A 57,671-nucleotide genomic window follows, 5' to 3' on the forward strand; every position below is an offset into this window, starting at 1 on the left:
TATTGATATTGCCTTTGAATGCACTGACCAAACAACTGTCTGTCGCCGCGCTCATCGTGGCTGGCAGCTACCCTTATTTCAAGCGCTTTTTCGCCATTCCGCAGGCTTATCTTGGAATTGCTTTTGGCTTTGGCATTCCGATGGGCTTTGCCGCAGTGCAAGATAATGTGCCGGTAGCGGCATGGATACTATTAATTGCCAATATCTTTTGGGCAGTCGCCTACGACACGGAATATGCCATGGTGGATCGCGATGACGACCTGAAAATTGGTATCCAAACCTCGGCCATTACCTTTGGCCGTTACGATGTCCTGGCGGTGATGCTGTGCTATTTTTGCTGCTTTGCACTAGTGTTCGTGGTAGGCTGGCAGTACGGTTTACGCACTTGGTTTATCGCCGGTTTAGTGGTGGCCACTGGCTGCGCAATCTATCATTATTTTTTGATTCGCGAGCGGGATCGTGCTGGGTGCTTTGCAGCATTTCGGCATAACAATTGGCTCGGTGCTGCGATATTTTGTGGCATTGCAATGGACTATGCATTACGATAGCAAATCAATATTGTTTTATATCATTCCGGCATATCGTTACTTCATAACGACATCAGACAATTCACTCACACGAAAGGGAACATCATGGCAATTAATACCGACCATATCAAAGACGCCCGCGACAATCTGAATGAAGGCTTGAAATCTGTCATCAATGAGGCAGAACAAATCATTGACGAAGCACATGACCATGCTCAACACCGTTATGACAAAGCACGCGCAAAACTGAAAGAAACATTGCACACTGCAAAAACTGAATTTCCTAAAGTCTCCAAAAAAGCCGTCGAAAGAAGCAGACATGCGGCGCATGTGACCGACGAATACGTTGGTGACAACCCATGGAAAGCCGTCGGTGTTGCGGCGGCGATTGGCTTGTTGGTAGGTGTTGTTATTGGCCGCGGCCGATAATATTACTGATTGACCTTCTTCTGTCAGCTATCAGTCATTAGACAAAAGTGGAGGGGCGGCAAACATCATCAGCACCATTGTGTAATTGCAATGAGTTGAACTGTTTGCCGCCCTCCGCTTTTTGGGCATACAAACGAAATAAGGCTTACGCAAAATTGTCCTAGCAGGGCGTGCCACACGCAGACAGTACGGCAAGTAGGCATAACGCCGCTGCAGCAGTTTTGCGTCTCTCCTAAAATTAGAGCCCTGCGGAGAAAGGTGCTTCATGCAGATATTTTCCGCAGAAATTTTCATCATCGGTATCAATCCTTACGTCGAAGTCCCCGAGGATGTTTTAGCAGAGCTCTTTAAAGCCGCCGGCAAAGAAAAAGGTCCCATTCCCATCAAAGGCCAGATTAATGGGAAGAAGTTCATACAAAACATCGTGAAGTATCAAGGACTCTGGCGCCTCTATCTCAATACCCCGATGCGCAAAGATGCGCAAGCGGAGGTTGGCGACACCGTACGTTTCGAGATTGCATTTGACCCAGTCCCGCGCACCGAGCCTGCGCATCCGGCATTCATTCGAGCGCTATCGCAAAGCAAAGAAGCAAAGAGTGCTTTTGAAAAATTAGCGCCCTCGCACCAAAAAGAAATCCACCGCAGTATCCGCATGCTCAAGAGTGAAAAATCTCGTTTACGGAATATCGGCATCATCATTCAGCACTTATTGGGGAACAAGCCGGAAACCCTTTATGCGCTGATGCACAAAAAACGAGATGAAACCGATCTGTAACGTCTCTTAGATCAGATCAATCCCGACCAAACTCCTCACCCAACTCCTTGCCGCGGGCGGCTGCTGCCTTTGCCGCAGTCACGATCGCCTGCTTCACGCCACTGTTTTCCATGCTGGTCAACGCCGCATACGTCGTCCCACCTTTCGAAGTAACACGCTCGCGCAATACCGATACCGGCTCGGACGATTGCTCTGCAAGATGCGAAGCTCCCACAAAAGTTGCGGTCGCCAATTCGACACTTTGTTGCGGCGTCAAACCAAGTTCCTGTGCAGCTTGCTGCATGGCTTCGATAAAGTAAAAGACATAGGCAGGCCCACTGCCTGAAATCGCAGTGACGGCATCAATCAATGCTTCATCCTGCAACCAAATCGTGCTACCAACTGCCCGCATAATGGAATCGGCTGTATCGCGCTGCTGCGACGACACGCCGCTACAGGCGAACATGCCGGTCATACCGCGGCCAATCAGTGCTGGCGTATTCGGCATACAGCGCACAATCGCTTCATGGCCATTCAGCCAGCGCGACAAAGCATCGGCGGGAATCCCCGCCGCAATCGACACCACGAGTTGATTCGACAAATGCGGCAACAGATTAGCCATCACCGACTTCATTATCTGCGGCTTCAGCGCCAATACGATCACATCGCTGCGGCTAATCGCTGCGTCAATTGTCGTAGCAGTGGTAACGCCAAATTGCTGCGTCAAATTTTGTAATGCGTCAGTATTCACATCAACCACATGGATGTTGGCACCATCGGTTACTTTGCCCGCCAAACCAGCGATCAATGCCGCCGCCATATTGCCGCCACCGATGAAATTAATATTGAGTTTGTTCTGCATAATTTTCCTGATTATTTTTTATATGTTGATACTACGCGATGATCGTTCCGACAAAAATCGTCGCACTATTCCGGCAGAATAATGACTGGCAACGCCATCCAAAAACTGTCCGAAATCCACATGCGCAGTGGCATCTGCGCGATCTGAAATAGTACGTAATATGGCGCAAGGAACCCCGTATTCATAGCAAATTTGCGCCACCGCAGCGCCTTCCATTTCAACCGCTAACACCTCCGGCAATGCTGTTACAATTCGGCTTGCGTGCGCAATATCACTGATGAATTGATCACCACTGGCTATCGTGCCAACATGCAAAGCTACTTGCTGCAACTGGAAAATGTCTTGGTTTTTTTGCGTAATAGCGTGCGGTAAATCGTCGCGCAAAAAGTTTTCCGCCGCTATTTTCAACTCTGCACTTAATGCTGCGTCTGTCGCAAATGTCGACATCCCCAGAAGAGGCACCTCATAACGCGGGAAAATCGGACTGGCATCCAAATCATGTTGTATCAATTGATCGGCCAGCACCACATCGCCAACCTTAGCCTCCGCTGCAATGCCGCCAGCCAGGCCGGTAAAGATAATCTCTGTTACGTTAAATTCACGTATCAACGACACGGTCGTGGCAGCCGCAGCAACTTTACCTATCCTGGCCAACGCCACTACGCACGGTTGCCCGTTCAGTTCGCCCACATGATAGTCGCGCATACCGATGCGCTCGATCCGACTACCGCTTTGCGCAATCATCGCGCTGATCAACTCCGCGATTTCTCCATGCATCGCGCCGAGGATTCCTATCGTCATTTCTATTTATCTTTCTGTCATTATTAGGACTCACGTAAATTACGTCAGCACGCTATGAATATGTCCGCGCACCGAAAATCGCACTGCCGACACGAACAATCGTCGCCCCTTCAGCGATCGCTGCAGTCATATCCCCTGACATCCCCATCGACAAAGTATCCAACCCCAAACCGTGCGCATTCAATTCTGAAAATAGTTCACGCACCTGACGAAACGCCGCACGCTGACGTGCCACATCATCGGTAGGCTCGGGAATCGCCATCAAACCGCGTAACTTCAAGCCAGGTAAAGCGGCAATCGCACGCGCCACTTCCAAAGCCTGGTCGACGCTGACACCACTTTTGCTGGCTTCCTCACTGATGTTCACTTGCAAACACACTTGCAGCGGAGGCAATTCTGGCGGGCGTTGTTCGGATAGGCGGCGGGCGATTTTTTCTCGCTCTATTGTATGCACCCAGGCAAAATTCTCGGCAATCAAGCGGGTTTTATTGCTTTGTATCGGACCGATGAAATGCCACTCCAAGACCGGAGATTGGAGCAAAAGCTTATCTGTCGCCACATTAAAGGTTTGCAGCAGCTGATTCACCGCTACCATTTTCTCTAACGCTTCTTGTACATAATTCTCACCAAACGCGCGCTGACCAGCTGCGGCAGCCTGCAACACTGCGTCTGCGCCAAACGTCTTAGATACTGCCAATAACATCACGCTGTCCACCGGGCGAGACGCCGCTAACGCCGCAGCGTGAATACTGTCATGTACAGCTTGCAACTTTTGAGAGATTGAGGACATAATCGCGGGATTAAAATTACTTCGAGGCATTATTCTTGCTTGAAATCGTGCTTAAAACGATACTCGCTTGAAATAGACAAAATTCGTCACTTCCGCAATGGTGAGATGTCATGGTTAAGACATAGCAATCTCCTGCTTTTACAGAATGACGGACGGCATTTTGAAAGTTGTCAGTATTGCGCGCAGAAACAACACTCAACTCAGGGATTATAGATGGACATTACGGAATTACTGGCATTTTCGGTCAAGAACAAAGCTTCCGACTTACATCTCTCAAGCGGTTTGCCGCCGATGATACGAGTGCATGGCGACGTGCGCCGTATCAATTTGCCACCGATGGAACATAAAGATGTCCACAGCATGATTTATGACATCATGAATGATGGACAGCGCAAAGCCTATGAAGAACACCTGGAGTGCGATTTCTCATTTGACGTCCCCGGTCTGGCGCGTTTCCGCGTCAACGCCTTTAATCAAGAGCGCGGCGCAGCAGCGGTAATGCGGACAATTCCGTCCAAAATTCTATCGCTTGAACAATTGAATGCACCCCGCATTTTCTCCGAACTTGCTTTAAAACCGCGTGGCCTGGTGTTGGTTACCGGGCCGACCGGCTCGGGTAAATCAACGACCTTGGCGGCGATGGTCAATCACGTCAATGAAAACGAATATGCGCATATTCTGACCATCGAAGACCCGATTGAATTTGTTCACAATTCGAATAAATGCCTGATCAACCAACGCGAAGTCGGACCGCATACGCATTCGTTCAACAACGCATTACGCTCTGCATTACGGGAAGATCCCGACGTCATTCTGGTCGGCGAATTGCGCGATCTGGAAACCATACGCCTGGCCCTGACTGCCGCCGAAACCGGCCACTTGGTATTCGGCACATTGCATACCTCATCCGCAGCCAAAACCATTGACCGTATTGTCGACGTCTTCCCGGCCGAAGAAAAAGAAATGGTCCGCGCCATGTTGTCCGAATCGCTACAGGCCGTGATTTCACAATCCCTGCTAAAAACTAAAGACGGCGGCGGCCGCGTCGCCGCCCACGAAATCATGCTCGGCACCCCAGCGATCCGCAATCTGATCCGCGAAGGCAAAATTGCACAAATGTACTCCACCATCCAAACCAGCAGCAACGCCGGCATGCAAACCCTGGATCACAACTTAACCGAACTGGTAAAACGCAACGTGATCTCCATGGCAAGCGCCCGTGCGGCAGCGAAAATTCCGGATAACTTCCCAGGATAATTAGGAAAAAATTTAGATAGGTGTTACGTAAAACAGGACTGGTATCACATTTTTTCTCACGATCTCGTGCCGTCAGTATCAATAACAAGATTTGGCGTCGCCATCATCCGATAGCTTAATCACTTACTTTTTATAGCACGTCTCTTCTGAGAAAAAATGCGATACCAGCCCTGCTTTACATAAGTTCCAATACCGAGCGCAGTTGATCCACCAAAGCTGTTGTTTTTGACGTTGAAGTTGCCGTTGTTTTTGACGTTGAAGTTGCCGTTGTTTTTGACGTTGAATTCTGCATTGGACGTTGCCAAAAATGTTGAAGCTTATTCGGAAAAAGAGGGAAGACATGTTTGAGCCGAAGGCGAGTTGGTCTTTCCTCCCGAATAAGCTTCAACATTTTTGGGAACCCGCCAACGGCGGGCAACGGCTCTGCAGTCGCCTTCTTTTGCTTACTTTTCTTGGCGAAGCAAGAAAAGTAAGTAGCTGTCGGGCTACCCCCGACAACGCTGTCACCACGGAGTGACACTCCAATTATTAAGCGCAATACTTAAAGAGAAAAAGAGAAAACCCGAATGGAACGCGATCAAGCCACCAAATTCATGCACGACCTCCTCCGCCTAATGCTAAGCAAACGCGGCTCCGATCTCTTCATCACAGCAGACTTCCCCCCTGCCTTCAAAATCGACGGCAAAGTCACACCAGTATCAAACCAACCGCTAAGTCCAGCGCATACGATAGAGCTGGCACGCGCCATCATGAACGACAAGCAAGCGGCGAGTTTCGAAGAAACCAGCGAATGCAATTTCGCCATCAATCCAGGCGATTTGGGACGGTTCCGCGTATCTGCGTTTATGCAACAAGGAAAAGTTGGCCTGGTGCTGCGTACCATTACTACCGAAATTCCAAAATTTGAAGACTTGGGCTTGCCTGACACTTTGAAAGAAGTTGCCATGACGAAGCGTGGTTTGGTCATCATGGTAGGTGCGACTGGTTCCGGCAAATCGACCACATTGGCTGCGATGATAGGTTATCGCAACGAAAATAGTTACGGCCATATCATCACCATTGAAGATCCGGTCGAATACGTTCACCCGCATAGAAATTGCATCATCACGCAGCGCGAAGTCGGGGTCGATACCGAGAATTGGGAAGTCGCGCTGAAAAACACGTTGCGACAAGCGCCAGATGTGATCTTGATCGGTGAAATCCGTGACCGCGAAACCATGGATCACGCCATCGCATTTGCTGAAACCGGCCATTTATGTCTGGCGACGCTGCATGCTAATAGCGCCAACCAGGCACTGGATCGCATCATCAACTTCTTCCCCGAAGAACGTCGGCCACAATTGCTGATGGATCTTTCCTTGAACTTGAAAGGTATCGTTTCGCAGCGCTTGATCCCGCTCAAAAATGTCAAAGGCCGCTGTGTGGCAATTGAAATCATGCTAAATTCACCTTTGATTTCCGATTTGATTTTCAAAGCAGAAGTACATGAAATCAAAGAAGTCATGAAGAAATCTCGCGAGCTCGGCATGCAGACTTTTGATCAGGCGTTGTTCGATTTATATGAAAGCGACAAGATCAGTTATGAAGATGCGTTGCGTAATGCCGACTCTGTCAATGACCTGCGCTTATCGATTAAATTACGCGGTAAAGACGCCAGTACCCGCGATCTGAGTGCAGGTACTGAACATTTAGGGCTAGTCTGAAAATGAATAACACCACATCAACTCTTTACGATTTTACTGTCGCACGACTAGATGGCAGCCCGGCAAACCTGGCTGACTACCGCGGCAAAGTTCTGTTAATCGTCAACACAGCCAGCGCGTGTGGTTTCACGCCGCAGTACCAGGGGTTAGAAGAACTGTATAAAAAATACCAGGAAAAAGGCTTGGAAATACTGGCCTTCCCCTGTAACCAGTTTGGTGCGCAAGAACCTGGCAATGCCGAAGAAATAGGTGCCTTTTGCGAAAAGAATTACGGTGTAACTTTCCCCTTATTTACCAAAATTGATGTCAATGGTAAAGACGCTGCACCGCTTTACGAATATCTGAAAAGCAATGCGCCTGGTTTACTTGGCAGCGAAGCTATCAAATGGAATTTCACTAAATTCTTGATCAACAAAGATGGGGCCGTTGTTGACCGCTATGCGCCGTTGACGAAACCGGAAGCGCTGGTTGCTGATATTGAGAAATTATTAGCGTAATACACCTGCAAAACCATTGAAAATCATGGCATCAAAACATCTTAATGTACTTAGAAACAGAAAATGAGTAGTAAGCAATTAATCGACCGTTTGATGCAAAACCATGATGACCATCCACTGGAAGCAGCAGCCGCACTGCGTAGCTTGAATGCAGATGATGTGTTGGCTGAAGACATCCCTCGCGTTGCATTTCTTGTGAATCATGTCATTGGCGAAAAAGAGCTGAAATGGAATGAGGCCTTTATATTGCAGCAACGCTTTGGGCGAGAAAACAGAACGCCAAAAGTTGTGCGTGACATAGCAGTCGCGGCAACCTTATCGGGCAACTTGCTTGAAGCATGGACCGCAGAATCGATTTTGCGTACAGATGCTTCAGCAACGTTTTCACAAGCATCTGTTGCTATTCGTTTGGGCATTCTGCAATACATTGCCCCAACATCAAACGCCAACCACATCTCGACAGAACTGCAAGTATGTTTAGGTGAAATTCAATCATGGCATGACGCTGGTCGGCTTGTCGGATTAATGGCGGGTGCGTTAAACAATGTCATTTCATATTTAATGGATAACCCCGGAACGGCCGACTCTGACACGACCTACCGACAAGCGATCGCAGAAGGATCTTTTGCTTGTCGTGATCTTTGGGTAAAAGCGGGAACCTGGGTAAATCATGAACGTGCTGAGTATTTGATCGCACTTGTTCACAACAAACTTGGCATATGGGATGTCGCTTGTGATGCGGCCAAGTCCGGACTTGCCATCATTCGCGCGAATGGTGAGGAAGATGTAGATCAGGCTTTCTTTTTATTAGAACTCGGGAAAGCCCTTCATCGCCTGGGTTTTCAAAGCGATGCTGAGGTGGCACGTCAAGAAGCATTTAGCCTCGCTAAACACTTTAATGAACCCGGTCTTGACGAGTGGTTTGCCATGCGCGCCAAGCTGACGTCACTGACTACAGAGCTTGCATAGTAAATCTGCCCTTCCCTCGTTTGCGAGGGAAGGGATATAGCAAGACGAATCAACCTAGGCTATATAACACCGCTGCCAAAACGCCACCCAATATCGAACCTAGTACTGGCACATAAGCATATCCCCAGTCGCTATCGCGCTTGCCTGAAATCGGCAAAATCGCATGCATCAGACGCGGCCCCAGATCACGTGCCGGATTGATGGCATAGCCGGTAGTACCGCCCAGCGAGACGCCGATACTCATCACCAGCAAAGCAACCGGCAACGCATTCAATGCCCCCAAACCAAACTTGGGCGATGCCATGCTCAAGACGCCGTATACCAGCACAAATGTACCGATCACTTCCGAGGTCAGATTACTAAAGGTGTTACGAATTGCCGGGCCGGTGCAAAACACGGCGAGCTTGGTATCGCCATCGGCAGTTTGCTCCAGATGATTACGATAGATCAGCCACACCAAAAATGCACCGGTCATACCGCCTAACATTTGCATCAGGACATAACCGGGTACATTTGCCCAAGGAAATTTTCCGGCAACAGCCAACGCTACTGTCACAGCTGGATTTAAATGCGCACCGCTTGACGCCGCCACCGTAAACACACCAACAAACACCGCCATCGCCCAGCCGACCGTGATCACGATCAAACCACCTCCATTGCCTTTGGTCTTATTCAAAATCACATTCGCGACAACGCCATTACCCAATAGCACCACCAAAGTGGTGCCAATAAATTCACCTAGCAGGGGATTCATTTTTCAATATCTCTCAGAATTGTGTACATAATGAAAGCGCAAAAAGTCTCGTCAACACTCGTGATGTCATGCACGTTTTTTGCGCTCATCTTTATAAGGTGGAGTAGCTAAGTGATGCCAAATAATCGAATTGAAAATTACCATCGTCATCCTCGCAAACGCGGGGATCCAAGTTGCGTAAGATGGATTCCCGCGTCCGCGAGAATGACTAGATCATTTTCAAAATGATAGGTTGACCTCACTTAATACACTATCAAAATCAGGTCGGACGTCAGGAATTTGCCCACACAGTCGCCGCCGCAATCGCACGCTGCCAGCCTTTGATGTTGGCTTGCACTTCGGCGGCAGGTAACGCAGCGTGGAAACGTTGATCGAGTTGCCACTGACCGCGCACGTCATCAACACCGCTCCAATAGCCGACCGCTAACCCAGCCAGATAGGCGGCACCCAAAGCCGTCGTTTCGGTGACTTTAGGACGCACCACATCGACACCAAGAATATCCGATTGAAATTGCATCAACAGATTATTCGCTGTTGCGCCGCCATCCACGCGCAGCTCTGGAATCACGATGCCTGAATCGGCTTCCATCGCCTTCAACACATCCATGGTTTGATACGCAATACTGTCGAGCGCCGCACGCGCGTAGTGCGCAGACGTCGTACCACGCGTGATGCCGAATATCGTACCGCGTGCATTCGCGTTCCAATGCGGCGCACCGAGACCAGCGAAGGCGGGTACCAGATAAACGCCATCGGTACTTTTCACACTACGTGCCAACTCTTCGATTTCTGCCGACGTTTTGATGATACCCAGACCGTCGCGCAGCCACTGCACCACGGCACCACCAATAAAGATGCTGCCTTCCAACGCGTAGTTAACTTCATTACCTATTTTCCACGCCACGGTGGTGAGTAAATTGTTCTTCGATGTGATCGGCTTGGTGCCAGTATTCATCATCATAAAACAACCGGTGCCGTAGGTATTTTTGACCATGCCTGGCTCAGTACACATTTGCCCAAACAAAGCCGCCTGCTGATCACCCGCAATCCCGGCAATCGGAATTTCCGAGCCAAAACTGGAAACCTCCGTATGTCCATAGACTTCACTTGAGGAACACACTTCCGGCAGCATGTTGCGCGGAATGCCCATCACTTCCAATAATTCGTCGTCCCAATCCAGCGTGTGAATATTGAACAGCATCGTGCGCGATGCATTAGAAACATCCGTTACGTGGCGCTTTCCGCGAGTCAGATGCCACACCAACCAGGTATCAATGGTGCCGAAAATCAGGCGTCCTTGATCCGCTAGTTTACGGGCACCGGCCACGTTTTCCAGTATCCAGCGAATCTTGGTTCCGGAAAAATACGAATCCACTAGCAAACCTGTTTTGTCACGAATGGTATCGCCCAAACCGCGGCTTTTCAGCTCGTCGCAAAATGACGCGGTACGACGATCCTGCCAAACGATGGCGTTGTAGATCGCCTTACCGTTTTCCTTGTCCCAGACCACGGTCGTTTCACGCTGATTGGTGATGCCAATGGCAGCAATCTCACCGGCACTCAAATGAATTTTGGTTGCCGCTTCAGCAGCAACACCGATTTGGGTTGACCAGATTTCTTCCGGATCATGTTCGACCCAACCTGGCTGAGGATAAATCTGACGGAATTCTTTTTGTGCAGATGAAACGATGTTGCCCTGACGATCAAACAGAATAGCTCGCGAGCTGGTCGTTCCCTGATCAAAAGCTAAAATGTATTTATCTTTCACGCTGTCTACTCCAAAGGTTGGTAAGTCCACTTGCGTGGATCTCGGTTATGACGAATATCCGGTTGCTTCACAGCGGTTCTGGTTTCGTCTTTTTATGCCTTTTTGCATGCTTCATTTCGGCTTAAGCTACAGCCGGTTCCACCGCAATCTTTTGCTCCGCTAACCACGCAGCCAAACGCGCTACAGCCTCAGTATCGCCATTGGCTAGTAGATGCAATCCTAATTTCGAGCGACGCCAAAGTATGTCGTCTACAGTAATCGCCCATTCTTGCTGCACTAAATAATGCACTTCCGCAGCATACAAATCCGCCCCGAATAATTCACCGAGGCCAGCAATATCCTTAATTCCCGCCAGCATGCGTTCAGCGCGCGTGCCGTATGCATGCGCATAGCGTTGCGCCAGTGCAGCGGGCAACCATGGATGGCGTTGTTGAAATACGCGTAAAAATTCGGTGATATCGGCCCGCTCAATATCTCCACCAGGTAAAGGCGCATGCGCGGTCCAGCTTGGTTTCATATAGCTGAACAATGATTGCAATTGATCGCATGCTTCTTCTGCCAGCCGACGATAAGTTGTGATTTTTCCACCGAAAACAGACAACACGGGGGCTTGATTTTGTCCGGTGTGCAGCTCTAATTTGTAATCGCGAGTAACCGCAGCGGGATTGTCGACTTCCTCTTCCAGCAACGGACGCACACCGGCATAGGTCCATACCACTTGCGCTGGTGTGACCGTGGCTTCGAAATAGCGGCTTACCGATTCGCACAAGTAAGCAATTTCTTCATTCGAAATCGTGACACTCGCAGGGTCGCCTTGATATTCAACGTCGGTGGTGCCAATCAGCGTAAAGTCTTTTTCATACGGAATCGCAAAGACAATACGGTTATCAGGATTCTGGAAAATGTAAGCGTGATCATGATCGAACAATCGCTTGGTCACGATATGGCTGCCTTTGACCAAACGAATCTGATGCTGGGCTGACGTTTGCAAAGCGCCGTGCAACAAACTCGCCACCCACGGGCCGGCGGCGTTGATCACGCAACGTGCTTTGACATGGGTTGTCTTGCCCGTCAGAGTACAAAGCAAGCTGGCATCCCAATATTGCGCGCCTTGCGTCGCCTCGATCAAACGGGTTTTCGTCAATATCGTCGCACCACGTTCGCGTGCATCCATCGCATTGAGCACGACGAGACGCGCATCTTGAACCGACGCATCAGAATAGACGAAACCCTTTTTCAAGAATTTCTTCAGTGGGATGCCGGATGGATGGCTACTGAAAGTGATACCACGTGAACCGGGCAATACTTCACGTTTGCTCAGATGGTCATATAAAAACAGACCTGCCCGTATCATCCACGCTGGTCGTAAATGCGGCATGTGCGGCATGACAAAGCGCAGCGGTGAAATAATATGCGGTGCGGCTTTCAACAAAACTTCGCGTTCTTGCAAGGCTTTGCGTACCAGACTGAATTCGTAATGCTCCAGATAACGCAGGCCACCGTGGATCAATTTGGTGCTGCTTGACGATGTATGTGCTGCCAGATCATCTTGTTCACATAACAACACAGTCAAACCGCGCCCCGCAGCATCGCGCGCAATCCCTGCACCATTGATGCCGCCACCGACTACTAATAAATCAACAATATCCGTCTGTTCCACTGCGTCATCCTCATGTGGTAAGTCTGAAGAGAAAAGTCTGTCATTTCGCCACATCATAAATCATTCGAAATCGAAAGTACATTGTTCGAATTCGAACATTTGCACTTAATCCCACAACGCTCCATAGATTTTTGTTGACTGTCAAAAACAATTCCCTACAATCAACCCGTACCTGCTTCAAAACCGATTTCGCTGTCCGTTAGTTTTTCTACTTGAGGAGAAGACAATGGTTCGTTCGAAAAAATGGTGGTGGGGCTTGCCGCTACTCTTTCTACTGTGGTTGATTGCCAATTGGACAAAAACGACCGACGTTGAACAGGATTTGAAGAGTCGGGCAGGCAGCGCAAGCGGGGATAGCACACTCACCGTCGCGGGACGGGATGTGACCTTATCCAATGCCACACAACAAGCACATGATGCCGCTGATCAGACGCATGGCGTGCGCTTAGTGAATGGCACCATCAATGATCAAGCTGCAACTGCAGCAGCAACTGGCAGTAGTGCCGACATTGCAGCTGCAGCCGTCGTAGCGACAACAGCGGCAGCAACCGCAATGACAGCAACAAGTGCAAATACGGGTGATACAGACGCGGCGGCGACAGGAATAGTCGATGCCAAAGCCTGCGAACAGTTGTTTGCCACAGCCCTCAGTCAATCGAAAGTCTTGTTCAACACCGCCCAGGCAACGTTGTCACCCGCCTCGCAAGCCACAGTAAAAGAGTTGGTAGATATTGCCAAACGTTGCCCGGATGATGCGATTGAGGTTGATGGTTATACCGACAATACGGGGAAATCAGCTCTCAATGTCACTCTCTCCAAACATCGCGCAGAAACCGTTGTTGCCTATATGAAGCAGGCTGGCATCACGCCGGATCATCTGAAAGCAGCAGGTTTTGGCGATGCCAATCCGATTGCATCCAATGACACCGATGATGGCAAGGCACAAAACCGTCGTATTGAAATGCATGTCACAGATAACGCCAGTGGCACCCCTGCAACCAGCACCAGCAACGCTCAATAAAGGGGAGAAACCACCATGAGCTACTTACTTGAAACGTATTGGGGCTGGACCTTGTTGTCGTTGGTATTGGGCTGCGTGATTGGCTGGATGACAAGTCATACCGCAAAACACTTTCACTGGATCGCGCGCTGGTTATATGCAGCCTTATGGGTGTTTGCGGCAGGTGTGATTGTCGCTCTGCTTAAATTGTTGCCAGGGCGTGCCGGCTTATGGCTGGAAACGGCATTGCTGTTCTTTGCCGCTTATATCATTGGCTGCCTGCTCAGTGCCTGGGTTAAATCTTTGCTGTCACCAGCCGCTGCGACGTCAGCGAACTTGGTGCCTGATTCCTATTCTGCTCCGTTACCTGACGCTATTCCGGCAACCAATGCCAGTAGCGTTGGCAGCAGACCATTTGGGATAGAAAGGCCAATTGGCACTCTCGACAATCTGAAATTAATTTCAGGTGTAGGGCATAAAAATGAGGAAGTGCTGCATGAATTGGGGATTTATAAATTTACCCAAATTGCAGAATGGACGATGCCAGAAGTCCATTGGGTAGAACATCATTTCAGCTTCCCGAACCGAGTTGAACGTGAGGACTGGCGCGGTCAGGCCAGGGAGTTGGCGGCGGGTGTCGAGACTGAATTTGCTAAGCGTGTGAAGGAAGGCAAGGTCGATTCGTCTAAGGATTAACGCTGTTGATTTACGCAATATTCGATGCTCAAAAATAAAAATGCCTCGATCAACATCGAGGCATTTTTTTATCTGTGTGTGCCGATCAATTGACCGCGTTCAGCGCACTATCAATCAGCTCAATCCAATGTTTCACCGGGGTTTCGGTCCCCGACTGCAAATGCGTCAAACAACCGATATTGGCCGAAACAATCACATCCGGGTTAGTCGCTTGTAAATTTTTCAGTTTATTGTCCCGCAATTGGTAAGACAACTCCGGCTGCAATACTGAATACGTTCCCGCTGAACCGCAACACAAATGACTATCAACACACAGCTTCACATCCACACCGGCACTGCGTAGCAAACCCTCAACCTTGCCGCGTATTTGCTGACCGTGCTGCAAGGTGCAGGGTGGATGATAGGTGATACGCTGTTTGATTTTCCCGTTGAGCTTGCTCGATAATCGTGCTTCGAATTCGGGTAACACCTCACTCAAATCGCGTGTCAGCGCTGAAATGATTTGTGCTTTTTCAGCATAGTCAACATCATGTGCCAACAAGTGTCCATACTCTTTGACCGTGACACCACAACCAGATGCCGTCATCACGATTGCTTCGATTTTTTCTCCATTGCTGCCATCGACATACGGCCACCATGCGTCGATGTTACGTCGCATGTCGGTGAGACCGCCATCCTGATCATTTAGGTGATAACGAATCGCACCACAACAACCCGCCTTGGGAGCAATCAATAATTGCACTTCGCATGCATCCAGCACGCGTGCAGCGGCGCTGTTGATATTCGGTCCCATTGCCGGTTGCACGCAGCCGTCGAGCAGCAACATTTTGCGTGCGTGCTGACGTTGTGGCCATATGCCAGCATCTTGCTTTTCCGGGACTTTATTCTTGAGCTTTTGCGGCAAACCCGAACGCAACATTTGTCCAACTTGCAGCGCTGGTGCGAACAGCCATTTCTGCACCAACAATTGTTTTAATGCGCCACGCTGCAGCCGTTGCGACCACGTTCTTGGCGCTTGCTGATCGACTACCCTACGCCCGATATCCAACAGGCGACCATATTTGACACCAGACGGGCAAGCCGTTTCACAATTGCGACATGTCAGACAACGATCCAGATGCAGTTGTGTTTTGCTGGTCGCAGGCTTACCTTCCAACACTTGCTTGATCAAATAAATACGTCCGCGCGGGCCATCTAATTCATCACCCAATAGCTGATAGGTCGGGCAGGTCGCAGTACAAAATCCGCAATGAACACAAGCGCGTAAGATTGCATCGGCTTCTTTACCTTCCGGCGTATCTTTGATGAAAGCAGCTAAATTTGTTTGCATGATTTTTAAAAGTCAGAGTACATACGGCCACGATTAAAAATCCCGGCTGGGTCAAAGGCGTCTTTTAGATTGCGATGGATTTTTGCGACTGCCGGCGCTAATGGCTGAAATGCACCGACCGTTTTTTTAAGCGCAGCATCACCGCGATAAAAAGTCGCGTGACCACCGACAGCGCCAACTTCGGCACGTACTTTTTCTGCTGCATCAGTGGTCACCAACCATCGCTGCGCACCGCCCCACTCAAGCAAACTGCGACCGGACAATCTCAACGGTGCAATCACCGATGGCACTGAGAGTCGCCATAGAGTCGATCCGGCGTCGAATGCCTGATCGAAAAATGCATGCTTTTGTTCGCGCACATCACACCAAAATTCTTCTGCGTCGGCGATAGAGTCACCACCTAATTTTTCTTCCGCCGAACTGACGGCTGCTTGTGCGCCAGCCAGGCGCACCGTCAACTCACCGCCATGCCAGCAACTCGCCGAAATCGGCAACGGTAATCCGCCCCAGGTATTGAGACTGCGAATCGCCTCTGCTTCGCTCATGGAAAAACGACGAGTGGCCGTCGCCACCGGGCGAGGTAATACTTTGAGCGAGATTTCCAATATCAAACCCAAGGTGCCAAGCGATCCGGCAAGCAAACGTGATACGTCATATCCCGCAACGTTTTTCATCACTTGCCCGCCGAAATGCAGCACATCGCCTTTGCCATCCATTAACACTGCGCCCAACACAAAATCACGTACTGCGCCAACCGCTGGCCGCGCCGGACCCGCAATGCCGCTGGCAACCATGCCGCCCAAGGTCGCGTTTGCGCCAAAATGCGGTGGTTCAAATGCCAGCATTTGATTGCACTCTGCCAGCGCAGCTTCGATTTCTGCCAGCGGCGTACCACAACGCGCGGTGATGACCAGTTCGGTTGGCTCGTAGGCAATGATGCCGCTATAACTGCGCGTATCCAGCAACGTGCCCTGCGGTGCTTCGCCGTACCAGTCTTTACTGCCACTGCCACGTATTTGTAATGGTGCGCTGGCGGCACTGGCATTGAGAATTTGTTCTCTGAATTGCTCACTAAGTTGTTTCGCGTTCATAACCATTTCTTTTAAAACCGTGGCAAATCAGGAAATTTCATTTCACCGCGCTTCACATGCATTTTTCCGTACTCGGCACAACGCTGCAAAGTTGGAATCGCTTTGTCTGGGTTCAATAAAAATGCGGGATCGAATGCGTATTTCACTTTAAAGAAAGCTTCGCGCTCCAACGGTGAAAACTGTACGCACATCGAGTTGATTTTCTCTATGCCGACGCCATGTTCACCGGTAATCGTACCGCCGACGGCGACACATAACTCCAGAATCTCGGCACCGAATAGTTCGGCTCGATGAAGTTCATCCGGTTGATTCGCATCAAACATAATCAAGGGGTGTAAATTGCCATCGCCTGCATGAAACACGTTAGCGCAGCGCAACCCATATTTGCGTTCCATTTCCGCGATCCCAAGTAGCACCTGGGCCAGACATTTACGTGGGATAGTGCCATCCATGCAGTAATAATCCGGTGACAAACGCGCTGCAGCGGGGAAGGCATTTTTACGCCCGGACCAAAAGCGCAGGCGCTCTTCTTCTGATTGTGACACTTCAATTTTTGTTGCGCCACTACTGGAAAGGACTGCACTCATGCGGGCAATCTCTTCTTCCACTTCTTCGGCAGTTCCATCGGATTCGCATAACAAAATCGCTGCTGCATCCAGGTCATAACCGGCATGGACAAATGGCTCAACGGTGCCAACACTGGTCTTATCCATCATCTCCAATCCGGCCGGAATTATCCCTGCTGCGATAACATCGGCAACCGCGTTGCCGCTGGTGACGATATCGTCGAATGAAGCCATGATGACTCTGGCCTGCTGCGGCTTAGGAATCAGCTTCACCGTCACTTCAGTGACAATACCGAGCATGCCTTCCGATCCGATAAACACCGCCAGCAAATCCAGGCCAGGCGCATCCAGGCCAGTGCTGCCGAGCTCGACAATTTCGCCCTCGATTGTCACCATTCGTACTCGCATCACATTATGTATGGTGAGACCGTATTTAAGGCAATGCACGCCGCCAGAATTTTCGGCGACATTACCGCCGATAGTGCAAGCAATTTGCGACGAAGGATCTGGCGCGTAATACAAACCATGCGCAGCAGCGGCATCCGAAATCGCCAAATTACGCACGCCGGGCTGCACTACAGCGGTGCGCGCATAAGCATCCAGCTTGACGATGCGATTAAGTTTTGCGGTCGATAGCACGACACCGTCAACAATAGGTACAGCGCCACCGGATAAGCCGGTACCTGCGCCACGCGGCACGATCGGCACTTTTAAGTTGCGGCAGATGTTGAGTATCGCCACCACCTGCTCTTCATTTTCTGGCAACGCCACCACCATAGGTCGTTGGCGATAAGCGGCGAGTGCATCACATTCATAAGGCGTAGTGTCTTCGGCATGAAACAACACTGAATTGGCCGGAAGCACGGTGCGCAATGCAGTCGCCACTTGTTTCTGACGTTCGAATGTGAAAGAGGAAGTGGAAGCGGAAGACTCGATTGAGGTTTGCATGCGCGTTCAGTTGAATGATATCTGACAAGTATAACGCAATCTCTCTTTTGGATGCAGCACGAATTCAGTATCGGCTTACCTCTTTGCGCAGCCGTATCATTAATAAATTTCTGATCCTATCCTCTGGCAGGCACTGGCTGAGATAGCTTATCGTGCCTCACCAATGGCGTCAGATTTTATGTCGGCAAAAAAAATCGGGATACGCCATATGACGTATCCCGATGTATTCGCACCTGTGCGCTCAGGCAATCGCCTGACGCAATCCATATCAGCAGGTTAATTATTTCTTAGTAGTATTGGTATCACCCAAATTGCTGTTGTTCAGTGTGACCTGTTGTGATTCCAACGCACGGATACGGCTCTGCAAGCTGCGCAACTCGCTGCTTGCCGCTTGTTGCTTGTTGCTTAGCAGCTGCGCTTGCTGGCGTCCCTGATCCTGCTGGGCCAAGACGCTTTGTTCTTGCTGCTGCTGAAGCGCCACATCGTTTTGCAAGGCGTTCAGGCGAGTTTCCTGCATTGCGATCTGTTGTTCCGTGTATTGTTTGTCCGCTTCCAGCTTGAGACTGCGTAATTCTACGTCAGCCAGTTTTTCGGTCTGGCCGACGAAACTCTTGTAGACCTGCTCAGCTTGCGTATCCGAAGCAGTTTTTACAACCCGCCAGAAATTCTTTTGCTGGAACAGCGCGACATAATAAGTACGTGTATCCGGCTTGAATAACAGACTGGCGCCGTAGCTACCGTTATAGGTAGTGCGCATTTCGCTCACGCCGTTCGGCATCAATTGCTGCAATTCGCTGATGGTACTGTTAGTGCTTATAGTACTTTTAGGCGCAGACTTAGTCGCGGCGGTCGCAGACTGAGGAGTAACAGCAATTGCTGGCGCAGGGCTTGCGGTGGACGATTGCGCCAGTGCGTTGACCGACATCCCGGCAATAAACATTCCCACTCCCACACAGCAGACTACCTTGCGTACAGTTACTTTCATCCCCTGATTCCTTCTTTAATTCGTTATTTCCGCGAATGCGGGGATAACGCTAGTGTTTTATTAAATTAGTTACGCGTCATTACTTACAGGACCAAATTCAGCACCCGAGCAATTTTATCTGCAAACTAGTTGTTGCTGGGCATTGTTTTTACTCAAACCAAGATTTTCGTTGTTATTCTATCACCCAGTCGGAACCAATTATTCAGCCTCGCCAACCGCGTCACTATCCACAATCTGGAATTTCCGCATTTTTTCCCACAGCACCTTACGGCTGATACCCAATGCATGGGCGGTATTCTGACGCTGCCATCCGTTGGCATCCAACATGGAAAGAATTCTGTTGCGTTCGACCTCATCCCATTTTTTTCGTACTACGGCCAAATTATTCCCATCATTTGCCGCCTCCATGGTGCCCAGCCTGTCGAATACACGATCAATGCGGGCACGATCCCAGTCGCCTAACTGGCGATAAATGATGCCAACCCGCTCGGCCACATTGCGCAGCTCGCGCACATTACCGGCAAATTTTGCCGTGGCAACCAGTTCCAGCAGCCAGTCCGGCGGCGGCGGGATTTGATCGTAGGTTTGCGCCAGCAGGTTGTTGAAAATCGCAATCTTATCGATTCTGCCGCGCTCTTCCAGATTAGGCACACGCAATTCGATCACTACCAGCCGATAATATAAATCGGCGCGAAACATGTCTTGCTGAACCTGTTCACGTAAATTGCGATTGGTCGCCGCCGTCAATCGGAAATCCAACTTGATCTCGGTTTGCGAACCGAGCCGGGTGACGGCACTTTGTTCCAGCACCCGCAATAGCTTGACCTGCTGATACAAAGGCAAATCGCCAATCTCATCAAGGAACAACGTGCCACCATCGGCCTGCTCGAAATAACCTTTATGCGCCACCAAGGCACCGGTAAACGCGCCTTTGGCATGGCCGAAAAACAGCGATTCGAACAAACCGTCCGGAATGGCACCACAGTTGACCGCCACAAACGGCCCGTGACGATAGCGACCATGGCGCTGATGCAAAAGCTGTGCGATGCGCTCTTTACCGACTCCGGTCTCACCGGTAATCAGCACGCTGGACTCGCAATCGGCGAAAGCTTCAGCCTCGGCCACCAGCATCTGCATGGGTTCGGAATGCGCAATCAGCGGTGGCGGCTCACGATCCGCGCTGGCGCTGGCGTGCAACTCGGCTGCCAAACGGAACACCAGCTTGCGCAACTCAGCGCCCGTAAAATCGAGCATCAGGATATGTGAATACTCAATCGGATACACGCGCGGATTGGCAGTGCGTCCCACTTCAGCCACCCAGATTACCGGCATGCCGTGCGCCTTTTGCCAGGCGTCGATGGAAAATTCGACGTGCTCAATCACAGTCACCGAGATCACCGCCAGCGACGACCGCAACGAAACCTGATCGCGCGTCACCGGCATACCGTCGGCACGAATCACTTCAATATCGAAACTCGCCAGACATTGCGAAATCCGCTCGGCAATATCCGAATTACCTTCCCATACATAGATGTCGAGACTTTCTTGCAAAGGTTTGTTTTGCATGGTCATTTCTTTTCAGTCTTTGTCGCTCAAAACCGCACAGGCTGGGCAGTTGCTTGCTGCCCCAGATTTTCCATCATTTGAAACATCATTCAATACACCAGCTTCACGTTACCGCAAGTGACTGATGACAAACTGAGCGTGCTTTGCCCAATGCCAATACCCAACAATGACAATACGGAATCGAGAATGCTGCCAATACCACCCAAAATCGGATTTAATATAGCCCCCAAACCGCTCAACAGTGCTGTCAGTAAGCCGCCCAAGAGCCCTGTAGGATCACTAACCGCAATAGTGTTAGGTTGGATAATTTGGCCCAATATAGCGCCCAGAGAACTATTGATAGTCGCAGTGCTGGGTGCCTGCGGCGGCACATTCAATGTCACCGATGTCGCGACCGGATTGGTCACAGGAACCTTGATACCAACCTTAAGTAACCCTATATTGCCTAGTATGGTATTTAATGACACACCAACCTGATTCGCCGGCTGCGACACATTGGGGCACGTAGGCGGGGGAAGAACGCCTTGCCCTGTCGCCATACAGACATCGGCAATACCGGTGCTAACGTTAAATGTAGCGCTTCGCGGCGAAGCGTTACATTGCACACCTTCTAGGGTAGCTTGACCTGCAGCGAGGTCAACATAAATGGGAAGACTGCTAGTTGATACCACTCCTAGCGACACTGATGCAACATTAATAGCCAGCCGCAACTGGGCCGACGTTGCTGTCGTGCCGACAGGCCCAACAGCTATCTGAGGTGGTTGAATCAGCGCTAACTTCACCCCCACGAGACCCGGTACGCTTGCACCAAGATCGACAAAATTATTCCCATTGGCAACCTGCAATGTGCCGACATTCAGCAAATCCAAGACATTGACTTGCGCATTCAACGCAGAAAGCCCATTAGACGTATCCAAATTCAAAATTTTACCGAGTGTAAATTGCGTACTACCCGCTAAGGTGATCAGGGGCCCCAGATCCGTTGTTATACTCGCTTGTTGGGCTGGAGTTAATGCACTGATTGATGCATTGATCAGTTGCAGCAACGTTACCTTGATATTCGCTACTTCACTAACGCTGCCGACACTTACGCCTAAGTTGTTCAGTAGCTGCAACAACGAAATCTGCGCACCTACCAGTCCGCTGGATGAGACAGCAGATAAGCAGAGACTACTGCCATTCAGACCAGTTAGCAGGGGTGCCAACAACGCACTGTTACTACTACACAGAGAAAGCAACCCCGTCCCAAGAGAAAACGCCGCAATTGGAGTGGTGCCCGAAGCAATCGCCTGAGCACTGATGGTGTTCGGGAGCAAACCAAAAAATATCGGCACCGTTTGCGTGACAACCACCTTCACCGCATTCAGACTTACTACACTAGCGGTCGCAGAAGTCGAAAAATAACTGGGAGCTGAATTGTTAGCCGGGTCCCAGTAGCCACAAGTGACGTTAGAAGCTACGATCGTAAAACCATTGGTCTGGGCATTACCTATGGCGGCCAATACCGGCGCGTCCGTCGCTGCACAGCCAGTGGGATTGCCAGCTAACGGCGTACTGACAAGCTGCTGCGCACCCGCTAACGCCGCCAGATCTACCGCTTTTTGCAAATCACGCTTCATGTAAAACAGGTAGCCGATATCAATCGACGACAGCAAAATGATCATGACAGATAAGAAAATTACAGCCATCACCGCAATCGAACCGCGCTGACCACCAGCCACACGTTGCTGTTGGCGCGCGGCTGAGCGTTGATCAGCATTGGAGCAGGGAAGTGAGATCATGGTGGCTGGCGTCAATTTGATGTCGTTATCCGCATGCAAATAATCAGTTCGAGCTTGAATCGCTCTTCGATACATTCACTTTAAAAAATTCTGGCAACGGATGCTGGAAACTATCGAGATAACGCTGCCAGCTGGCAGTGGCGGTCACACCCAGCATCGGCAGGCGAGGCCCGGCAACACGGCCGTCGGCTTGAGCCTGCAACAAGGTATGCGTAACATCACCAACACGTATTCTTGTTTCTAATTCGGTCGATGCCTGTTGTTCCTGCGGCTGCGCAGGAGCCGCGGCAACCGGCGTAGTGGCGGCGACCAGCGGAGCCGTAGTTGATACGTCGGTTGAGACATCGGTTGAGACGTAGCTCGATGTGGCTACCGGTTCAGACAACAACTTACCAGTCAGCGGTTCCATGTTTTGCGCGGACACATCCGACATCACAGCTGTCATGAGCAGCGCGGAGCTGATGAGGAGAATGTGCCTGCCGAGATTTTTCTGAATTGTCATATGTGCTTTCTTTTTTTACTTTGTTTAGCAAAAATCAAACCGCGTAACGTTGGTCACTCAGCCGCCACTACCAAACCGATCCAGCATCGATTGAAATGGCTGCACCGACGGCAACGTCGGATTTGTTTGTTTATCCGTTGACGTAACAGCCCCGCTCGCGATTGTTTTTACACCGTCAGCAGAACCGTGCACGGTTGCCGGTTGTTGTTGACCAATTTCCGCTGCCACGCGGTACACGGTCGCACGACTATCGGCAGATAACGCCCCTTTCTCCATCACGGTGCGGGCCTTTTCGGCATCGCCGGAGACCAACAGCAGCAGTGCCAGATTACCTATCATCTTGCGATTGTCCGGAGCCAGCTCCGCAGCTTGCGCCAGCGGCACCCGGGCAGTAGCAATATCGCCACTACGTAACAGCGCATAACCCAGATCACTCAACATCACAGGATTGGTCGGCTCGCGTTTTGCCGCTTCCCGCAACGATGCGGCGGCAGCCTTGTAATCGCCATGCTGAGCCGCCAGCAGACCCAGACCGTGCCAAGCGGCGCTAGCCTCGGAAGAGCTCAACAATGTACGATAAGTGGCATCCGCAGCGGCGCTCTGCCGGGTTTCGCGCAAAGCGTCGGCACGCAAACGCTGGATTTCCGGAGTACTGCCATTTTGCTGTTCGTAGGCATCGATATGCGCCAGTGACGCAAAGTACAAACCCTGCTCCTGCATTTGCCGTATCAAGCCCAGATACATTCCTTTGTTATCCGGCGTTGGCGCTTTTTCCTCTGCCGCCTGACGTAGTTGTGCCGCTTCGTTTTGTTGTGCGTTCACCTTTGCAGAATTGGTGCCACAACCGGTCAATAACACTGCAACAAAAACAACAGAGAGCGGAAAAAACTGTCCCGCAGCTACATCTGGCTCTCGCGGTATTCCAAAAAATTTCATGCGCCTGCTCCCATTTTCGACAAGGCCCGGATCACTGCCAGAAACCCCATGCCGCCGGTAATCACCAGCAATCCCGGCAACAAGGTCAGCACCATGACGCCGGTCATCTTGACTGTCAGCTTCCCTATCTTTTCCTTCATATCCAGCTTACGTTGCTCGCGTATCCGTTCACTGAATTGTTTGAGCGGTTCTTGTACTGCGCCACCGTGATGTTCCACCTGCACCAGCAGGCGCGATACTGCCTGCAAGTCCTCGTTATCGAACACGGTCGAGAACCGCCGCATCGATTGTTCCCGGCTGCGTCCGGTGCTGTATTGACGACCGGCGATTGTCAATTCCTCGCCCAGCACTTTCAGCACATTACTGAATTCGTTTTCAATCACATGCAAACTCTGATCAACCGATAAGCCGACACCTTGCAACAAGCGCAGCAAATCAATCATCAATGGCAATTCCTCTGCGGCCAGACGCTGGCGCTTGCGTGCGACGCGCCGCATCGCCCACTTCGGCAGCATGTATCCCAGTGCAAGGCCAAAGAAAATAATCAACAGCAGCGATAACCAACCTCCGCGTTCAAACAATAACAAGCCTAGCAATGGCAAACAGACCGCCAGCACCACTCGCGCTACAAAGAACAATGACCTTCCGCGCAGATCGTTGACACCGCACTGATCCAACAAATGTCTGTCTTCTTCTGCCACCAGCTGACGCCCTAGCGGGGTATCAATCCAATTGGCACTGAGCGCGATCAGGCGATCGCGCCAACCTAGCACTTTGGCGCCCGCATCCGGCGCAGCCGAGGACTGTTCATGCGCCACAATCTTTTGTTCCATCGTGACCAGATTACGCCGGAGCCGCCACGCTCTTGCCAGCAGCGCCGCGCCCATCAACAACAAGGCCGCCGCCATCAGCAAGATCGCCAAGATAATCAGCGTGTGTTGTGTTGTATTCATTCTATTTCCACCTTATGGCGACCTCCAAAAATTCCGTCATCCTCGCGTTCGTCGGAATGATGGAACAGCGCTATTCGACCAGCTTATGTCTTTCCCCAAAAACTGTTTATACATTGTTGCGTCACACCGTTTTAGCCAGACGGAATAGACCGAAGCCGCCCAGCAGCTCAAGCACGACCGCACCGATCAGCATTTTTTTTCCTATCGGGTCATGCCACATATTCATAAACATGTTGTTATTGAATATGATCAGAAACATACCGATAGCGGCTGGCAAGATACCCATGATCCAGGCGGACAATCGAATCTCTGCCGATAAGGCGACCAATTCATTTTGGGCGTGCTCCAGATCGCGCATGAATGCCGCCATCCGTTCCAGAACCAGATCGGAACGTCCGCCAAAGCGTGCGGAAACACCAATCACCGCGGCCACCAGATCGAGTTCCTTAAATCGGAAAATCGCCGCTTGCTGGCGCAAAGCATGTTCCAGGTCGACTCCTGCCTGCACCTGTCGATTGGCGCGATCCAGCACTACTCGCAATGGCCCGTCGGAACTGGCGATGTCGGTTTGAAAGGCGGCGCCTATGCTGTTACCGATGGTTACCAGGCGCACCAAAGTATCCAAGAATCCTGGCAATTGCCGCACTCTGACACGCTGCAGTTTTGAGCTTTTTAACCAAAAATAAAAAACCAATAACATGACGTACAAGAACAACGTTCCCAAGGCAGAAAACCATCCACCAAAGATCAACGCCAGCAAGGTCAGGGCTACGCCCGGTGCCAATAACTGGAAGTACAGCTTGCCGCTGGGGTGTTCAATCCCGGCGCGTAAAAAGAAATGACGCAAGGCTTCTATTTGCAACTGCAATTGCGGCGTCGTTTCGGTCTCAGTCTTTGATGCCAGTTGAACCGGTTGCATCCGTTCAATCTGCCGATCAACGAATGCGGCACTGACATCTTGCTGCGCGCGTTGGTGCGCGCGCTGCCACAACCATAACGCGGCACCGATCAATAACAGAGCCGCGGCCAGCAGCCATAGCGCAATACGCATGATTAGCGCCTTCCCGGCTGCGTGCCGGAGCCATGCGGAAAACCGCCAACGCTGCCGTGTGGGCTACCAGTGCCTTGCTGACCAAGCTGGCGCTGCCGTTGTAATTTTGGTGCATGGGGAAAGATACCCAGCGATATCCAGCGGTCCGCTTCTTCGCCGTCTGGAGCAATATAGCTTTCGTGTTTATACAGTTCTTGCATAGTGATGATGTTGTCACCCATGCCGGTCACTTCGGTAATCGAGACGATGCGACGGCGGCCGTTAGATAGCCGGCCGATCTGGACTATGAAATCGAGAGCACCGGCAATTTGCCGCCGAAGGCTGCTTTCACTGCCCTGAAAGCCAGCAAAGCCAGCCAGCATTTCAATCCGGTACAAGCATTCTCGCGGTGTATTGGCGTGGATCGTGCCCATTGATCCGTCATGGCCGGTATTCATCGCCTGCAGCATTTCGAGTACTTCGGCGCCCCGCACTTCACCGACGATAATCCGGTCCGGACGCATCCGCAGGCTGTTGCGGATCAAGTCGCGAATGCTGACCGCGCCACTGCCCTCAAACCCGCCTAGACGTGATTCCAGACGCACCACATGTGGGTGATTGAGCGACAGTTCAGCGGTATCTTCTACCGTCACCACGCGTTCGTTTTCCGGAATGAAAAATGCCAGTGCATTCAGCAAGGAAGTTTTACCGGAACTGGTACCGCCGGAGACCAGAATATTGCAACGGGCTTTGACGGCGTTTTCCAGCAGCGAATAGATCTCCTCGCTCATGGTGCCAAGATTGAGCAAGTCAGCGGGCTTCAGCGGCTCTTTGCGAAATTTTCGGATCGACACCATCGGACCGTCTACGGACAATGGCTCAATCACTACATTCAACCGGCCGCCATCCGGCAAACGGGCATCGACCATGGGATTCGACTCATCAAGACGGCGACCTAGCGGTGCCAGAATGCGTCTGACAATACGCAGCAGGTGGGCGTTATCGGTAAAACGCAGCGTCTCACGCTGCAATATCCCGTGACGCGAAACGAATACGTCGTTATAGCCATTGATGAGAATATCTTCGACCGTCATATCGGCCAGCAGATCTTCCAGCGGCCCCAAACCAGCCAGTTCCTTAGTCAGGGCATCGGCAATCTGCCGTACCTCGGACTCATTCAAAGGGATACGCTGCAATCGGACAAAACCGTCGACATCCAGATTGACGAATTGCTGGATTGCGCTGCGCGACCAGCGACCAAACTCAGCGCCCAGTTCTTCAATCCGCGTCAGCAGATGATCGTAGGCCGCCGTCTTGATATCCTGAAATTCCTGGGTATGCGAAAACGTTTGGTCGTCATCGGAAAATTCAATCTGGTTACTCACGTTTGTTTCTCCAGTTTTTCATCAAGGAGTCGTCTTTTCCATTGCTTTCTTGATGCTGCTTATTTCTTTAATAAAATTTTGTGCAACAAACGCCCCATCCCTTGTTTTGGCGGCGTGTTTTTTTCATGTTTGAGCAAACCGTCAATGAGACCATCGATCATTCTTATATAGATATCGTGCGGAGAAACGTCATGCAACAGCTTGCCGCGATTTGCGCTGGCATTCAGTTTCAGCGTGCGCTCCGGTAAAGTTGCCAGCAAGGGCAATTTGAAACGCTCGGCAATCTGATTGGCAGCCATACCGAAGCGCTCGTCATACCGATTCACTATCAATTGCCGTTTGCCGTCATCCGGATGACGTTCGTTCAATTCTTGCAAAGCCCCCGCCAATGACACCAACGCGCCTACGCTTTGATCCGTGACCAGCCATACCTGATCGGCCGCTCCGGTCAGATTGGCAATAAAATCTTGATTGGTAAAGCCGCCCAGATCGGCGATCAGTACATCGAAATATAATCGCAGGCGGTCCAGCAAAGCCAACGCGTCGTGGTGCGACACGGTACGCATCTCGCTCAAATTGTGCGGCAAGGAAATAACCGTTACGCCGCCAGTGCTGCGCGGCAGCGCGGTGTGCACCAGTGTTTCGTCAAACCGACGCAGATTGCGCACGGCCTCGGCAAAATCGAAATTGCCGTTGGCGCTGAGGTACAACTTGCCATCGCCGGCAGGCAAACCGAGATCAAGCAGCGCCACCCGGCTGTCGGTCGTATTCCGCTTGCCACCGTGACCGGTATGGCGTTGCTGAATCATGTCCGCCAGATGCGCTGCCAGCGTGCTGGTACCGATACCAGAACGCACTCCCAACAACGTCACCAGTTGGCCGCGCTTGACCGGAACTGGCGCCGAACCGCGCGCTTCAGCCTTGGCCAGCACCCGCTGCACCACGTCACGCGCCTCATCTTCGGAGGCGCTGACATCAATGAAATCGCTGACGCCGGCCCGCAGCGCGGCGATCGCCCCTTCGGGAAATGCCATGGAACCGACTGCGACCAAAGGCAAGGTTGGCATTGCTTTAGTCAGTGCGCGCGCTAATTCAATTGCGTGTGCGGAAGCGCCGTGAACATCGGATGAGAGGACGCCAGCTTGATCGTTGGCGTGCTCGACACCGGAGAAATCCAGCAATACCAACAAGGGCTTGAGTTCAGCGATGCGTGGCAACAATTCCATTACGCTGGCTTTTTCCTGCAGCAAGGTTCCCCATTTGCCAAGTGCTGCGCTCAGCCATTCTGCTTGTATGCCGTTAGGCGAGCAGAATACGAAACGGCTTAGCGCAGTCAGTTCATTCAAAGCTTTGTTACGCGCATTCATCATGTGATCCCAAGTTGTTTTGCTTAAGGGTCGCTCGAATATCTGCTTTTACGTCATTCCCGCATTCGCGGTGATGACAGCGTTACCTATTTTGAAAATCCCGGCATTTCGTCCTTGCTCGCGCTACCGAGCAGATAACTTCCCCAGGCGGTACCTGGCGTATTGCGTTCCTCGTTTTCGCCCGGCAGTGGCAGCGGTACATTCTTGGCGATAGGTTGGACTATATGCGGTGTGACGATGATCACCAACTCTTTGTCGGCCTGGTTATAACTCAGATTACGAAAAAAACTGCCGATGATGGGCAGATCACCGAGCAATGGAATTTTATTGACATTGGAAGTTGTGGTGCGTGATACCAGTCCACCAATGACGAAACTTTCCCCGTCGCCTAACTCAACCGTGGTATCGGCGCGCCGGGTCGTAATTGCCGGGATCGAAACACCATCGGTGACAATGGCGTTGGCGTAGTCGATATCACTCGCTTCTGGCGCGACCTTCAAGGCAATCCGCCCTTTGTCCAATATCGTCGGCGAGACCGTCAAGCCGATACCGAAAGGTTTAAAGACAACCGTAGTGGTGCCGAGGCCTCCGGACTGCGGAATAGGCAATTCGCCGCCAGCGAGAAAACTCGCACTTTGCCCCGACAGCGCAGTCAACGATGGCTCAGCCAAAACACGCGCCAGGCCGTTACCTTCAATCAACCGCAAGTTGTTGGTCAAACTAAAACCACCATGGGTGTACTTGGTCAACAAACCGACTGCTGCTGATGTTGTCGACAATCCCCCCTGTGAAGCGAGGTTACTGCCGATGCCAAAACTGAAATTGCCATGGTTTATGGCGGCATTAAAATCAAAGCCGATTTCTTTCAATACCGTTTTGCTGAATTCAACTATCTTGACATCAATCTGTACTACGTTGCCGGTATCGATGGTCGAGACATCGAGGACTTTCCCTTTTCCCGCAGCATCCATCGCAGCGGCGCTGCTATTGGCGTGCGCCAGGAGCGATGGCGACTGGCCACTGATCACAGTCGCGGCACCATGCATCTTCACCTCGGCACCGCTGCGGCCTGCCAATGCAGCCTGCAAGTCGCCCTGCACTGTCACTCTCCAGGTTGTCTCTGGCATGCCTTTGGTCCACGCAGTCACGGTGGTGGTGCCGGCCTTTTTCCCCATCAGAAGCACACTGCCGCTCTTGCCACCGGAACCGCGCACTATCATAACGTCGGCCACTTCCGGATCGGCTACGGCGATCCGTTCCAGCGTGCCCGCAACCGGCAAGCTTCGCTGCTCACGCATACCGATGGTAATGGGAGTGCCGGCGGCGACATATGGAGTAGCCGCTACGGAATATCCCGGCATTGCGCTTGCACTCAACAATAATGAAAAAAATATGGCGTGAATTTTCATGAGTTGCGGTCTATCCTGTTGTTGATATAAGTAATAAACAATACCAATGCCGCTTAATAATTTTGTTAAAACACTAGTCCTGCCGTCCCCACGAACTCGGAGATCCATCTTAATTACAATCTCCTGCAGCTACATCCCCCGCATTTGCGGGAATGACGGTGTTTTTAACGTTCTCCCAAAACCCTGCTGAAAAAATCTGTACGTCAAAAAGCCACGGCTTCACGTTGCGTGCCTCGGATCACTTCAACCGTATTGACGGTTCGTGCGTTCCGTTCCCAAGCCGCTCTTGGAGCGACGCTCGGTTTGCTGCTCGGCGCCGATTTGGCGTCACCAGCCAAGCCGTTCATCTCTATGCCTGCAAAAGCCCGATTATCCGGCTGCTTCAACGCATCCTGCTGATCGCGTGTCAGATCTTTTTTACCGATGAGCACAGTGGCCGGTGACGAAAACAGTGCCATATCTGGAATGTCTTCATCGCTGGGGTTGCGCAATGCCAGCATCAACTTGCCATTCTGAGTTGCCAACAACAGTCGATTGACATCGGCGACAGGCGTTGCCAACACTGCCGTGCGAGCAACCGGCTGTCCTTGTTGTGATTGCTGTTGCGCCGATTGCGATGCCTGTTGCGTCGGCAGCGCCCCGGCACTGCCACTGGCGGTGGCAGTACCGATAACGGCAGTGCCATACGATAGAACCTGCAAGCGCGACATCAACAAACGCGATTGTGTTTTTTCGATGTCCTGACCTTGTTTGAGTGTGAAAAACACATCGACATAATCGCCCGCCTGGATACGATTCCCGGCACCGACAATTTCGTCGACCGGAATCGCTACCGCCCGTTCACCGGCAGCCAGCTTCATTGCCAATCCGCTCGCCAATGCGCTTTCGGTAATCGGCGTGCCGACACCAACGTCCATCAAAGGAACTTTGCCTACTACCAAACTGGTCTGGCTATATGCGCCGGCGGGATTGATCGGCAAGCTCACCAGGCTGATGTCATCGGCAGCAATCGCCTTGCCCGCCGCCAGCACGTGTGCGGCCACCACCACTTCATATTGCTGGGATGACTTGGCGCTTGCCGCGGAAATTGTCGGCGGTGGACGACTGCCGATCCACCAGGCTACGAACGCTAAACCGAGAGCCGCCACTACCAGTATTGCTGCAACAATTTTTGTCAGGTTATTCATAGAGTGTAGTGAGTGTCTATCCGAACGAAGAAAATGTTCAAAATGGTTTTCATACAAAACTCAAATCAGTGAGGACGTTAAAGCCACCTCGAATAACTCTTCCTGCGTCATTCCAGCAAACGCGGGAATTCATCTATGCACAGCAAATAAATAATTTCCAATCACACGCCAAAACAATATTCAATCAATTTGCACCGTGGCCGAGCCTCCCAGCTTGGTTGGCACCGCGACACTCATTAACGCCCCTCCCAGAAGCGGCACCAAGGGTTGAGTGCCATATGGGTAAGTGACATTTACCGTGATGCACTGTGCGCTAGAACCGGTAAAGCATGTCGCCAGATAAGTGACCTGGACACAGGGTCCGGTGGTGGGACATTTAGCTGGCGGGCTGCTGCATATGGCGCTGCCTAGCCAGCTGACAAGTGGCGTGACGGTATTGCAGGCAGCCGTGCCGCGGGCGGGATCGGTGGGACTGCCGGTACTGGTATATCGCAACGCGGCACGCGCTCCTTCTTCGGCCGCCAGTGTCAGCGACTGCTGAGCCACGAAAATCAAGACATAAGTAATGATTCCATACAGCAGTATGAAAAATACCGGGAAGACCAATGCAAATTCTATGGCTGCAACACCGCGTTGGGCGATGCTCTTGGCCTCTCCCCTCAAGTTGGGGCGAGCCGCATATTTATAGTTGTTATACATCCGTGCTCCCGATCTTTACCGTCGAAACGATCAGTGCCTGAACGACGCTTGCTGCACTGATATGCATGATGTAAAACACGAATTCAAATAAAACCTGGCACCACTCCCGCACTATGCATTGCTATCCAGGCGCCAGCTACAGCCATATAGGCTGCATAAGGAATACCAACACGGTTGCCGCGCTTTTCCAGCATTCGCTGATACCAGGAACAGCGTGTTATTCGCGTCGCTGCCAGCTGCAATTTCGGTGCAATACCCAACCGCGACGCGTAAATCACAACAGAATGAACGGCGGCGATTAGCGATGCTATCAAGAACACTGGTAACAACGTGCCCGGTCCAAGCAATAAGCCGAGCACAGCAAAAAATTTGACATCACCTGCGGCCATCGCCCGCAATAAATATAAGGGCAAAAAAAACGCCAAACCGGCAATCAACCCGGACAGTGCGCTCACCCACCCTGCTCCATTTAACCCTTTGCCTAACAACACAAGACATCCCAGTTGCAAAGCAATCGCGGTCAACAATAATTTATTAGGAACCCGGCGAAACAAGTAGTCGTATAAAAATATCAGAGTGCAAAAAAACAAAAATAGGACCAACAGAGAAAATTTTGCATCGAACATAATTATCACGCCCAACTGAACATTGAGAGGAGTTGGGCTGATCGCGACATTTGATGATATCTAGTTGTGTCAGGTGATGACGACGATAATAAGGCTGATCAGATGCCACCAATCATATTGGTCAATTTGGTTCCGATCGCAGTAAAGATACCGATCAAACCAGTAGTCCCAGTTCCAGTCAATGCGCCCACTGCCGTTATCAATGCTACGGCTACCAATCCGGCAATCAGACCATACTCAATAGCAGTAATCCCATCTTCATCCCGAAGAAATTTGATTAGTTTGGCATTCATTGTGATCTCCTGAAAAAGTACTCATTGCATTAAAGAACGCGACCCTTTTCACAGCAATCCGCGGACGAATGGCTCTACATTCAACCGTGAATAACTATCTCTGATTTCAAACAACGTGCTGTTAGCTTAATCTTGATTAAAAATTACCTCAAGGGAAATTATTCTTTTTCAACAATAATATTTGTGGAAAATTTCATCTAACAACATTTCCATTGTAGAAACGTGACTTCCCTTTATTTTGCGTTTTACATGCAAGAATAATTACATCAAAACAAGCGATATTCAATGATAAGAAAAACCCATAAAACGCATGTCATCCGGGGCGCAATCAGCCAAAGATGCCGCGACATTTAATCGGTCTGATACGAATACGTTGCATTCACACGCGGCGACCGTGAAGTGGCGTTGATGGGAATGTCGGCCACGGGCTGCGCCAGCGATAAATCCAAGGTGTAGTAGCGACTATCTGACAAACGCACGCCTATCGCCACAGACCCCAGCGTGTCGTGAGTCAAGGCAACGGCGTTCGAATACACGCGCGAATGATCTATCAGAAAATAGGGCTGCACTGTTTTGAGATAGGTGTAACTCAATGGGAACAGACGATTAATTTCGACTGAAACGCCCCAGCCTTTATCGCCGGCGACTTCGCCAACTGGATAAGCGAGACCGAACTGCTTGCCGCCGAAACCGATCTGCTCTGAGGTCGGTAAAATATTGCTGCTGTACTGCGCGCTGGCAGCGACCGCAACGGCAAAGCCGCCGCCCAATTGATTCGATTGCGCTGCTTGCACGGTGACTCTGGTAAAGCTCAGATCGACATTGCTGTTCTCGCGTTGAGCGCCGAGGCCGTCGATGGCTTTATAAACGCCGACACTCAACTGCCGCGTCTGCTGCAGTTTGTCCGGCCCCGTTTTAACATCGACCCAGGCAGCTTCCGCACTCAATACCCGAACCTGCGAACTGAGCGCGATGGACATCGGCGTGGTCGGTACTGAGCGGGTAAGCACCTGGTCATTTTCGGCAGCATAGGCGCCGCCCGTGACAGTTAAACTATGCGTGTTATCGAGGATTACGGGATAACTGAGGGAACCGCCAGCGTGTACTGTTTTGGTTTGATAGCGCGTGAGGTAATCGACGCTTTCCAACGCTGAATTTTCTGGTTGCGCGCGATAGTCGGACCAGTTCAGTTTGCCCAGCAGACCGTTATTGCCGATCGGTTGAACATAATTGATCGCATAATATTTTTCGTCTTGCGGTCCGCTTGGCTGCAACGTGCTGACCGTCACCTGTTCACCCATCGGTGTCAAACCATTGCTGGTAGCTGTCAGCAAACCACGAATTCCAGGCTGCTGATAATCGACACCGACGCCGACTGTAATCGGCCGCCGTTTCACCGTCAGCACCATGTCGGCCGCGCCATCAGTAGAGGTCGGCGGTGCGACGTTAGCGACAATCTTCACCCCCGGCTGCAAGCTGAGAATACCGGCGACACGCTCAAAAGTAGCGCGGCGTAATGGTCGGTCTTGTTGCAACTGTTCGGCAATCTGCTTCAGGCGCTCTTCGCTGTTACCGGGATTGCCTTCGACCTTGACGTTCTTGACGTAGCCTTCGACGATCGACACCACCACCACGTTATTCTCAAAACTCTGGGCCGGGATGAACGCAAAAGAGAGTGGATAGCCTTGGTCTTGATACATCTTTGTGACCGTGTTGGCAGCGGCTAGCAACTCAGCGACAGTGGTATCGCGATTAGCCAGTGGTGCAAACACTGCCGCAATCTGATCGAACGGTAAAGTCTTGCTGCCGGCGATCTGAAAACGCGACGGTGTCAGATGGCTGGTCAACAATTTTTGCAACGCCGGATCAACGCCTTGCGTCTGGATATTAATGGTCATCGGCGCGCTTGCTGGCGCTTCGACTTTAGGCAATGTATCGGCAGGATTACCTTGCAGCGGACTGCGCGCATCTGCGAGTGCCGGTAAAGGATACGATGACATCAGCCAGTAAACGCCGCTGACCATGATCACCGCAACGCGGCGATAACATCTCGAATTGAATAGTTGCATGCTGCTACGGCTCTCGTTCATTGTAGACGGCAAAACCAGTCTATTCTGTCAATTAATCGGGATCTGAAGTCGCTATGATGCTATATCGCTTAACGTAGCCTCAAAAAATTCCGCCATCCCCGCTCACGCGCAGATGACGGAATAGAGTTATTCGAGCAGCCCTTAAGTTACGGCAAGAATTTATTTATTGCAACTATTTTATTGCCGCATACATGCGTTGTCATCTCGACTCCTCACGCATCGACTTTTTTCACCTCTTGCTCGAACAAAAAGATCCCGGTCGCAACCAAGATCTTTTTTATTTAGCAGCTACTGTTTATTTTTTGATTAAGCCGCCCAGCAGACCCGTCGTTTGGCCGTTACCTGTAGTGCTGCCAGTCCCTAGAAGTGAGGAAGTCAGACCGCCTACCAAACTGGTCACAGGAGCCAGAGGATTAGCGGCAGTACCACCAGTGCCGCTGACGCTACCGGTCAATGCGCCTACCAATCCGGTGACAGGAGCCAATGGGCTACTAGCAGTACCGCCGGCACCGCTAACACTGCCGGTCAATGCGCCCACCAATCCGGTAACAGGTGCCAGTGGGCTACTAGTAGTACCGCCAGCAGCACCAAGACCGCCGGTTAATGCGCCCACCAATCCGGTGACAGGAGCCAATGGGCTACCAGAAGTGCCGCCAGCAGCACCAAGGCCACCGGTTAATCCGCCTAGTAATCCGGTGACAGGAGCCAGTGGGCTGCCAGAAGTACCGCCGACGGCGCCAAGACCACCGGTTAGCGCACCGACTAATCCGGTGACAGGGGCAAGTGGGTTGCTACCGCTTGAACCCAGGGTACCGAGACTGCCCACGGCGCCAACTACTGGAGTCAGCGGTTTGATAAGGAGACCCAACAACGTATTATCAACTGGCTGCAAGAGGCCGCCGGTTTGATTTCCCAATAATGGCTGGCCGGTGCCGATCACACCGTTGACGGCAAGACTGCCAACCAGAACGCCTGTATTGCTTACTACCGGACCGAGATTGTTGACGACCGGTACATTAGAAGCAGTCAGGCCGTGACCGACGCTAGCGACAGTGCCGCCAACCACACCCAATAAAAGATTGACCGGTTGATTCAGCGCTGTAGTGTTGCCAACGGTCTGGAGTGCGGTCGAGACTGTGCTGGTCAAAGGTACGATCGCAGTGCTCAACGTTTGCGTTACTTGCTCCACCGGACCGGTCGTCAATACTTTGGTGAGTGTCGGTGCAACTGTGTCGGTGACGGCGACGCCGACGCTGCTGACCAAACCGCCCACCGGTGTTGTCACTGGCGCCAGAATATGCAGCGGGCCGCTGCTGCCCAGGCTGGTAACTACCTGACCGGCACTGTTCACGGTATCGCCGACCTGTGCAACCACTCCGCCGGTATTTCCTACCGTGATGCCTATCGGATTCTGCGCTGTGCCAATTTGACCCAGGCCGTTCGTTACGCCTTGACCAGCCACTGTGACTATACCGCTGGCATTGCCAAGCAGGCCCGATGCCGCGGTCGATGTAGCAGAAGTGAGCGGCAATTGACTGATGACTGCGTTGCCGGCGCCATCGACGGCCGTACCTACGCTCGACACAGTGGTGCCTACATTTGAAATCAGACTGGTCGGAGGTGTCGGCGTGGTGCCGCCAGTTCCAGTGCCAGTTCCCGTTCCAGTTCCAGTGCCAGTTCCCGTTCCAGTTCCGGTGCCTGTTCCAGTTCCAGTGCCAGTGCCAGTACCAGTACCAGTGCCAGTTCCAGTACCAGTGCCAGTTCCAGTGCCTGGACCAGTACCAGTTCCTGTGCCGGTGCCAGTTCCACCGCCTGTTGTACCTGTCCCGCCGCCAGTTGTGCCACCGCTACCTCCTAAAGGATTAGTAAGTATTCCTCCACTGCTGCCACAACCAGTGAGTAATATTGTCAGTAACATGGACGCAGCTAGCAATCCGCTTTTTTTCAATGTTCTTTTCGATGTTTTCATGGTCAGGCTCCCCTTTTTTTGATGAATCGGATAACGCTATACATAGTGTCTAGCGCATAAAGTGTGCCCGCCAAAAATCCCTCAAAGAAAACTGCTGTCACAACGTATCAGTTCTCGAAAAAATCCTTATAAATCAATGAGTAAGAGAAACATTCAATCAACACCAGTAAAGCGACCTCAAGCATCTGCGTAGCGGCCGTTGCGAACTTTGCTACGTAACATGTAACGTAACGGTCGGAAACAAATCGGTATTAACAAGGGAACATAAATTGCGAAAGACACCACCATGCATGCGAACCTTAGGCCGCGTATAAATGGCTGAGCGAATGAATAATCGGCGCGAGCATCACCGGTATGGAATCATTCGACCTATGGATTCCCGCATCCGCGGCAATGACGGCGCTTAAATTGTGAGGGTGCGCAACAATAGTTATCGCAGCCATAAATGCAAAGGGCGCACGATTCACAAATCGTGCGCCCTTCGATTTCCTACTGCGTTAGTTTTTAATGCTGATTTGCCACCAGGCGCAAAGCATCTTTGCCAAAGCGCTGACGTATAGAAGCAGTAATACCATCTGCATCCAAACCGCATAAAGCCAGCAATTGAGCGACGTCGCCATGATCAATGAAACGATCTGGCAAACCCAGATGCAATATCGGTTTAACGCAGCCAGCTTCGGCCAAGGCTTCTGCCACGGCAGCGCCAGCACCGCCCATGACGGCACCTTCTTCGACAGTCACAAAAGCATCGTGCGTCTTTGCCAGTTCCAGCAATAGCGCTGTATCCAGCGGTTTGATAAAGCGCATATTGGCGACGGTTGCATCCAATGCGTCACCGGCTTTCAGACTTGGCGCGAGCATGGTGCCGAACGCTAAAATCGCGATGCTCTTCCCTTCGCGTCGCACTTCACCTTTACCAAGCGGTAACGTGGTAAGTACCTTTTCGACTACTGCGCCAGTGCCTGCACCGCGCGGATAGCGCACGGCGGCGGGACCTGGATATTGATAAGCAGTCGATAGCATTTGGCGGCATTCATTTTCATCAGATGCGGCCATCACCACCATATTAGGGATGCAACGCAAATAAGAGATGTCGTAATTGCCTGCATGGGTTGCGCCATCAGCGCCGACCAGTCCGGCACGGTCTAACGCGAATGTCACATCCAGATTTTGCAAGGCGACGTCATGGATCAATTGATCATAAGCGCGTTGCAAGAAAGTGGAGTAAATCGCCACTACCGGTTTCAAACCTTCGCATGCCAAACCGGCCGCAAACGTTACCGCATGCTGCTCGGCGATACCGACGTCGTAATAACGGTTTGGATAACGCTGTTCAAATTCGACCATACCGGAACCGCCGCACATGGCAGGTGTAATGCCGATCAGTTTGTTATCTTGCGCGGCCATATCGCACAGCCAGTCGCCGAAAACCTGGGTGTACGTCACTTTGCTCGATGTCGCTGGCTTGATACCTTCAGCGGGATTGAATTTCCCGGGGCCGTGATATAACACGGGATCGGCTTCCGCAAGTTTGTAGCCTTGCCCTTTTTTGGTTACCACATGCAAAAATTGCGGGCCTTTTAAATCCTTCATGTTTTGCAATGTAGGGATCAAGGAATCGAGATCATGACCGTCAATCGGACCAATATAGTTAAAGCCTAACTCTTCAAACATCGTCGCTGGAACGATCATTCCTTTGGCGTGACCTTCAATTCGTCTTGCCAATTGCCGCACAGGCTCTGGCATGATGGACTTGCCGATGTTTTTGGCTTGGGCGTAAAACTTACCAGACATCAATCGCGCCAGATAGCGATTCAACGCGCCAACTGGTGGTGAAATTGACATATCGTTATCGTTCAAGACTACGATCAGATTAATGTCGTCATACACGCCGGCATTATTCATCGCTTCAAACACCATCCCGGCTGTCATGGCGCCATCACCAATTACCGCGATCGCGTAACGATCCGTTTCGCCTTTGGTTTTAGCCGCCAGGGCCATGCCCAGCGCTGCAGAAATGGAGGTCGAAGAATGTGCGGTACCGAAAGTATCGTATTCACTTTCACTGCGACGCGGAAAGCCGGAAATACCATCAAGCTGCCGCAAAGTGTGCATCTGATCGCGGCGACCAGTCAAAATCTTATGCGGATAGGTTTGATGACCAACGTCCCAAATCAATCTGTCTTCGGGTGTATTAAAAACATAATGCAAGGCGATAGTCAGTTCCACCGTACCGAGATTAGAAGATAAGTGGCCGCCGGTTTTCGATACCGAGTCAATCACGAACGCACGTAACTCATCAGCCAGCGGCAGTAATTCTGCACGGCTAAGTTGACGTAATTCGTCCGGGCTGTTTATTTTATTTAGTATGTTATTCACTGATTTTTTCGCTAAATAATGGATAAGGTATCAGGTTCAATGCGTCGCGCAATTCGACGCGTAATTCAAAACTCACCGTCAAGCTTTACGCTGTACGATCAAGTCTGCCAGTTCACGCAAACGCTGTGCCTTGTCACCAAACAAGGTAACCGCCGCGTGCGCATCACAACGCAATTTTTCTGCCAATGCTTGCGACTCTTCCAAGCCCAGTATCGACACGTAAGTAGGCTTGTTGTCTGCTGCATCTTTTCCGGCGGTTTTCCCTAACGCGGCCGAATCGGCGGTGGCATCGAGAATGTCATCGACCACCTGGAATGCCAGTCCAATCGCATTGCTGTACGTTTCCAAAGCCTGTGTTTCCGTGTTGGACAGCGCTTTACCGCTCCACGCACCCAACATCACCGACGCCCGCAATAATGCGCCCGTCTTCAACTTATGCATTTGCTCTAACTCTGCCAATGACAATTTGATACCGACACTTGCCAGATCAATCGCCTGACCGCCGCACATACCCAACGAACCGGACGCTTGCGCCAATATACGTAGCTGCGTCATCTGGCTACGTGCATCAATATTATTCTGTTCTTCAGACAACACCACAAATGCCTGTGATTGCAAGGCATCACCCACGAGCAATGCTGTAGCTTCATCATATTGCACATGTACTGTCGGCTTGCCGCGCCGCAGCGCGTCATCATCCATACACGGCATATCGTCATGCACCAGCGAATAAGCGTGAATCATTTCCACCGCTGCCGCTGCGCGTTGCACCACCGACAATGGCGCATCGAATAATTCTGCCGCGGCAAATGTCAATAATGGCCGCACCCGTTTGCCACCGTCTAGCACCGCATAACGCATCGCTTGATGCAGACGCGCCGGCATTGTCGTTTCGCCTGGTAATAAGGCGGACAACGCAGCTTCCATCGTGGTTTGTACTTGATGCATCCATACGCCGAATGCGACGGCATCACTACCTTCGCTGGCGTGCACTCGCTGTGCTGTCATTGCCGTCATTCGTCCGCTCCCTCAGCTTGAGGTGCAGTGTATGGCTTGAGCATGTCACCCTCTAACACTTTGACCTGGCTTTCAACCTTGTCGAGTTGTTGCGCGCAAAATTTGACCAGTTCAGAACCCCGCTTATACGCAGCAACTGATGCTTCTAGCGGCAACTCGCCCGCTTCCATTTGCTCGACCAGCTGTGCCAGCTCGCCCATGGCTTGCTCGAATGAAGCTGGGATGGGAGGAACTGCGGAGGGCGGAGAATTCTTAGCCATAATGAATCAGTGTGGGAGCGTTGTAGAAATGTGGACCTGTTTAAAATCTGTGCTCTGCACAAAAGCGATGATGAAAATTTTTCAACAAGTGTTAAATAAGGCCCTCTATTTTAGAGCAAACAACGCTAACTCGTTGAATTTTGAGGCGTTTGTCAGCATTTTTTTCATTTCTACGGTCAGCGATTTATCTTTGTACGGTATAATCTTGGGTTCTGTCCAAAATTTCCGCCTTTCTTTTAGTTTGCTCTGAATATAGGTTTTAGGACTTACGCAAAATTGTCGCAGCAAGGCATATCGACGCAGGCAGTACGTCGGTACGACCAGGAGATATAACGCCGCTGTGGCGGTTTTGCGTAAGTCCTAGGTTTTTGTGGATTCTTTCTTCCTTAGGTTGGTGAAAATTAATTTGGGGGGTGGGAATGTCCGATCTGGTTACATTTTCCAAGCTCGCGCGCTCCAACGCGCAACTTCCGGTCAACGTCTATTTTGACGAAGCGCTATTAAAGCGCGAAATCGCCCAGCTATTTGCCCGTGGCCCGCATTATGTCGGTCATGAATTGATGGTGCCTAACGTTGGTGATTACGCCACGCTGGCAGCAGAAAAAGAAGGCCGCATGCTGGTGCGCAATAACGATACGCCTCAAGGCATAGCGTTGATCTCTAACGTCTGTCGTCATCGTCAGGCCAAAATGCTCGATGGTCGCGGCAACTCGCACAATATCGTTTGCCCGCTGCATCGCTGGACTTACGATTTAAAAGGCGAGCTGATAGGCGCACCGCATTTCGATGAAACGCCATGCCTGAATCTATCGACGACGCCATTGCAAAATTGGCACGGTCTATTGTTTGAACAAAACAGCTTCGATGTTAACAAAAAGCTACATGGTTTAGGCGTTGCCAAAGATCTCGATTTCAGCAATTACCTGTTCGACCATGTTGAAGTGCATGAATGCGACTACAACTGGAAAACCTTCATCGAGGTATATCTTGAGGATTACCACGTTGAGCCGTTTCATCCTGGTCTGGGCGGCTTTGTCAGTTGCGATGATTTGCAATGGGAATTCGGCAAGGATTACAGCGTACAGACCGTCGGCGTTAATCAAGGCTTGGTCAAGCCCGGTTCGCCAACGTATCAAAAATGGCAAGAGCAGGTACTTAAGTTCAACAATGGCCAACCGCCGAAATTCGGCGCGATCTGGCTTACCCTGTACCCTAACGTGATGGTGGAATGGTATCCACACGTGCTGGTAGTGTCGACTTTATGGCCAACCGGCCCACAAAAAACTACTAATGTGGTCGAGTTTTACTATCCGGAAGAAATTGCATTATTCGAACGTGAAATGGTCGAAGCTGAACGCGCTGCCTACATGGAAACCGCGGTCGAGGATGACGAAATCGCCTTGCGCATGGATGCCGGCCGCAAGATATTGATGGAACGCGGCACTAGCGAAGTCGGGCCGTATCAATCACCGATGGAAGACGGTATGCAGCATTTTCATGAATGGTATCGCGATCAGATGGAAAAACCAGGTCCGGCGATCTAAAACATTATGTAATGTTCGCATAGGTATTTAGACTAGATGTCTCGACGCAGGCAATACGTTAGTCCGGCAAAGAGAGACCGCGACGCATAAATACTTATTCGCGCTTACTTAAGACGCATAGTTAAAAAATGAGCCATCATACGATGGCTCATTTTTTTTACCCAATCACTGCACTCAAACTTACTCACCTTTCATGCAATCACTTTGGATGCTGGTCGCCAGCCTTATGTTTTCCATTATGGGCGTTTGCGTCAAACTCGCCTCCGACCAATACACCATCGCGGAGATCGTGGCCAGTCGCGGTATCGTCGGCATGTTGTTCATTCTCATTTTGATCTCCATCAAAGGCGGCACGCTAAAAACACCGCTAGTACGGCAACACGCCCAGCGTGGAATCGTCGGAACAATTTCTCTCTGGTTGTGGTTTTTTTCGTTTAGCCTGCTACCGGTCGCTACCGCCACCACGCTCAATTACACCTCGTCTATCTGGCTGGCGACGATATTGTTTATTGGCGCCTGGCTGCACGGCAGCAAACGTTTTGAATGGCCCCTGGCCTCGACCATTCTGATTAGCTTTATGGGCGTTGCGCTGCTATTGCGGCCATCGGTTGATAATGCGCAGTTGATAGGCGGTCTCATTGCGCTGGTTTCCGGCTTCATTTCCGCCCTCGCCTATTTGCAAGTACGTCATTTAGGAAAATTAGGAGAACCGGAATACCGCGTCGTCTTTTATTTTTCCGTCGTATGCGCCATTGCGGGCGTGCTTGGCAATTTATTATTTTACGGTGGGACAATCCCACTTTGGCATGCGCATAGCACCAAAGGCATCTTCCTTTTATTCACATTAAGCATCAGCGCAACGCTAGCGCAAATTGCGATGACCCGCGCATATCGACTAGGCAACGCTTTATTGACCGCCAATCTGCAATACACCGGCATCGTCTTTTCCAGCATCTGGGGCATAGTCATTTGGCAAGATAAGCTCGACGCTTTAGGATGGATCGGCATTGCCGTCATTCTGGTCGGCGGATTACTGGCAACGTTCTATAATCAACATCAGGCACGTCAATAACAACAATGACTAATCATATTCGCGAGGCACACCATGTCGACCCATCACTACACCACATTGATTTCAGCCACTAACCTGCTGCTGCATGCACAACCAGATTGGGTCATCATAGATTGTCGCCACGATCTGGCCAATCCCGATGCAGGGCGCGCGGCGTACGATGCGGGACATATTAAAAATGCACGCTTTGCACATCTTGATAACGACTTATCCGGTGCCAAACATGCAGCCGATGGCACATTCAAAGGTCGTCATCCATTGCCAGATCATCACAATTTAATTTCGAAATTACAGCATTGGGGAATTAGCGATGATACGCAAGTAATCGCCTACGACGCGCATGGCGGCATGTTTGCTGCGCGCTTGTGGTGGTTATTACGCTCCATCGGTCACGCCAATGTTGCAGTCCTGGATGGTGGCCTGGCAGCATGGCAAGCGGAAGGACAACCATTGTCAACCGTCGAACCACTAGCCGCACCGGGCAACATCAGCTTCAAAACACCCTTGGTACATAGCGTCAACTTGCATCATGTTGAAACACATTTAATCAATCCTAAACACGTGTTAATCGATGCCCGCGCACCTGATCGCTTCCGCGGAGAAAACGAAACCATAGACCCCGTCGGCGGTCATATTCCGGGTGCCAAGAATCGTTTTTTCAAAGACAACTTGCTACCGGATGGCCGCTTTAAATCTGGTCATCAGTTGCAACAAGAATTCGGATACCTCACCAGTGATCCGCTACATACTGTTATGCAATGCGGCTCCGGCGTAACCGCTTGCCATAATTTGTTGGCGATGGAAATCGCAGGCATGCATGGCGCATCGTTATATCCGGGATCTTGGAGTGAATGGTGTGCAGATCCGTCGCGGCCAATGACGACGGGCGTTTAATAACTGAACGACACTGCCGGAGGGCATATGCAAAAAATCATGCCGTTTTTGTGGTTTGATGGGAAAGTCGAAGAAGCAATACATTTTTATACGTCGACTTTCAAAAATGCAAAAATCCTGAATATCACACGCTATGGCGAAAGCAGCCCGGGTGAACCGGACACCGTGATGAGCGCTACCTTTGAACTCGAAGGGCAAACATTTATTGCTCTTAACGGCGGCCCGCAATTCACCTTTACGCCGGCAATATCGTTCTTCGTCAATTGCGAAACGCAAGAAGAAGTTGATTATTTTTGGGAGAAACTTTCTGAAGGCGGAGAAAAAAGTCGATGCGCGTGGCTGAAAGATAAATATGGACTGTCATGGCAAATCGTCCCCACCATTTTGGGGAAATTGTTGCAAGACAAAGATGCCAGGAAGGCTAACAATGTGATGATGGCGATGATGAAAATGGATAAAATCATCATCGCCGATTTGCAGCGGGCTTATGAACAAGGTTAAATAAACAAATCACGCAATGTGCAGTGAAGTTCAGACAGCTGCATAGCTCTTATTTTTTATGCAGACTTAGTATTCGCTTCCAGAATATCAATTCGGAAGCGGCGCCTAGAGCAAATAGAATGACGAAGCTAGTCTCTGCACCCAAGTCGTACATGACATAAGCTGCGATTAAAAATCCTACAGTAATCAAATGCTTCATTACTGGCTCCTTTTTGTCTTGCACCTAAGTGAAAACATTAGCTGACAAGGCAAGCAATCAACTCACCCCATGCGCCTTAAACCATTCCAAGGTCCGCTTCCAGCCATCTTCGGCATCCGCTTTCACATAACTAGGCCGATAATCCGCATTGAACGCATGACCAGAATTTGGATAAACAACAATCTCCGATTTGCTTTGGCCTTTGGCTAATTCGGTCCGCATTTGCTGCACAGTGTCTTGCGGAATTCCCGTATCTTTCTCGCCATACAAACCCAATACCGGCACCGTCAATGTCGCGGCAATATCAATCGGATTTCTTGGATTCAATTCAGTCTTATCACCCACAAAACGACCGTACCATGCAGCGCCCGCTTTGACTTTTGGATTGTGCGCTGCATATAACCAGGTGATGCGACCACCCCAGCAAAATCCGGTGATACCTAATTTTTCGATATTGCCACCATGGTCTTTTGCCCAGGCAACGCAAGCATCGATATCACCCATGACTTGATCGTCTGGGACTTTGCTCACGACTTTATCTATCAGTTCTGAAATCGTCGGGTATTTTGCCGGATCGCCCTGACGCTTGAATAAATCAGGGGCAACCGCCAGGTAACCAAGCTTGGCGAAACGACGAGCGAGATCGGCGATGTGTTCATGCAGGCCAAACACCTCAGAGACCACAATCACTACCGGTGGGTTTTTCTTGCCTTCAGGTTGCGCGTGATAAATCGGCATCGAAAAAACTGTGCCGTCTTTATTTTTCACTGGTATTTCAATTGCGCCAGCGCTTAAACCAACGGTATCGGTCTTAATCATGGTCTGCGCACAAACTGGCAATACCGCAGCGGCGAAACCTACGCCTACCGTTGTTTGTATGAATGTGCGCCTATCCTGATCTGCTGTTAATTTTGCGTTTCCTACCAAGCTATCAACATCATTTTTCAAATTTTTCATTCGAAATCTCCTGAGAGTGACATAGTAAAACTGAACGATAAAACATGCGACACAAACAAAATTGGCTCCAGGCGGTGACGGCTATGGCATGTTGCGCTCACAAAACGGCGTAACTCAAAAAGAAAGAGCTTAATAATCGAGATACTTGTGCACGCATAACCTTGCCACCAATATCTACGCCACAAGACCGTGAGCGCAACATGTCATAGCCGTCACCGCTTCACGCAAAGCCATCAAAAATTAATGCGCTTCATCCCAATTTTTTCCAACACCCACTTCGGCAATCAACGGCACTTTTAACTCCGCCACGCCCGCCATTAATTTTGGCAAGTTTTCGCGTATCAATGCCAGTTCATCTTGCGGCACTTCTAACACCAATTCATCGTGTACCTGCATCACCATTTTGGTGTTTAATTTTTGCGCTTCCAACCAATCTTGTACCGCAATCATCGCCAGTTTAATCAAGTCTGCAGCCGTGCCTTGCATAGGCGCATTGATCGCCGCACGCTCTGCTCCCGCACGACGCATACCGTTAGGTGAATTGATTTCCGGTAGACGCAAGCGACGACCGAAAACTGTTTCAACATAGCCTTGCGCTTTCGCTTGCAAGCGCGTGTCATCCATGAATTTTTTAACACCGGAAAAGCGCATGAAATATTTATCGATATACATTTGCGCTGCGGACCGCTCGATGCCGAGATTGCCCGCCAGACCAAACGCGCTCATCCCGTAGATCAAACCAAAGTTAATTACCTTGGCATATCGACGTTGCTCGCTGGTGACATCCGCAGCGTCCACGCCAAAAATTTCAGATGCTGTAGCACGGTGGATATCGACACCTTCGGCAAACGCCTTCAACATATTTTCATCGCCAGAAATATGCGCCATGATGCGTAATTCAATTTGCGAATAATCGGCAGAAACGATCACACTGTTTTCTGGGGCGACAAATGCTTCGCGGATACGACGGCCTTCTGCAGTACGAATAGGAATGTTTTGCAAGTTAGGATCGTTAGACGCCAACCTTCCCGTCACTGCTACCGCTTGTGCGTAATTAGTGTGTACCCGACCAGTATCCGGATTCACCATTTTCGGCAACTTGTCAGTGTAAGTTGATTTCAGCTTAGCCAAACCACGGTATTCAAGCAACAACTTGGGCAACGGATAATCTTCCGCCAATTTTTGCAACACTTCTTCATCGGTAGACGGTGCGCCTGAAGGGGTTTTTTTGATGACAGGCAGTTTGAGTTTTTCAAAGAAAATCTCACCCAATTGTTTCGGCGAACCTAAATTGAATGGTTGTCCGGCTAACTCATAAGCTTGCTGCTCAATTTCCAACAAGCGCTTGCCTAACTCATGCGATTGCTTCAGCAATATCTCTGCATCCACCAACACGCCGTTACGCTCGATTTTTTGCAACACAACTTCGGTTGGCACTTCGATTTTTTCGTAGACAAAACGCAGCTTGGCATCATGTTCTATATGTCCCCACAATACCTGATGCAGACGCAAGGTGATGTCCGCATCTTCTGCGGCATATTCAGTGGCGCGTGCAATTTCGACTTCATCAAAACCGATCTGTGATGCGCCCTTGCCACAGACTTCTTCAAACGTAATCGTGGTGTGACCAAGATGACGCAACGCCATACTGTCCATGCCATGCGGCAGATGCGATTCGTAAACATACGACGCCAACATCGTGTCATGCGCTATGCCACGTAAGTGCACGCCATGATTTGCAAAAATGTGGCTGTCGTATTTAAGATTTTGACCGACCTTATGTTTGCTGTCGTCCTCCAGCCATGGCTTCATCTTCGCCAGTACAACATCGCGCGATAACTGTTGGACGCCATCTTGTGCGCGATGAGCCACCGGAATATACGCTGCCGTACCCGCTTCGCAGCATAGCGAAATACCAACCAGCTGCGCGGTCATCGGCTCTAGTGAAGTGGTTTCGGTATCAATTGATGTCAATGCCGCGTTGTTTATCAGCGTCAGCCATTTGTCCAACTGCGCTTCGGTTGACACTGTTTCATAGTGTGTTTCTATGGCAGGAAACAAACTATTTTGCGCGACAGTTTCAGTATGGTTGTTATCGATGCTTTCAGCCGCTTTTTTTGTAGCGGTTGAAGTTGATGTATCACTATTTGCATTGCCCAATTCGCGCAACCACGTTTTGAAATTGTAGCGCGTATAAATTTCTGTCAACGCTGCTTTATCATTGGGCTGTACTGCCAGCGATGCTGGAAACTCACCCATGTGTGCGCTCAAATCGCAATCGGTTTTAACCGTGACCAACGCTTTGGCTTGTGGCAGCCAATCTAACGCTTGTCGCAAATTTTCACCGACAGCGCCGCCGATGTTGGCTGCGTTTGCCATCACTTCGTCGACAGTGCCATATTGCGCCAGCCATTTGACCGCTGTCTTGGGTCCAACTTTGGATACTCCGGGGATATTGTCGACGGTGTCACCAATCAACGTGAGATAATCGACGATACGCTCTGGTGGTACGCCAAATTTGGCTATCACACCGGGCGGATCTAGCGTCTCGTTGCTCATGGTGTTGATCAGGGTCACATGTTGATTTACCAGCTGAGCCAAATCTTTGTCACCGGTAGAAACCACCGCGCGCATGCCATGTGCCACAGCTTGTACTGTGAGTGTACCGATGACATCGTCGGCTTCGACGCCTTCGACCATCAGAATTGGCCAGCCCATGGCGCGTACTGCGGCATGAATCGGAACGATCTGCTTGACTAAATCTTCCGGCATGTGCGCACGCGTCGCTTTGTATTCAGCATACATGTCGTCACGGAAGGTTTTCCCTTTTGCATCGAACACGCAAGCAATGTAAGCTGCAGGGTAATCAAGCCGTATACGGCGCAGCATATTTAATATTCCATATAACGCGCCGGTAGGCTCATTGGCAGCATTGCGCATATCGGGCAATGCATGGAATGCGCGGTAAAGGTAACTGGAACCATCAACTAACAACAAGGTATTTTGCATATGGAATCGAATTCGAACGGAAAAAATGTGCCGCGTTTGCGGCAAGTGACTGACATCGAACGCGCTACTTCTAAGAAAGCACGCGAATCATGGCATATGTTCACGATTATGGCAGAGTTTATCGAGTCTACTGAACGCTTGTCAGAGTTGCGTCCAGCAGTCTCTATTTTTGGTTCTGCGCGAATCAAAGAGGATAACCCGTATTACCCGCTCTGCATGAATATTGCACGGCGCTTTTCAGACGCTGGCTTCGCGGTCATTTCGGGTGGCGGTCCGGGCTTAATGGAAGCAGCCAACAAAGGCGCATTTGAAGGAAAATCGCCGTCGGTTGGTCTGAATATCGAATTGCCGCATGAGCAAAGCAATAATAAATGGCAAGATATTTCATTGAGTTTTCGTCACTTTTTTGCGCGTAAAGTTGCTTTCGTTCGCCATGCCGATGCTTACATCGTCTTGCCGGGCGGTTTTGGCACTCTTGACGAATTGTCAGAAGTATTGACCTTGATACAAACCGGAAAATCACGTCATATCCCAATCATTCTTGTAGGCGGCACGTTCTGGGCCGGTTTGCTGGATTGGTTCCGCGGGCAGTTGGTTACCACTGGCATGATTGCAGAAAAAGACATGGATTTGCTGCAGGTAATTGATGACCCGGAACAGATAGTCGATGCGGTATTTCATTTTTATGATGAGGGTGAAACTTCATTGGAGGAATCCTCGGAACACCATACCGGCTCAATGTTGTAATCGCGCCAGATAGGGCGACTACCGCCCTATCGACACGACCAGTTTGCTACAATGAGACTTAGGAATTATCTAACCAATCCATAACTACATTACAAACATAATGAAAAACTCAAAAATCTGGGCCGCCGCGACTCTCTGTGTTTCAGTTATGGCAACACCGCTGCTGGTACATGCGCAGGATAAAACCGGCGCTACCGCGCCTCCTCCGCCGGAATTGCAAAAATTGGAAGAGGTCAGCGACGATGGCACGCCGTTGATCAAGAAGGATAATAATGAAGGTGAAGGTGAGAAGCAGATCACCCAAAAACGTAATGCGCAAGGCGTCATCACCGAAGAAACTGTCCATAGTGGCGGCAGCACTTACAAAGTCACCGCGCCAGTCAGTGGCTCGAATCACGTAAAAGGTGCTGAGTGGACAATTGGCACCTTTGGTGGCCCTAAGCCGGCCAAGCCGGACAATCCTGGCGCAGAAAGAGATCCGCAAAACAAAACTGCTGCGCCACCACCAGACAACAATATGACGCAATCAGCAAACTAAGCGCGTAACCAGACAGCAAGAAGCATCACCATCGCGCCATTGCCTTGCAATGGCGCGATGGCATTTATACCGCATCCACTTTTAGCTCCTACCTCTTATGGCAGTATTTACCCCGGTCAGTTTAGAAGACCTCAATCGTTGGCTTCCGCAGTTTTCTTTAGGCAAAGCACTCGCCATCAAAGGTATTTCTGCCGGTATCGAAAACAGTAATTTTTTTATCACCACCGAAACCGGTGAATATGTATTAACTGTATTTGAAAAGCTCAGTTTTGAAGAGTTGCCGTTTTACCTGGAGTTAATGCGCCATCTGGCCAAGCGCGACGTTGCAGTCCCTGCGCCGATCGCCAATCGCCAAGGTGCCATTATCAATGCGCTGCATGACAAGCCTGCTGCCATCGTGACCAAACTCAGCGGCGCATCACAAATGTCGCCAGCGCCGATACACTGTGCAGAGGTTGGTGCGATGCTTGCGAAAATGCATTTGGCAGCACAAGATTTTGCGATTAAACAGCCTAATTTACGGGGCATCACGTGGTGGCGCCAAACTACGCCTATCGTGTTGCCGTATTTATCCGAGGATGCGCAACAGTTGTTGCGTACGGAAATGCAATTTCAGGAAGATTTTGCACTGACGACTACCTATCAAAACTTACCACGCGGCCCGGTACATGCCGATTTGTTCCGCAATAACGTGATGTTTGATGGCGACCATTTGTCAGGTTTTTTTGATTTTTATTTTGCTGGTTACGACACCTGGTTATTTGACCTGGCAGTCACTGTCAACGACTGGTGCATTAACCTTGATACGGGCGAACTGGATAATGATCGGGTAAATGCCATGATCGATGCCTATCGGGCGATACAACCGTTTAGCGCCGACGAACAGTTGGCCTGGCAGCCGATGCTGCGTGCCGCTGCGCTGCGCTTTTGGTTATCTCGTCTGTATGATTTTTATTTGCCGCGTGAAGCTGAAATGCTAACGCCGCACGATCCAACACACTTTGAACGGATATTACGACAACGTATCGCTCACTTGGCTCCGGCTTTGATTTAAAGCGTTACGAGGTCTACGAAACACTATGGAAAAATTACCTGCAAAAGCTGGTTGGCTGTGGATTAAAAGAGGCTTTGCCATATTTCGCAAACAGCCAATAGAAATCTCCACATTACTGCTGACGTACATGTTTTTGATGTTTGCTGTCGGTGTCATCCCTTGGCTGGGCCAATTGTTGCCCATGATATTGCTGCCGGTATTTGCGATGGCCTTCATGCAAGCGTGCATTCATGTCGAGCAAGGAAAGCGGGTTTTACCCAGCGTACTGCTAACCGGCTTCCGTTCTCCGCAAATCAAAAATTTACTCATTTTAGGTTGCGTACATCTGATCGTCGCCATCGGCGTAATTGGCGCATCTGCGCTGGTTGACGACGGCACATTCTGGCAAGTGGTCACCGGGCAAATTCAACTCGACGCCAAGAACGTAAAAGACTTGGATATATCGCAAGCCATGCTGTTTTCTTGCGCGCTTTATGTACCGTTCGCGATGGCTTTTTGGTATGCCGCTCCACTGGTTGCATGGAAAAAAATGGGCGTATTTCAAGCCCTGTTTTATAGCTTCTTCGCCGTCTGGGGGCAGTTCAAAGCGTTTGTTGCTTATTCGTTGGTGTGGACGGCAATCGGCACCATCGTGCCTACCATTATAGGCACGATCACCGCACTCATATTTGGCAGTACTGGTGCCGCCATCACGCTATTATTACCGCTGTCGCTCATGATGACGGTGGTGTTGTATTGCTCGTTTTATCCCGCTTATACAGATGTATTTGGCATCCCGGATGACGCGCAAGACAAACTCCCTACGTCATCTAAGGCCCAGTGAAATGACGCCAGGTTTCGCGCAAGATCAGATTTTTTTACATATTCTGACGGAAAGCTATCGGCGTCTCACCGGGCGTAATTTGATGGCATCTGATGCAGATGCGCATTGGTTATATCACGATGCGCCATTCAGCCTTCTGGCGCACAGCGCTGCCATAGATCCATGCTTCATCTATGCCAATCAGTCAGCGCAAAATTGTTTTGAATATAATTGGGACGAGATTATAAAGCTGCCGTCTCGTTTATCCGCAGAAATGCTTGATCGTGCAGAGCGCCAACGCTTGTTGGACGCAGTGACGCAACACGGTTATATCGACAATTACAGCGGCATTCGCATCGCCAAATCAGGTCGACGTTTTTGGATCAAAAATGCGACGGTATGGAATCTGACAGATGAAAAAGGGATACAACACGGGCAAGCCGCGTTGTTTGCCGATTGTGAAAATATAGAATAAGTTTTACACCATTCAGCTTTCCGATAGAGGCGCATATGCTAACAACGATAGAGCAACTTGAAAAAATTTACGGCCAGCCTCACGAACGCGCAATCAACAAAGAAATCACATTCGTCAACGAAGATTATCGCGCCTTCATTGAGTTCTCTCCATTCGTCGTACTAGCAACGGCCGGCCCTGAAGGGCTGGATTGTTCGCCACGCGGTGACACGCCGGGTTTCGTGCGCATCATCGACCAACATACTCTGGCGATTCCCGACCGCATCGGGAACAATCGCATGGACAGTCTGCGCAATATCATCAGTGATCCGCATCTCGCGCTGCTGTTCGTGGTGCCTGGTGTAGGCGAAACGTTGCGAGTTAATGGACGCGGCCGTATTTCGGACGATGCGGCGCTACTAGAAAGTTTTGCGGTCGATGGCAAGTTGCCCCGCACGGTAATACTGGTCGACGTCGAGGCAGTGTATTTTCACTGCTCGAAGGCGTTTGCCCGTTCCAAGTTATGGGATCCCACGCGCCACGTCGAGCGTTCTCGACTGCCAAGTGCTGGCGCGATACACCGGCGGTTAAATGGAGAGTCTTTCGATGCCGATGCTTATGATCTCGCTCAGATCGAGAGAATGCGGAACAGTTTGTACTGATCACGATTAAGCGCAAGTTTTCAGCTTGAGCTTAAAACCCTCATGCGTTGCCGTGAAACCCAGGCGTGCATAAAACCTATGCGCTTCAGTCCGGCTTTTATCGCTGGTTAATTGTGCCAAATCGCATCCGCGCTCCTGCGCTATCAACAATGCCTGAGCGATGATCCAGTTGCCGATACCTTGACCGCGCAAGCTGCTGTCGACGCGCACAGCTTCAATATTTGCCCGCAAGGCACCGCGACGACTAAGGCCGGGGATAAAGGTCAACTGCAACATCGCAATCACACGACCATCCAGCTCGCCAAGCAATAGATACTGGTTAGTATCTGCTGCGATCGCTTCGAATGCCTGTACATAGCACGCATCGTCACTGCTGCCGGCATCGCGGCTTTTCCCAAGGATATCATCGGCCAGTAATTCCAACAATCGGGGTAAGTCGCTGCGAATAGCGCGACGGGTTTTCAAATCTTCATGGTTTATTTTTTGCGCCATATTTTACCTACCCACTTCTCACTTTATTCCAGCAATGACGGATTCGTTTGCGTGATGCGCGCGAATATTGAGCAACTTTACACTTTCTCCAATTTCGCCACCGTCAAATCCAGCAACTTCATCCCGTGCTTGCCAAAATTAATTTGCGCACGAGCGTTGTCGCCGCCGCCCTCAATATTCACAATCACGCCTTCCCCAAATTTTTGATGGGCGACGTTTTCGCCGATGCGCCAGCCGCTGTCTCGCTTGAAATTCTTGGCAATGTTGTTCGCGCCCGCTTGCGGTTCATCTACCCATGCAGCTTTAGGACGTGCGAACCAATCATTTTTTTGCACTTGAATTTTTGGCGACAACCACTTCAATGCTTCATCGGGCAACTCATCAAAGAAACGTGAGCGCATGTTGTAACGCGTTTGACCGTGCAACATCCGTGTTTGCGAAAAACTCAAATACAAACGTTTCTTCGCACGGGTAATCGCGACATACATCAAGCGCCGCTCTTCTTCGACACCAGATTCTTCTTGTTGTGAGTTTTCGTGCGGGAACAAGCCTTCTTCCAGGCCAGTAATAAACACCGCATCAAACTCCAAACCTTTAGATGAGTGCACCGTCATCAATTGCAACGCGTCTTGGCCAGTCTTGGCTTGATTATCACCGGCCTCCAACGAAGCGTGAGAAAGAAATGCTGACAATGGCGACATGATGGTAGAAAGCTGCGCATCCGCATCGATGATTTCGACGCCATCAGCCAGCGTGATTGCAGCACCGGCCATGGCTGACGCCTGCGGTCCGAGCAGCGCTGGAGCATCCGCACCAAACCCTTCTTCCGAGACAAACAAGGTCGCGGCATTGACTAGCTGCTCCAGATTTTCGATGCGATCAGCGCCTTCTTTTTCAGTGCGATAGTGTTCCATCAGGCCGCTCATATCGAGCATGATCTGCACCATTTCCGGCAATGGCAATTGCTGCGTTTCAAAACGAGCGGCTTCGATTAATTTAGTAAATGCACCAAGTACAGCACCCGCTTTTCCCGTCACAAACGGTACAGCGGCATATAACGAAATACCATATTGTCTTGCCGCGTCTTGCAACTGCTCCAGCGAACGTGCGCCTATGCCGCGTGTCGGAAAATTCACTACGCGTAAAAATGCCGAATCGTTGTGCAAGTTGTCCATCAACTGCAAGTACGCAATTGCGTGCTTCACTTCAGCACGTTCAAAATAGCGCTGACCGCCATATACTTTGTACGGAATTCCGTTGGAAAACAACGCATGTTCTATCACGCGCGATTGCGCATTGGAGCGATACAAAATCGCGATTTCACTGCGCAACGCGCCTTCATTGATCAGGCTTTTCGCTTCTTCGATGATCCATTGCGCTTCTTGCAAATCACTACTGACCTCCTGTATCCGCACCGGCTCTCCATGGCCGGCATCGGTGCGCAGATTTTTACCTAAGCGCTTACTGTTGTTGGCGATCAGCGTGTTGGCACTATCAAGAATATGACCATGCGAACGATAATTTTGCTCTAGCTTGATCAAATTTTCGACTTTGAATTCGCGCTCAAATGCGCTCATGTTACCGACGTTGGCACCACGGAATGCATAAATACTTTGATCGTCATCACCTACCGCAAACACGGCACTATGCTGCCCGGCCATCAGCTTCAACCACTTGTATTGCAAGTCATTAGTATCTTGAAACTCATCGACCAGAATATGTTTAAAGCGGGATTGATAATGTTCGCGCAACGGTTGATTACGGCTCATTAATTCATAGGTCCGCAATAACAGTTCGGCGAAATCGACCACACCTTCACGTTGACATTGTTGGTCGTACAAATCGTACAACTCAACAAATTTGCGATTGTAGTCATCATTGGCTTCCACTTCATGCGCGCGCAAGCCCTGATCTTTGGCGCCATTGATGAAGTACATGACATTGCGTGCCGGGTATTTTTCATCATCGACATTCATCGCTTTCAGCAAGCGTTTAATCGCTGATAACTGATCTTGCGAATCGAGAATCTGAAATGTCTGCGGCAGGCCCGCATCTTTGTGATGTGCCCGCAACAGGCGATTACATAAACCGTGGAAAGTGCCTATCCACATGCCTCGCGTATTAATCGGCAACATTGCCGATAAACGTGCCAGCATTTCTTTCGATGCTTTATTGGTAAATGTCACCGCCAAAACGCCTGATGGCGACACTTGTCCTGTTTGAATCAGCCAAGCGATACGGGTAGTCAACACCCGCGTTTTACCTGAGCCAGCGCCCGCCAGAATTAAGGCAGATTGTGCTGGCAAGGTGACGGCGGCGAGTTGTTCGGGATTGAGATTGTGAAGGAGATTTTGCATACCGCCATTATAAGGCCGTGCGGTGACCGGCGTTCCCTTTGCTGCATAAACGCCAAGACTTCTCTTCATTTGGTCCATCCTCAGCAAGATTGCCCCGTCAAGCGTAAAATTGCAAAGCTCTTGCTACGCAATTGCTTTTCAACCACGTTGTCCGACATGTCCAAACCCATCCAGCTTACTTCTCCCATCGCCCCAGAATCGCCACGCGCTGTTACTTTTCACATCATCTCCACGGCTTTTTTCACTTTCGTCTGCTATCTCACCATCGGCTTACCGCTGGCGGTATTGCCAGGTTACGTCAATATCGATCTGGGCTACAGCACGGTGATTGCCGGTTTTGCCATCAGTCTGCAATATCTGGCAACCATGCTCAGCCGTCCGCAAGCGGGCAGGATTGCTGATACCGTCGGCCCAAAAACGGCAGTGCTATATGGGTTGATTGGTTGCGGCGTCAGTGGCGCGATTTTAGTAGTAGCAACATTGTTGTCACATATTCCTTTGTTAAGTTTGTGTATTTTAATGATCGCTCGCCTAGTACTGGGTTATGCGGAAAGCCTGGTCGGTACCGGTGCGATTACCTGGGGTATTGGACGAGTCGGTGCGGTGCATACGGCACGCATGATTTCATGGAACGGGATAGCAACTTATGGCGCTTTGGCTGTGGGTGCGCCGGTTGGCGTCGTGTTGGTGCATGCCTGGGGCTTACCTGTAGTCGGTCTGACCATCGTCGCATTGGCCGCCATGGGCTATTTTTTAGCACGTCTGAAACAAGCTACTGCCATCATCAAAGGCGAACATCTACCGTTTCGCAACGTATTGCGTCGCGTTTTGCCGCATGGCTTCGGGCTGGCACTGGGTTCTATCGGCTTTGGCTCGATTGCCACTTTTATCACCCTGTTCTACGCTAGTCACCACTGGCCGAACGCAGCATTTGCGCTCTCAGTATTCGGTTTTTGCTTTGTCGGAACGCGCTTGGTATTTTCTTCGGCGATCACGCAGTTTGGCGGTTTCCGGGTAGCTACGGCATCGTTTGTAGTCGAAACTATCGGTTTGATGATGCTAGGATTTGCACCTGCACCTTGGGTCGCCATGTGTGGCGCGGCGCTGACTGGTTGCGGCTTTGCGTTGATATTCCCAGCTTTAGGTGTTGAAGCCGTCCGCTTGGTTCCTCAACATAATCGCGGTAGCGCTTTAGGCGCGTATTCACTATTTCTGGATGTCGCACTTGGCATCACTGGCCCGTTAGCCGGATTCATCGCTTCGCGCATGGGATATCACGAAGTGTTTTTGTTTGCCTCGATGGCGGCCTTGATTGGCGTCGGCTTGACGGTGGTATTGTATCGACGGTCAGAACGGGCTATGGGGAATATGTCGGTAGAGTAATCCATAGATTCTTAATGTAAGAACCAGATCTATTTTATTTGATCTGTTTTTTGGCTAGGCGCATATGACTAAAAATTATTTCGTTTTAGACCATCCCGTTTGGAATGCTTTGACTTCTGCCCATCAAACAATGGCACGCGCAAACGGCCTGGCGATTCGATATCCCAACG

The 57,671-nt window shown here is 50.6% G+C and carries 54 protein-coding genes (2 of these 54 only partly in view); 21 read left to right on the forward strand and 33 right to left on the reverse strand.

Features of this window, described 5'->3' with window-relative positions; genetic code table 11:
* The 3 genes from ubiA to GEV47_RS11955 all read left to right on the forward strand — a co-directional run.
* Positions 1 to 548, forward strand: the 3' portion of a protein-coding gene (gene ubiA, locus GEV47_RS11945; protein WP_153234997.1) for a 4-hydroxybenzoate octaprenyltransferase. Its footprint begins 307 nt before the window's first position; only the last 548 of its 855 coding nucleotides appear in the window; the start codon falls outside the window, past its left edge; its stop codon occupies positions 546 to 548.
* A gap of 84 nt (positions 549 to 632) precedes the next feature.
* Positions 633 to 956: a DUF883 family protein gene (locus tag GEV47_RS11950; RefSeq protein ID WP_153234998.1), complete on the forward strand. Its 324-nt coding sequence runs from the start codon at positions 633 to 635 to the stop codon at positions 954 to 956.
* A gap of 265 nt (positions 957 to 1,221) precedes the next feature.
* Entirely contained in the window at positions 1,222 to 1,731 is a 510-nt protein-coding gene (locus tag GEV47_RS11955) for a DUF1905 domain-containing protein (protein WP_153234999.1), read from the forward strand.
* Positions 1,732 to 1,747: 16 nt separating this feature from the next.
* On the opposite strand, the gene proC is transcribed toward GEV47_RS11955, so the two are convergent.
* The 3 genes from proC to GEV47_RS11970 are packed head-to-tail and all read right to left on the reverse strand — an operon-like array spanning position 1,748 to position 4,163.
* The gene (proC, locus tag GEV47_RS11960) at positions 1,748 to 2,572 is read right to left on the reverse strand and encodes a pyrroline-5-carboxylate reductase (protein ID WP_153235000.1); all 825 of its coding nucleotides are present in this window, start codon (positions 2,570 to 2,572) and stop codon (positions 1,748 to 1,750) included.
* Between the two features lie 18 nt (positions 2,573 to 2,590).
* A complete protein-coding gene (locus tag GEV47_RS11965; RefSeq protein ID WP_153235001.1) occupies positions 2,591 to 3,373 on the reverse strand; it encodes a 5'-methylthioadenosine/adenosylhomocysteine nucleosidase in 783 nt (260 codons plus the stop codon).
* 52 nt (positions 3,374 to 3,425) lie between these two features.
* Positions 3,426 to 4,163, reverse strand: a complete 738-nt coding sequence (locus GEV47_RS11970) for a YggS family pyridoxal phosphate-dependent enzyme (RefSeq protein ID WP_153235002.1) — start codon at positions 4,161 to 4,163, stop codon at positions 3,426 to 3,428.
* Positions 4,164 to 4,376: 213 nt separating this feature from the next.
* Between GEV47_RS11970 and GEV47_RS11975 the strand changes: the two genes are divergently transcribed.
* Entirely contained in the window at positions 4,377 to 5,420 is a 1,044-nt protein-coding gene (locus GEV47_RS11975; RefSeq protein ID WP_153235003.1) for a type IV pilus twitching motility protein PilT, read from the forward strand.
* A gap of 119 nt (positions 5,421 to 5,539) precedes the next feature.
* Here GEV47_RS11975 and GEV47_RS19555 read toward each other — a convergent pair whose 3' ends face one another.
* Positions 5,540 to 5,725, reverse strand: coding sequence for a hypothetical protein (locus GEV47_RS19555; RefSeq protein ID WP_228124682.1), 186 nt, complete (start codon positions 5,723 to 5,725; stop codon positions 5,540 to 5,542).
* 261 nt (positions 5,726 to 5,986) lie between these two features.
* On the opposite strand from GEV47_RS19555, the gene GEV47_RS11980 reads away from it, so the two are divergent.
* From GEV47_RS11980 to GEV47_RS11990, 3 genes are all read left to right on the forward strand, one after another.
* Complete coding sequence (locus tag GEV47_RS11980; protein WP_153235004.1) at positions 5,987 to 7,123, forward strand: PilT/PilU family type 4a pilus ATPase; 1,137 nt, start codon at positions 5,987 to 5,989, stop codon at positions 7,121 to 7,123.
* 2 nt (positions 7,124 to 7,125) lie between these two features.
* Positions 7,126 to 7,620, forward strand: a complete 495-nt coding sequence (locus tag GEV47_RS11985) for a glutathione peroxidase (RefSeq protein ID WP_153235005.1) — start codon at positions 7,126 to 7,128, stop codon at positions 7,618 to 7,620.
* A 63-nt stretch (positions 7,621 to 7,683) separates the two neighbouring features.
* A complete protein-coding gene (locus GEV47_RS11990; protein ID WP_153235006.1) occupies positions 7,684 to 8,589 on the forward strand; it encodes a hypothetical protein in 906 nt (301 codons plus the stop codon).
* A 49-nt stretch (positions 8,590 to 8,638) separates the two neighbouring features.
* On the opposite strand, the gene GEV47_RS11995 is transcribed toward GEV47_RS11990, so the two are convergent.
* From GEV47_RS11995 to glpD, 3 genes are all read right to left on the reverse strand, one after another.
* A complete protein-coding gene (locus tag GEV47_RS11995; RefSeq protein ID WP_153235007.1) occupies positions 8,639 to 9,343 on the reverse strand; it encodes an MIP/aquaporin family protein in 705 nt (234 codons plus the stop codon).
* A 271-nt stretch (positions 9,344 to 9,614) separates the two neighbouring features.
* Positions 9,615 to 11,111: a glycerol kinase GlpK gene (gene glpK / locus GEV47_RS12000; protein WP_322741622.1), complete on the reverse strand. Its 1,497-nt coding sequence runs from the start codon at positions 11,109 to 11,111 to the stop codon at positions 9,615 to 9,617.
* Between the two features lie 121 nt (positions 11,112 to 11,232).
* Positions 11,233 to 12,771, reverse strand: coding sequence for a glycerol-3-phosphate dehydrogenase (gene glpD / locus GEV47_RS12005; RefSeq protein WP_322741623.1), 1,539 nt, complete (start codon positions 12,769 to 12,771; stop codon positions 11,233 to 11,235).
* 226 nt (positions 12,772 to 12,997) lie between these two features.
* Between glpD and GEV47_RS12010 the strand changes: the two genes are divergently transcribed.
* Together GEV47_RS12010 and GEV47_RS12015 are read left to right on the forward strand one after the other, a co-directional pair.
* Entirely contained in the window at positions 12,998 to 13,792 is a 795-nt protein-coding gene (locus GEV47_RS12010; RefSeq protein ID WP_153235008.1) for an OmpA family protein, read from the forward strand.
* Positions 13,793 to 13,807: 15 nt separating this feature from the next.
* Positions 13,808 to 14,467 carry a hypothetical protein gene (locus GEV47_RS12015; protein ID WP_153235009.1) on the forward strand — a complete coding sequence of 220 codons (660 nt, stop codon included), beginning with the start codon at positions 13,808 to 13,810 and terminating at the stop codon, positions 14,465 to 14,467.
* Positions 14,468 to 14,552: 85 nt separating this feature from the next.
* Here the strand turns inward: GEV47_RS12015 and glcF are convergent, their stop codons facing one another.
* The 22 genes from glcF to GEV47_RS12125 all read right to left on the reverse strand — a co-directional run bounded on the left by glcF (position 14,553) and on the right by GEV47_RS12125 (position 40,836).
* The gene (gene glcF / locus GEV47_RS12020) at positions 14,553 to 15,797 is read right to left on the reverse strand and encodes a glycolate oxidase subunit GlcF (RefSeq protein WP_153235010.1); all 1,245 of its coding nucleotides are present in this window, start codon (positions 15,795 to 15,797) and stop codon (positions 14,553 to 14,555) included.
* A 5-nt stretch (positions 15,798 to 15,802) separates the two neighbouring features.
* A complete protein-coding gene (gene glcE / locus GEV47_RS12025) occupies positions 15,803 to 16,888 on the reverse strand; it encodes a glycolate oxidase subunit GlcE (RefSeq protein WP_153235011.1) in 1,086 nt (361 codons plus the stop codon).
* A gap of 11 nt (positions 16,889 to 16,899) precedes the next feature.
* A complete protein-coding gene (locus tag GEV47_RS12030) occupies positions 16,900 to 18,402 on the reverse strand; it encodes an FAD-linked oxidase C-terminal domain-containing protein (RefSeq protein ID WP_153235012.1) in 1,503 nt (500 codons plus the stop codon).
* 280 nt (positions 18,403 to 18,682) lie between these two features.
* Positions 18,683 to 19,387, reverse strand: a complete 705-nt coding sequence (locus tag GEV47_RS12035; RefSeq protein ID WP_153235013.1) for a DUF2968 domain-containing protein — start codon at positions 19,385 to 19,387, stop codon at positions 18,683 to 18,685.
* Between the two features lie 198 nt (positions 19,388 to 19,585).
* Positions 19,586 to 20,953 (reverse strand): sigma 54-interacting transcriptional regulator, encoded by a 1,368-nt coding sequence (locus GEV47_RS12040; RefSeq protein ID WP_153235014.1) that lies wholly within the window; start codon positions 20,951 to 20,953, stop codon positions 19,586 to 19,588.
* Between the two features lie 89 nt (positions 20,954 to 21,042).
* Positions 21,043 to 22,734, reverse strand: a complete 1,692-nt coding sequence (locus tag GEV47_RS12045; RefSeq protein ID WP_194270656.1) for a TadG family pilus assembly protein — start codon at positions 22,732 to 22,734, stop codon at positions 21,043 to 21,045.
* Positions 22,735 to 22,777: 43 nt separating this feature from the next.
* Positions 22,778 to 23,236 (reverse strand): DUF3613 domain-containing protein, encoded by a 459-nt coding sequence (locus GEV47_RS12050; RefSeq protein WP_153235016.1) that lies wholly within the window; start codon positions 23,234 to 23,236, stop codon positions 22,778 to 22,780.
* A 57-nt stretch (positions 23,237 to 23,293) separates the two neighbouring features.
* Complete coding sequence (locus GEV47_RS12055; RefSeq protein ID WP_153235017.1) at positions 23,294 to 24,172, reverse strand: tetratricopeptide repeat protein; 879 nt, start codon at positions 24,170 to 24,172, stop codon at positions 23,294 to 23,296.
* Positions 24,169 to 25,125 carry a type II secretion system F family protein gene (locus GEV47_RS12060; protein WP_153235018.1) on the reverse strand — a complete coding sequence of 319 codons (957 nt, stop codon included), beginning with the start codon at positions 25,123 to 25,125 and terminating at the stop codon, positions 24,169 to 24,171. The genes GEV47_RS12055 and GEV47_RS12060 overlap by 4 nt, the downstream gene beginning before the upstream one ends.
* A 121-nt stretch (positions 25,126 to 25,246) precedes the next feature.
* Positions 25,247 to 26,176 carry a type II secretion system F family protein gene (locus GEV47_RS12065; RefSeq protein WP_153235019.1) on the reverse strand — a complete coding sequence of 310 codons (930 nt, stop codon included), beginning with the start codon at positions 26,174 to 26,176 and terminating at the stop codon, positions 25,247 to 25,249.
* A gap of 2 nt (positions 26,177 to 26,178) precedes the next feature.
* Entirely contained in the window at positions 26,179 to 27,540 is a 1,362-nt protein-coding gene (locus GEV47_RS12070; RefSeq protein WP_322741624.1) for a CpaF family protein, read from the reverse strand.
* A gap of 59 nt (positions 27,541 to 27,599) precedes the next feature.
* On the reverse strand, positions 27,600 to 28,910 hold the full coding sequence (locus tag GEV47_RS12075; RefSeq protein ID WP_153235020.1) for an AAA family ATPase: 1,311 nt from the start codon (positions 28,908 to 28,910) through the stop codon (positions 27,600 to 27,602).
* 83 nt (positions 28,911 to 28,993) lie between these two features.
* On the reverse strand, positions 28,994 to 30,316 hold the full coding sequence (locus GEV47_RS12080; RefSeq protein ID WP_153235021.1) for a type II and III secretion system protein family protein: 1,323 nt from the start codon (positions 30,314 to 30,316) through the stop codon (positions 28,994 to 28,996).
* A gap of 203 nt (positions 30,317 to 30,519) precedes the next feature.
* Complete coding sequence (cpaB, locus tag GEV47_RS12085; protein WP_153235022.1) at positions 30,520 to 31,503, reverse strand: Flp pilus assembly protein CpaB; 984 nt, start codon at positions 31,501 to 31,503, stop codon at positions 30,520 to 30,522.
* A gap of 180 nt (positions 31,504 to 31,683) precedes the next feature.
* Complete coding sequence (locus tag GEV47_RS12090; protein ID WP_153235023.1) at positions 31,684 to 32,202, reverse strand: TadE/TadG family type IV pilus assembly protein; 519 nt, start codon at positions 32,200 to 32,202, stop codon at positions 31,684 to 31,686.
* Positions 32,203 to 32,285: 83 nt separating this feature from the next.
* Positions 32,286 to 32,828: an A24 family peptidase gene (locus GEV47_RS12095; RefSeq protein WP_153235024.1), complete on the reverse strand. Its 543-nt coding sequence runs from the start codon at positions 32,826 to 32,828 to the stop codon at positions 32,286 to 32,288.
* A 98-nt stretch (positions 32,829 to 32,926) separates the two neighbouring features.
* Positions 32,927 to 33,121 (reverse strand): Flp family type IVb pilin, encoded by a 195-nt coding sequence (locus GEV47_RS12100; RefSeq protein ID WP_153235025.1) that lies wholly within the window; start codon positions 33,119 to 33,121, stop codon positions 32,927 to 32,929.
* Between the two features lie 350 nt (positions 33,122 to 33,471).
* The gene (locus tag GEV47_RS12105; protein ID WP_194270657.1) at positions 33,472 to 35,190 is read right to left on the reverse strand and encodes a ShlB/FhaC/HecB family hemolysin secretion/activation protein; all 1,719 of its coding nucleotides are present in this window, start codon (positions 35,188 to 35,190) and stop codon (positions 33,472 to 33,474) included.
* A gap of 316 nt (positions 35,191 to 35,506) precedes the next feature.
* The gene (locus GEV47_RS19710) at positions 35,507 to 37,186 is read right to left on the reverse strand and encodes a collagen-like triple helix repeat-containing protein (RefSeq protein ID WP_153235027.1); all 1,680 of its coding nucleotides are present in this window, start codon (positions 37,184 to 37,186) and stop codon (positions 35,507 to 35,509) included.
* A gap of 498 nt (positions 37,187 to 37,684) precedes the next feature.
* Positions 37,685 to 39,550: a 1-deoxy-D-xylulose-5-phosphate synthase gene (gene dxs, locus GEV47_RS12115; protein ID WP_322741629.1), complete on the reverse strand. Its 1,866-nt coding sequence runs from the start codon at positions 39,548 to 39,550 to the stop codon at positions 37,685 to 37,687.
* An 87-nt stretch (positions 39,551 to 39,637) separates the two neighbouring features.
* On the reverse strand, positions 39,638 to 40,576 hold the full coding sequence (locus tag GEV47_RS12120; RefSeq protein ID WP_407646240.1) for a polyprenyl synthetase family protein: 939 nt from the start codon (positions 40,574 to 40,576) through the stop codon (positions 39,638 to 39,640).
* The gene (locus tag GEV47_RS12125) at positions 40,573 to 40,836 is read right to left on the reverse strand and encodes an exodeoxyribonuclease VII small subunit (RefSeq protein ID WP_153235028.1); all 264 of its coding nucleotides are present in this window, start codon (positions 40,834 to 40,836) and stop codon (positions 40,573 to 40,575) included. Before GEV47_RS12125 ends, GEV47_RS12120 begins: the two co-directional genes overlap by 4 nt.
* 419 nt (positions 40,837 to 41,255) lie before the next feature.
* On the opposite strand from GEV47_RS12125, the gene GEV47_RS12130 reads away from it, so the two are divergent.
* From GEV47_RS12130 to GEV47_RS12145, 4 genes are all read left to right on the forward strand, one after another.
* Positions 41,256 to 42,380, forward strand: coding sequence for an aromatic ring-hydroxylating oxygenase subunit alpha (locus GEV47_RS12130; RefSeq protein ID WP_153235029.1), 1,125 nt, complete (start codon positions 41,256 to 41,258; stop codon positions 42,378 to 42,380).
* 193 nt (positions 42,381 to 42,573) lie between these two features.
* Entirely contained in the window at positions 42,574 to 43,452 is an 879-nt protein-coding gene (locus GEV47_RS12135) for a DMT family transporter (protein ID WP_153235030.1), read from the forward strand.
* Positions 43,453 to 43,485: 33 nt separating this feature from the next.
* Positions 43,486 to 44,346 carry a sulfurtransferase gene (locus GEV47_RS12140; RefSeq protein ID WP_153235031.1) on the forward strand — a complete coding sequence of 287 codons (861 nt, stop codon included), beginning with the start codon at positions 43,486 to 43,488 and terminating at the stop codon, positions 44,344 to 44,346.
* A 27-nt stretch (positions 44,347 to 44,373) separates the two neighbouring features.
* Complete coding sequence (locus GEV47_RS12145) at positions 44,374 to 44,847, forward strand: VOC family protein (RefSeq protein ID WP_153235032.1); 474 nt, start codon at positions 44,374 to 44,376, stop codon at positions 44,845 to 44,847.
* 256 nt (positions 44,848 to 45,103) lie between these two features.
* Here the strand turns inward: GEV47_RS12145 and GEV47_RS12150 are convergent, their stop codons facing one another.
* Both GEV47_RS12150 and polA read right to left on the reverse strand, forming a co-directional pair.
* Complete coding sequence (locus tag GEV47_RS12150) at positions 45,104 to 46,003, reverse strand: dienelactone hydrolase family protein (protein ID WP_153235033.1); 900 nt, start codon at positions 46,001 to 46,003, stop codon at positions 45,104 to 45,106.
* Between the two features lie 240 nt (positions 46,004 to 46,243).
* Positions 46,244 to 49,012, reverse strand: coding sequence for a DNA polymerase I (gene polA, locus GEV47_RS12155; RefSeq protein ID WP_153235034.1), 2,769 nt, complete (start codon positions 49,010 to 49,012; stop codon positions 46,244 to 46,246).
* On the opposite strand from polA, the gene GEV47_RS12160 reads away from it, so the two are divergent.
* The 6 genes from GEV47_RS12160 to GEV47_RS12185 all read left to right on the forward strand — a co-directional run bounded on the left by GEV47_RS12160 (position 49,013) and on the right by GEV47_RS12185 (position 53,269).
* Entirely contained in the window at positions 49,013 to 49,759 is a 747-nt protein-coding gene (locus tag GEV47_RS12160; protein WP_153235035.1) for an LOG family protein, read from the forward strand.
* A 100-nt stretch (positions 49,760 to 49,859) separates the two neighbouring features.
* Positions 49,860 to 50,297: a hypothetical protein gene (locus GEV47_RS12165; RefSeq protein WP_153235036.1), complete on the forward strand. Its 438-nt coding sequence runs from the start codon at positions 49,860 to 49,862 to the stop codon at positions 50,295 to 50,297.
* 97 nt (positions 50,298 to 50,394) lie between these two features.
* Positions 50,395 to 51,351, forward strand: a complete 957-nt coding sequence (locus GEV47_RS12170) for a homoserine kinase (RefSeq protein ID WP_153235037.1) — start codon at positions 50,395 to 50,397, stop codon at positions 51,349 to 51,351.
* A gap of 25 nt (positions 51,352 to 51,376) precedes the next feature.
* Entirely contained in the window at positions 51,377 to 52,174 is a 798-nt protein-coding gene (locus GEV47_RS12175; RefSeq protein ID WP_153235038.1) for a BPSS1780 family membrane protein, read from the forward strand.
* 1 nt (position 52,175) lies between these two features.
* Positions 52,176 to 52,628: an MEKHLA domain-containing protein gene (locus tag GEV47_RS12180; protein WP_153235039.1), complete on the forward strand. Its 453-nt coding sequence runs from the start codon at positions 52,176 to 52,178 to the stop codon at positions 52,626 to 52,628.
* Positions 52,629 to 52,663: 35 nt separating this feature from the next.
* Positions 52,664 to 53,269, forward strand: coding sequence for a pyridoxamine 5'-phosphate oxidase family protein (locus GEV47_RS12185; protein ID WP_153235040.1), 606 nt, complete (start codon positions 52,664 to 52,666; stop codon positions 53,267 to 53,269).
* 6 nt (positions 53,270 to 53,275) lie between these two features.
* On the opposite strand, the gene GEV47_RS12190 is transcribed toward GEV47_RS12185, so the two are convergent.
* Positions 53,276 to 53,761 carry a GNAT family N-acetyltransferase gene (locus tag GEV47_RS12190; protein WP_153235041.1) on the reverse strand — a complete coding sequence of 162 codons (486 nt, stop codon included), beginning with the start codon at positions 53,759 to 53,761 and terminating at the stop codon, positions 53,276 to 53,278.
* A gap of 77 nt (positions 53,762 to 53,838) precedes the next feature.
* Entirely contained in the window at positions 53,839 to 56,118 is a 2,280-nt protein-coding gene (locus GEV47_RS12195) for a UvrD-helicase domain-containing protein (protein ID WP_153235071.1), read from the reverse strand.
* A 168-nt stretch (positions 56,119 to 56,286) separates the two neighbouring features.
* On the opposite strand from GEV47_RS12195, the gene GEV47_RS12200 reads away from it, so the two are divergent.
* Together GEV47_RS12200 and GEV47_RS12205 are read left to right on the forward strand one after the other, a co-directional pair.
* The gene (locus GEV47_RS12200) at positions 56,287 to 57,501 is read left to right on the forward strand and encodes an MFS transporter (protein WP_407646243.1); all 1,215 of its coding nucleotides are present in this window, start codon (positions 56,287 to 56,289) and stop codon (positions 57,499 to 57,501) included.
* Between the two features lie 64 nt (positions 57,502 to 57,565).
* A protein-coding gene (locus GEV47_RS12205; RefSeq protein WP_153235043.1) for a GNAT family N-acetyltransferase crosses the window boundary here: on the forward strand, positions 57,566 to 57,671 show its 5' portion. 578 nt of this gene lie beyond the right edge of the window; the window shows 106 of its 684 coding nt (coding positions 1-106); its start codon is at positions 57,566 to 57,568; its stop codon lies off the right edge, out of view.

The sequence above is a fragment of the Glaciimonas soli genome, assembly GCF_009497155.1.
Classification (GTDB): domain Bacteria; phylum Pseudomonadota; class Gammaproteobacteria; order Burkholderiales; family Burkholderiaceae_D; genus Glaciimonas; species Glaciimonas soli.

Bases quoted from the DNA above. Each gene is read 5' to 3' on its own strand.
- polA (WP_153235034.1), bottom strand. From the start codon at position 49,012: ATGCAAAATACCTTGTTGTTAGTTGATGGTTCCAGTTACCTTTACCGC.
- GEV47_RS12190 (WP_153235041.1), bottom strand. From the start codon at position 53,761: ATGGCGCAAAAAATAAACCATGAAGATTTGAAAACCCGTCGCGCTATT.
- GEV47_RS12060 (WP_153235018.1), bottom strand. From the start codon at position 25,125: ATGAATACAACACAACACACGCTGATTATCTTGGCGATCTTGCTGATG.
- GEV47_RS12180 (WP_153235039.1), top strand. From the start codon at position 52,176: ATGACGCCAGGTTTCGCGCAAGATCAGATTTTTTTACATATTCTGACG.
- cpaB (WP_153235022.1), bottom strand. From the start codon at position 31,503: ATGAATAACCTGACAAAAATTGTTGCAGCAATACTGGTAGTGGCGGCT.
- GEV47_RS12130 (WP_153235029.1), top strand. From the start codon at position 41,256: ATGTCCGATCTGGTTACATTTTCCAAGCTCGCGCGCTCCAACGCGCAA.
- GEV47_RS12090 (WP_153235023.1), bottom strand. From the start codon at position 32,202: ATGTATAACAACTATAAATATGCGGCTCGCCCCAACTTGAGGGGAGAG.
- GEV47_RS12035 (WP_153235013.1), bottom strand. From the start codon at position 19,387: ATGAAAGTAACTGTACGCAAGGTAGTCTGCTGTGTGGGAGTGGGAATG.
- GEV47_RS11975 (WP_153235003.1), top strand. From the start codon at position 4,377: ATGGACATTACGGAATTACTGGCATTTTCGGTCAAGAACAAAGCTTCC.
- GEV47_RS12080 (WP_153235021.1), bottom strand. From the start codon at position 30,316: ATGAAAATTCACGCCATATTTTTTTCATTATTGTTGAGTGCAAGCGCA.
- GEV47_RS12055 (WP_153235017.1), bottom strand. From the start codon at position 24,172: ATGAAATTTTTTGGAATACCGCGAGAGCCAGATGTAGCTGCGGGACAG.
- GEV47_RS12160 (WP_153235035.1), top strand. From the start codon at position 49,013: ATGGAATCGAATTCGAACGGAAAAAATGTGCCGCGTTTGCGGCAAGTG.
- GEV47_RS12040 (WP_153235014.1), bottom strand. From the start codon at position 20,953: ATGCAAAACAAACCTTTGCAAGAAAGTCTCGACATCTATGTATGGGAA.
- GEV47_RS11980 (WP_153235004.1), top strand. From the start codon at position 5,987: ATGGAACGCGATCAAGCCACCAAATTCATGCACGACCTCCTCCGCCTA.
- GEV47_RS11950 (WP_153234998.1), top strand. From the start codon at position 633: ATGGCAATTAATACCGACCATATCAAAGACGCCCGCGACAATCTGAAT.
- GEV47_RS11995 (WP_153235007.1), bottom strand. From the start codon at position 9,343: ATGAATCCCCTGCTAGGTGAATTTATTGGCACCACTTTGGTGGTGCTA.
- GEV47_RS12065 (WP_153235019.1), bottom strand. From the start codon at position 26,176: ATGCGTATTGCGCTATGGCTGCTGGCCGCGGCTCTGTTATTGATCGGT.
- GEV47_RS12075 (WP_153235020.1), bottom strand. From the start codon at position 28,910: ATGATGAATGCGCGTAACAAAGCTTTGAATGAACTGACTGCGCTAAGC.
- GEV47_RS12100 (WP_153235025.1), bottom strand. From the start codon at position 33,121: ATGAATGCCAAACTAATCAAATTTCTTCGGGATGAAGATGGGATTACT.
- GEV47_RS12015 (WP_153235009.1), top strand. From the start codon at position 13,808: ATGAGCTACTTACTTGAAACGTATTGGGGCTGGACCTTGTTGTCGTTG.
- GEV47_RS11955 (WP_153234999.1), top strand. From the start codon at position 1,222: ATGCAGATATTTTCCGCAGAAATTTTCATCATCGGTATCAATCCTTAC.
- GEV47_RS12140 (WP_153235031.1), top strand. From the start codon at position 43,486: ATGTCGACCCATCACTACACCACATTGATTTCAGCCACTAACCTGCTG.
- glcE (WP_153235011.1), bottom strand. From the start codon at position 16,888: ATGAACGCGAAACAACTTAGTGAGCAATTCAGAGAACAAATTCTCAAT.
- GEV47_RS11970 (WP_153235002.1), bottom strand. From the start codon at position 4,163: ATGTCCTCAATCTCTCAAAAGTTGCAAGCTGTACATGACAGTATTCAC.
- glcF (WP_153235010.1), bottom strand. From the start codon at position 15,797: ATGCAAACAAATTTAGCTGCTTTCATCAAAGATACGCCGGAAGGTAAA.
- GEV47_RS12185 (WP_153235040.1), top strand. From the start codon at position 52,664: ATGCTAACAACGATAGAGCAACTTGAAAAAATTTACGGCCAGCCTCAC.
- GEV47_RS11990 (WP_153235006.1), top strand. From the start codon at position 7,684: ATGAGTAGTAAGCAATTAATCGACCGTTTGATGCAAAACCATGATGAC.
- GEV47_RS12030 (WP_153235012.1), bottom strand. From the start codon at position 18,402: ATGCAAACCTCAATCGAGTCTTCCGCTTCCACTTCCTCTTTCACATTC.
- GEV47_RS12045 (WP_194270656.1), bottom strand. From the start codon at position 22,734: ATGATCTCACTTCCCTGCTCCAATGCTGATCAACGCTCAGCCGCGCGC.
- GEV47_RS12175 (WP_153235038.1), top strand. From the start codon at position 51,377: ATGGAAAAATTACCTGCAAAAGCTGGTTGGCTGTGGATTAAAAGAGGC.
- GEV47_RS12010 (WP_153235008.1), top strand. From the start codon at position 12,998: ATGGTTCGTTCGAAAAAATGGTGGTGGGGCTTGCCGCTACTCTTTCTA.
- GEV47_RS11965 (WP_153235001.1), bottom strand. From the start codon at position 3,373: ATGACGATAGGAATCCTCGGCGCGATGCATGGAGAAATCGCGGAGTTG.
- GEV47_RS12050 (WP_153235016.1), bottom strand. From the start codon at position 23,236: ATGACAATTCAGAAAAATCTCGGCAGGCACATTCTCCTCATCAGCTCC.
- GEV47_RS12135 (WP_153235030.1), top strand. From the start codon at position 42,574: ATGCAATCACTTTGGATGCTGGTCGCCAGCCTTATGTTTTCCATTATG.
- GEV47_RS12150 (WP_153235033.1), bottom strand. From the start codon at position 46,003: ATGAAAAATTTGAAAAATGATGTTGATAGCTTGGTAGGAAACGCAAAA.
- GEV47_RS12195 (WP_153235071.1), bottom strand. From the start codon at position 56,118: ATGCAAAATCTCCTTCACAATCTCAATCCCGAACAACTCGCCGCCGTC.
- GEV47_RS12125 (WP_153235028.1), bottom strand. From the start codon at position 40,836: ATGGCTAAGAATTCTCCGCCCTCCGCAGTTCCTCCCATCCCAGCTTCA.
- GEV47_RS11985 (WP_153235005.1), top strand. From the start codon at position 7,126: ATGAATAACACCACATCAACTCTTTACGATTTTACTGTCGCACGACTA.
- GEV47_RS12105 (WP_194270657.1), bottom strand. From the start codon at position 35,190: ATGCAACTATTCAATTCGAGATGTTATCGCCGCGTTGCGGTGATCATG.
- GEV47_RS12170 (WP_153235037.1), top strand. From the start codon at position 50,395: ATGGCAGTATTTACCCCGGTCAGTTTAGAAGACCTCAATCGTTGGCTT.
- GEV47_RS12145 (WP_153235032.1), top strand. From the start codon at position 44,374: ATGCAAAAAATCATGCCGTTTTTGTGGTTTGATGGGAAAGTCGAAGAA.
- GEV47_RS12120 (WP_407646240.1), bottom strand. From the start codon at position 40,576: ATGACGGCAATGACAGCACAGCGAGTGCACGCCAGCGAAGGTAGTGAT.
- GEV47_RS12165 (WP_153235036.1), top strand. From the start codon at position 49,860: ATGAAAAACTCAAAAATCTGGGCCGCCGCGACTCTCTGTGTTTCAGTT.
- GEV47_RS12095 (WP_153235024.1), bottom strand. From the start codon at position 32,828: ATGTTCGATGCAAAATTTTCTCTGTTGGTCCTATTTTTGTTTTTTTGC.
- proC (WP_153235000.1), bottom strand. From the start codon at position 2,572: ATGCAGAACAAACTCAATATTAATTTCATCGGTGGCGGCAATATGGCG.